The sequence below is a fragment of the Enterobacter sp. Sphag1F genome (genome assembly GCF_014193275.1).
GTDB classification, from domain to species: Bacteria; Pseudomonadota; Gammaproteobacteria; order Enterobacterales; family Enterobacteriaceae; genus Pantoea; species Pantoea symbiotica.
Genome location: NZ_JACHZD010000005.1, coordinates 230,687 through 286,170, shown reverse-complemented (window position 1 = coordinate 286,170; position 55,484 = coordinate 230,687). Strand labels below are relative to the sequence as shown.

Sequence of the window (55,484 nt, the reverse complement as noted above, 5' to 3'; positions counted from 1 at the left end):
TAAAAAGGCATACATCAGCCCTGCACGTAATGCTGCAGAAAGCCGATAAAAGCCCGGAAAATTGGCTCAAAACTATCAAACAGCCCTCATCGCGACAATTTAATAAACCCCGAAAACCTCACTTTAAGAGAATACGCAGGGATTACGCGGGACTGCGCTGGCTTTGTGAAACGTTACGCAAAGCCGAACAACTTAGGTGAACGGTTAAAAATAATACTGGATATATAAACAGTGATGCGTATACTTATTCAACAGCTACAAGGCTGAGTAAGTCTGCAAGAGGTGATAATGATGATGATCTCAACGGAAAGTCTGTCTGCTTTGAATGCATCGATGATGATGAGCAGCCGCGAAATTGCCCATTTCACGGGCATCACGCACGGCGAAGTGAAGCGCCTGGTCAAAAGCCTGGAAACTGCACAGCGTCTTTCCCAACCTTTGATGGTGAATCTGTATGAGCATCAGGGTGAAGTGCGTCAGGAGTTTCATCTCAACAAACGCGATTCATTACTTGCCGTTGCCCGGCTTTCGCCTGGCTTCACTGCGGAATTACTCGATCTTTGGCAGCAGCGCGAACAATTTACTCATCTGCCTGATTTCACCAATCCAGCGGAAGCAGCCCGCGCCTGGGCGGAGCAGTTTGAGCAGCGCCGGGCGGCTGAGCAGCAACTTGCGTTGTCTGCACCCAAGGCTGAATTTTTTGATCGCTTTGTTGAGATCGAAGATTCGCTCGGCTTTCGTCAGCTGTGCAAGATGTTGAAGGTCAAGGAAACCGAGTTTCGTGAGTTCCTGTTAGAACGCAACATCATGTATCGCGAAAAAGGCACGCTGGCTCCGCAGCAGCACCATATGCAAGCGGGTTATTTCACCTTGCGCTCCGGGCGTGGCGAGAATCAGCATGCTTTCTCACAAGCGCGTTTTACCGCCAAAGGCGTGAAATGGGTGGCCAGTTTATGGGCAGGACATCTGTCAGCTCAGCTGAAAGGTGTGGCTGCATGAGGTGAGATTCGGGCCGCCATAAATGGCGACCCGACGAATTACAGCGTCATCAGCATCTCATGCCACGCCATGCCACCGTGGTCTGACTCGGACGGTTTGACGTACTGATAGCCCCATTTTTTATACAACTCAACGTGCTGGGTTTTGCACATCAGATGAATGGTTCTTTTATCCATTTTCTTCATCAGGTCAATAAACTGGCGCATCAGCAGCGATGCATAACCTTTGCCCTGATAAGCAGGATCAAGCACCACCGACATAATGACGGCGTTCGGTGCTGCGGGATCGTGGCCGATTAACTCTTTGAACGCTTCATCCGACATCACCACATCCCACGCGCAACCAGCGTTGATAAAACCAATCACCTTGCCGTCGGTTTCCAGACATAAAAATCCCTGCGGATACTGCGCGATGCGGGTAGCAATCTTTTCACGCGTGGCGGCTTCATCACCTTCGTAAGCCTCAATCTCAATCGCGTAACAACGATCCACATCGGCCAGCCTGGCTTCTCTAAATACTAACGTCGACACAACTAAACCTCTTCGAGTCACTTCTGAGCAGCGGTCATTCTAACAGGCCGAATGTCCCGGTGCGTATAAATGCGCCAGCCCTTTGTAGGGTCGCCATTCATGGCGACCGATTCACCTTTAACTGACAAGCCTTACGCCATTTATGGCGACCAGAAAATGATCACTCCAGCGTCACCACTCGGTTTTCCCGTGCACTGACAAAAGCCGCATCCAGCACCTCTAACACTTCAATCGCCTGATCAGTGGTCACCGGCGGTTCGGTGCCGTTGCGCACCGCGTCGGCAAACGCTTCATAATAGGCATGATAAGCGCCCTGCTCCGATGGCACCGCTTCGTCGCCTTCAGCATGATGCAAAATGCCCCAACGATCGCGCTGCTCGTAGCCCCAACCCGCTAAATCATCCACCGGTCGTTTACCGGCAAAAATCGCCTGCGCCTGCACATCGGTGCCTTGCGACAGATAGCTGCCCTTTTCGCCGTATAAGCGCAGTTCGCGGCAAACCATGCGATTGAGTTTGGTGGCAGAAACATAGGAGTGCGTACCATTGTGATGCGTTAGCGTCAGCACAAAACTGGCATCGGTGGGGCCTTCGGGTAATTCGACAATATCCAGCAGCGCATACACCGATTTCACCGGCCCCATCAGCCAGATAGCCTGGTCCACGATGTGGCTACCGAGATCGCGCAGCAATCCGCCGGTTTCACCGCCTTCCAGCGTCAACGCGTCATCAAAATCCATGCGGTTATGCAAGCGCCAAACTTTGCCAACTTGCTGTTGTTCAATGACTTTCTTCAGCGTCAGAATATCAGCGTCATAACGGCGGTTGTGATAGACGCTCAACACCACGCCTTTATCAGCAGCCGCCGCAGCCAGTTCCCGCCCGGTTTTGGCATCGGGTGCGAAGGGTTTATCGGCGATTACCGCTACACCGGCTTCAATCGCTTCCAGAACCAGTTCACGACGGGTTTGCGGTGGCGTGGTGATAGTGACGATATCCACACCTGCCGCCAGCATTTCAGTCAGGCTGGCGAAGATCGGCACATCGGGATAGTCCGCTTTTGCTTTTGCGATGGTCGCAGGCGCGCGTGCAACAATGCCCGCCAGCTCCAATCCGTGTGCTGCCTCAATGAAGGGCGCGTGGAAATGTTTGCCGCCGGTGCCGTAACCCACAATGCCAATTTTCATGCTGTCTCCGTGTGAGATAAATGCGCGTTAACATCAGCTCCGGGCGTATCAACACGGCTCCGAAGCGATGTTTCATGCCATGCCAGCCGTCCAATATCGCGGTTCTGGCTGGCATTTGCTCTCTTATCTTAACAGCGGAAGCGAACCCAGCATTTTTTTGAGATTAATAGCATCCCACGGAAGATGCTCGGCGACGGTCAGGCCTACCGTTTCTGCTGCTGCGGATGCATTGCTGATAAGCTGGATAACATCAGCAATTGCAACGCGTCCTTCTGCAGCATCGCCAAAGTCGTGCTGGCCTCTTCCGGGCCGGGCAAACAAAACAGAGCGGAACATGGCAGGATCAAGCACATCCAGATCCAGATGAATAGCCAGATATTGTATGTTCTCCCGTTTGATCCAATCCATCACGGCTTGTCCTCCTTGCCTCACCTCATCTGGGCCGCAGGTGGCGATACCGCGCTCAGCAATAAATGCCGCTTCATGCTCGAGAGCATCATGTATACCGGCGATCATCACCTTTTCCGGAGCAAGCGGGTGGCTGATATCCCGCGTCAGATCGGCGTCGCCATTTCCCAGCAATGCACCCAGAACATGGGCATGAGAGTGAGAAAAGTGGTCGGGCGTCATGACGTCAGGGTGCGAATCGACCCAAAGTACACCGAGCTTTTCACCGTACTTTTCGACCAGATAAGAGAACGGAGCCAGCGAGACCAGGCAGTCGCCTCCCAATGTCACCAGCGTGTCAGGATTATGTTCACTAATCACATTTCGGGCGCGTTTGAGTTGAGAAACAACCTGACTTCTGCCGACGATGCCATTTTCATTTTCCAGAACAACACCCGCTGGTGATGCAACATCAACTTCGGCCGTCACGCCTTTTTCTGTCGGCGCAAGCCATGCAAGAAGCTGCGAGCCAAAGTAATATGATTCATTATTGCCGCCCTGCCACTGCGGAAAAATCAGTCGCAGGTTTTTTCTGCCGCAATCGGTCATTCGTAGCTCCCTTCAGTTTTCATTACCTTCAACAACGGATTCAGCGCGCCCATAAATGAATGAACACTCATTCATTTTATCAGCAAAAGTGATTCCTGCAACTAGGCACGAGTTCATCAGGAGATCATCTCCTGCTGCACACGACGCCCAATATTCACCTCAGCAATCACGATTGAAGCAACGATGAGGATGGTCGCAGCGACGTCAGTCATCGTGATGCTCTCGCCAAAAAATAACGCGCCGGCCAGGATTGCCGACACCGGCACCAGAGCGACAGTCATACCGGCCGTGGCGGCCCTAACCTTCCAGATTCCGTGGAAAAAGAAAACATAGGGCAGCGCCCATACAAACAGACCGTAATACACCACGATGATCGCCTGACTATGGGTTATGGAGGAAAGATGGAAGCTTCCGCCTTCCATCAACGACAGCGGAAAGGAGAGAACCGCGCCTAACAGACAAACTCCCGTAGCCATGGTAATGGGCCGTAACTGTGAAGAGAGTTTTTTAGCAAAAATAATGACTGATGCAGTGGCAAGCGTTGAGAGCGCCAGAAAGATAAGGCCTGTCACGGTGTTGTGTCCGGTGTTGCCAGCAGTGGGAGTGGTCATCACGATTACGCTAAGAACCGCCAGTACAACCGCAAAAGCTGACTTCAACGTCAGTTTCTCACGCAGGAAAAGCGCCGAGAAAATCAGGACAAACGCCGGTGCTACACTGGTGATGACCGAGGCCGCAACGGCGGAAGTATCCGGCAGCCCGTAAAGTAAAAAGACCGTGTAAAGCACGGCACCAAACAGCGCCTGCACCCCAATGGCTGCCCAGTCGCGCAAAGGAATGTTAAGCCACCGCGTCCTGTCAATCATCAGCGAAAGTGGAAACAGCGCAGCCAGCCCCGTCAGGAAAGTGATGAATGTGAACGTCCATGTTGGGATGGATTCCATCGCCTCTTTGGCTACCGGATAACTCACACCAACCAACATGTAGCAGATGGCTACACAGATGACGCCAGAATGTTTCTTTATCATTTTTGCACCTCGAAGTGGAAACAGCAAGATGAATGAACGATCATTCATTTATGTTGAAGTGATACTGTTTCCTGTTCGCCGTGAAAAATAGGAAATTACTATGACGTTCGCTTTCGCCATGCGTGATAAGCACAACGCCTGCACGACAGGATCGCTGCAAAAATCCAGCAGCACACCGTGTCAGCCGTATGGTCAACGACGCTGTAAAAAGGATAACATTGCGCCTCAAAGGAGATAATTAATGACCAAAGATTCCGCTACTTACCATAAATTGATCACCGCTGCGGCTGACTGCTTTGCCGAAAAAGGATTCAATGCATCCAGCGTGCGTGAAATCGCCGTTCGTGCGGGAATCAGTCAGGGCGCGATGTACACCTACTTTAAAAGCAAAGATGAATTGATTTCGGCCATTGTTCTGGAAGAACAAAAATCCGCGTTGAATGCACAGAATGAATCCTTTTCTGGCTCCTACATGGAAAGGATCCACGCGCTGGTTTCATCCTGCATCAGTGATGTTGGCTATCCTGCTACACACCATCTTTGGGTAGAGATCATTGCGGAATCGGCACGGAACGCTTCTCTCGGAGATACTTTTATTTCCAGTGATATAGCGATGCGCCACGGTATCGGCAATATCATTCGACAAGGCATTGCGAGTGGAGAGTTCAGAAAAGACATTATCGTGGAAGAAACCACTATTATCCTCTTTGCCATTATTGACGGGCTTATTGCGCGCAAGGCCATCAATAAAGATTTTTCACCACACAAGGATCTCACCACATTCAGTGTAACCTTAGCCCGCCTTTTAACCTGATGGTTTTTACAATGGCAGCCATTGATGAGGTAGCATTATTCAACAGACGCTATCGAATAATGAAAACCCAGCGTATTTGTATTAAATTTTTATAACTCTCACTGCTATTTTTACGACTTTTTTACGGGTTGGTCGGCTAGATTAATTTCATCGACAGCACTGAAGGATTCGCAGGAGTAGCTAAAAATGAAAAATAGTAAATTCACTGACAAAAGGCTAATGCTATGTCAGGCTTAATTTTGGTATCACACAATCAAAATAACCACTCAACGCTTTCAAGCATTTATGAAAGTATATTGACGCGGCGTGGTGGCATGTGGGTGAAATGGAGTGGCGAGTTTGAGTCTTTTACCACTGAACCTCATCGTGAGCTGAATTTTACTAGTGGTAAACACTTCGACACGCTGACATTCCGCTTGACCAAATCAGAATATGAAGAAGGTTATCATCAATATATCCATCAGGGATTATGGCCGGTATTTCATCAGCGTCCCGATATGGCGCGCTTTTCTACCAGCAGCCAAATCGGTTATATGAAACTGAATGAAACCTATACACGCGCCATCAGTGAATATGCCATGCCCGATGATGATATTTGGTTACAGGATTATCACCTGATCCCCAGCATTAAAATGCTGCGCGATGTCGGCCTGATAAATCGCATTGGTTTCTTTTTCCATCAACCTTTCCCGGCGGGACAATCATTTGAATCGGTGCCGAACTGGCGCTATCTGGCCGATTCCCTATTATGCGCCGATCTGATTGGTTTCCAGACCACCCACGACATGAACAATTTCACCGCCTGGATTGAATCCCGATTCCGTTGCGAACGCCAAACACCTTACACGCTGCGTATTCATGGCCGCCAGATTCGCGTCGGCGTATTCCCGGTGGGCATTGATACCGCCGAAACCAGCGCGCTGGCTGAAAGTAACAGCTGCCAGTTTATGGAGCAGCAATGCCGCGAAACCCTACCGGAGAATCTCATCCTCAGCGGCGGGCATTTTGACGACAGCACCGGCACGCCTTACCGTATCAGCGCGATAGAAGTTTTACTGCGTCAACACGAGGAGTATCACCACAAGTTTTCGTTGGTACAGCTGGCTTCAGCGGCGTCAGGCTACAGCCATCGTATCAAAGCTTTGTCGCGCGATTTAGAAACCCGCTGCGGCGAAATGAACGGCGTGCACGGCGAGCTGAACTGGTATCCGGTGAGTTATTTGAGCAATCACTATTCGCGTGAAGAGCTGTGCGGATTTTACCGTGCGGCGCGCGTGGCGCTGGTTACACCGCTGATAGCCGGAATGAGTTTGATGGCGAAAACCTATGTCGCCGTGCAGGATCATGCCAATCCCGGCGTGCTGATTTTGTCGCAGTTTGCCGGCGCCGCCGAACAGATGCAGGGCGCGCTGTTGGTGAATCCTTACGATCCCGATGCTATCGCCGATGCCATTCATACCGCGCTCATTATGCCGCTTTCGGTGCGTCGCGAACGTCACGCCAGCCTGCTAAAAAATCTGCATCTGCATGATTGCCATAAATGGGCCGAAAGCTTCATCAATGCGCTGCAGCCGCGAGAACAGGATTTCGATTTAACGCTTAAGTCGGGTGCGATGATTTCCAATGGTTTTAGCGGGCGACTGCGTTATTGATTCAAAATGGATGAGGCCGCCTGCGGGCGGCAATCAACCCGGACGTTATTGCGCCGCCGGGAAATTACGCTTTATAGGCGCAAACTCTTCCACGCTTTTCCCCAGCAGACGTTGCGGGCGGAAATCACTGAGCAGTTCACTTGCTACATCGCTGACGAGCTCTTCAGCCACCAGCTTGCCAATCAATGGCGAAAGCGTAATGCCGCTGTGCGTCACCGCCACATACACGCGCTGATGTGCTGTGACATAACCGATTGCCGGTAAACCATCGGCAGGTCGGGCTCGTTGCCCTACGACGATTTGTTCAATGTGCAACTCGCCCGCATCCGCAAACAGAGCGTGATAACGCGCGCGGAACTGCGCGGCGATATCACTGGTCTTCGACGGTGGCGCAGCTGAATCGGCCAGGTGATCCAGTTCTAACGCTTGCAGCAGCAAACGACCGCCGCCGTCCGGGCGTACGTTGAGTTGCGGAGAGATGAGATTGGCACTGAGCGACAGCGGCTGCGGCGCGGTGCGCACCAGAAAACTGCAGGCCACGGCGTTCGGTTTGCTGGTATCCAGCAACGCCAGATTGAGTCCGAGTGAATTCAGCAGCTGATTGGCCCAGCGTCCGGTGGCTAATACGATACGATCGCCCTGCCACTGCTCTCCGTCCTCAAGCTGCAGCGTAACCCGATCGGCACTTTCGCTGATGCTATTGATACGCTGATGCTGGTGCAGCAACGCGCCGCGCGCTTTCGCTTCTGACCATAACCGCGCCAGATAAAGCGCCGGATGCAGCACCGATTCTGTTGGGAAGTGCCACACGCTGCCGCAGATGGCCTGCGCCCGTAGCTCCGGGATATCGCGCAAAACATCCGCTGGCGACACTTCACGCGCCGCATAACCGGCCGATTGCAGCGACGTCGCACGCTGCAGCAAACGTTGTTGCGCATCGCCCTCGGCGGCCCATTCCCATGTACCGCCGGTTTCCAGCCAGCGCAATCCATTCGGCTGCGCGTGCTGCAGTTTGAGATGCTCTTCCATCGAGAGCGCATTAAGCAGGTGATAACTTTGCGGCTGTTTGCCGTTGGAGTTCACCCAGGCAAACGTGGTGCTGCTGGTGCCCGCACCAATGTGTTGCTGTTCAAATACGGTAACTTCAACGCCCTGCAACGCTAAGGCGCGCGCCACCGCTAATCCGATAACGCCGCCGCCAATAATGGCAATTTTCTGTGCTGTCATAATGGGCTCCTGAATTAAGTGCCGCTATCATAACAGCCTGGCTGAGCGAAAATTGCTATTACTAAATAGGGATAATTTATCTGGATATAAGAATTTCATCTTACTCCGGATGCTTAAATTATACCGACGTTAGAATCTTCCCATCGGCGAAATAGGCCAGCAAATTCTCCAGCACATTATTGGTCATTTGCGCGCGCGTTTCATGAGTTGCACTGGCAATATGCGGCGTCAAAAGCACATTTTCCAGTTCACGTAGCGCGGGATTAATTTTTGGCTCATCCGGATAAACATCCAGCGCGGCACCTTTAATGGTTCCCTGCTGCAATGCCGCGATCAGGTCGGGTTCATGGATTACCGTGCCACGCGCAATGTTGATCACTACGCCCTGTTTGCCGAGCGCCGTGAGCACTTTGGCATTTACCAGCTGGAAATTCTTTTTGCTGCCGGGCAGGGCCAGCACCAGAAAATCGCTAAAGGCAGCAAGTTGCTCGATGTTGTCGCAGCGCTTATAGCTCACGTTTTTCGCCGAACGCGCGGTATACGCCACCTCCATGCCAAAAGCTTCGGCACGGCGCGCAATCGCTAAGCCAATCGCGCCCAATCCGGCGATACCGATTCTTTTTCCGCTGGCGCGGCTGGAGAGCTCAACGCCGTTATTTTCCCATGCACCGGATTTTGCAAACTGATGGTAAGCCACCAAATTACGCGAGAACGCCAGCGTTAACGTCAGCGCCAAATCGGCGACATCGTCGGTCAGAATATCGCGGGTGATGCTGACCTGAATATCGTGTGCGGTCGTGTATTTAAGGTCGATACGATCGGTGCCGACGCCGAATACAGCGATGGCTTTACACTCGGGCAATTGCTCAAGCAAAGCTGTTTCAACCCCAACATCGCCACGCGTAACGATGGCTTTGATTGCTTTGCCATGCTGCTGAATAAATAGCGCTGCGTCTTGTTGCTCATATAAGCGATGGCAGTGGAAATGTTGCGTGAGCTTTTCATCTAACTGAGGCATGACCGGCTGAATAATCAGTACGGCAGGTTTGGTATTCGTCATTATATTGTCCATTAGCGGTATTTATTTACCACCAGCCTAACGGAGTTATTTATGTTACGGCGTTGCTGTTACTTATTTCGCTAATAAGATCACGCTGAAATAAATGCCATGTAGCAGCATAGCGATTCAATCGTTGCTAAATGAGAAAACGAAACTTGTCTAATGCGCTTACTGTCATCGGTAAACCTTGCCGTAATAGCGAGTCCAGTACAACAGCATAAGGTGAATGGTTCATCAGTAGAAATTGAGATCCTGTCCCTGGTCGGCCAATTCCTGCATTGCCTCATTACTCTCTTGCGCACGTTTATCTTTGAATTGCATAAGATCAGCAAAAAGCACTCGACGATGGCGACCTGTTTTATGGTAGGGAAGCTGACCTTGCTCTAACAGTTTCACCAGATGTGGGCGTGAAACGTTTAAAATATTCGCCGCTTCCTGCGTAGTTAATTCTGCGTGTACAGGAACAACCTGAACCGCATTTCCCACCGCCAACTCACCTAAAACAGCCATCAGTAGTGTCAGAGCTGACGTTGGCAGTTCAATCTGATGCGTTTCGTTGTCTGCATCCTGAATGGTTATTTTTTGTGTTTCCTGCTTGGTGGATAGATACGTTGCGAGCTCCCTCTGTCCGCGCAAAGCGGCCTCAATCTCCTTCGGAGCCGGAAGGCTCAAGCTATCCAGAATTGAGTTTTTCATGCGTTTTCCAATTAATTGTTTGTGGTTGCTAATTGCAGTCAGAGAATAATAATCGCAATAAACGAAACAACCAACATTCGAAATAAACGAAACGCAAATTTACCACACGGCCCTCGCTGGCGAACTCACCTTACGCAGTCTACGGTTAATCAAAAAGCATAAAAAATTCACCAACCATGGATAGCCATTATGACCACCCATGTCGACACCACAGCACATCAGACAAGCGAGCTCCTTCAGCTGCAGCAAATTTTACAGACGCATCTTGAACATTTACTGCCTGCCGGACAGCAAAGCGATCGCGTGCGTGCCGCGATGCGTGCCGGTACGCTGGCGCAGGGCAAGCGCATCCGTCCTTTATTACTGCTGCTGGCAGCGCGCGATATGGGTTGCGAGCTGTCGCAAAATGGCGTTCTGGATCTCGCCTGTGCAGTGGAAATGGTACATGCGGCATCGCTGATTCTGGATGACATTCCTTCGATGGATAACGCGCAGATGCGTCGTGGTCGCCCTACCGTACACCGCGAGTTTGGTGAAAACGTGGCGATCCTCGCCGCTATCGCGCTGCTTAGCCGCGCATTTGAGGTGATTGCCATTGCACCCGGTTTGCCTGCCTTGCAAAAGTCTGAAGCGATTGCCGAGCTCTCTGCTGCCGTCGGCCTGCAGGGCTTGGTGCAAGGGCAATTCCAGGATCTGCACGACGGTGCACAGAGCCGCAGCCCGGAAGCGATCGCCCTGACCAACGAACTGAAAACCAGCGTGCTGTTTCGCGCCACGTTGCAAATGGCGGCGATAGCCGCTGACGCTTCACCGCAGGTGCGGCAACGTCTTAGTTTCTTCGCCCAGGATCTCGGCCAGGCGTTTCAGCTGCTCGACGACCTCGCCGACGGCTGCAAACACACAGGTAAAGATGTGCATCAGGATCAGGGCAAATCCACGCTGGTACAGATGCTCGGTGCTGACGGCGCGGAACGTCGCTTACGCGATCACCTGCGTAGCGCCGATGCACACCTTGCCTGCGCCTGCCATCGCGGCATCGCCACTCGCCAATATATGCACGCGCTGTTTAATCAACAGCTAGCGATGTTCAACTGAGCGCGGCTCCGCCGGTGGGCCACTTTGCGGTGATCGCGCCGCCGCTTTATAGCCACTTTCACGCGTTGCAGGCGTTAGCACAAACGCTGCTGGCGCGTGGCCATCGCATCACCTTCATCCAGCAAGCCGATGCACGCACCTTGCTCAGCGACGAACGCATTGATTTTGTTGCCGTCGGCCAGCAGACGCATCCTGCCGGTTCACTGGCGCCCGTGTTGCATCGGCTGGCTTCGCCGGGCGGCCTGTCGCTGTTTCGCGTGATCAACGATCTGGCGTCCTGCACCGATATGCTGTGCCGCGAACTTCCTGCGGTGCTGAAAGCGTTGAACATCGATGGCGTGATCGCCGACGAAATGGAAGCGGCAGGCGGATTGGTCGCTGAAGCGCTGCATCTGCCGTTTGTCTCGGTGGCCTGCGCCTTGCCGGTCAATCGTGAAGCCGGGATTCCGCTGGCGGTGATGCCCTTCCGTTTTGCACAGGATGAGAAAGCGCTGAAACGTTTTCAGGCCAGCAGCGATATTTATGATCGCATCATGCGTCGTCACGGCGACGTGATCCTCAAACACGCGCGGGCGTTTAATTTGACGGAGCGGCGCGGATTGCATCAGTGCCTATCGCCGCTGGCACAAATCAGTCAAATGGTGCCGGCCTTTGATTTTCCACGTCAGCAACTGCCCGCCTGCTATCACGCCGTCGGGCCACTGCGCGTCCCGGTTTCTCCTGCGCCGCTCAATGCGCCCTGGCCGGCGCTGCGCCAGCCGGTGATTTATGCCTCGCTGGGAACGCTGCAAGGCCATCGCTTCCGACTGTTTCTGCATCTGGCCCAGGCGTGCCGCCAGCAGCGGCTGTCGTTGGTGATCGCCCATTGTGGGGGATTAAACGCCGAACAGGCGCACCAGCTGGAGCTCGCTGGCGCGGCGTGGGTGACGGATTTCGTCGATCAACGCGCCGCCCTGCAGCACGCCCAGCTGTTTATCACCCATGCTGGATTGAACAGCGCGCTGGAAGCACTGGAATGCGGCACGCCGATGCTGGCGCTGCCGATTGCTTTTGATCAGCCTGGCGTGGCGGCGCGCATTGAGTGGCATGGTGTCGGTAGGCGCGCATCGCGCTTCAGCCGCGTTCATCAACTGGAGCAACATCTGCAACAATTGCTGACCGACGATCGTTACGCGCTACGGATGTCAGCGATACAGGCACAACTGCAGCGCGCAGGCGGTTGCCAGCGCGCGGCGGACATCGTCGAGCAGGCGCTGTGCCAGCAGCAAGTTGTGCTGGCGGAGGCGACCTGATGCGCGCGCAATACGATGTGATTTTGGTCGGCGCTGGACTGGCGAATGGCTTGATTGCGCTGCGCCTGCGTCAGTTGCAGCCGCAGCTGAAATGCCTGTTGCTGGAGAGCGACGCGCATCCAGCCGGTAATCATACCTGGTCGTTTCATCATAGCGACCTCAGTGCCGAACAGCTGCGCTGGCTGCAACCGCTGATTACCGTGCGTTGGTCAGGTTATCAGGTGCGTTTTCCTGCGCTGCGCCGCAATCTGGACGGGGATTATTGTTCCATCGCGTCAGGCGATTTTGCCCGGCATCTTTACGCGGCGATGGGTGACGATCTGTGGACAAACACAGCCGTACAACAGGTAAAACCCACGCAGGTGACGCTGGCGGATGGCCGTGAACTTGCTGCGCAAGTGGTGATTGATGGTCGCGGCCTGCAGCCGACGCCGCATCTGCAGCTGGGTTATCAGGTGTTTCTGGGACAAGAGTGGCAGCTGGCGCAGCCGCACGGCCTGCAACAGCCGATCCTGATGGATGCCACCGTCGATCAGCAAGCGGGCTATCGGTTTGTTTACACGCTGCCGCACAGCGCCGATCGGCTATTGATTGAAGATACCCATTACGTTAACCAGCCCACGCTGGCGGAGAACACCGCTCGTCAGCACATCGCCGACTATGCCAATCAGCAAGGCTGGCGGCTTAGCACGCTGCTGCGTGAAGAGCATGGCATTTTGCCGATTACCCTGAGCGGCGATATCGATCGATTCTGGCAACAGCAGCGCGGCCAACCGTGCAGCGGCCTGCGCGCCGGACTGTTTCACGCCACCACCGGTTACTCCTTGCCGTCCGCCGTGGCGCTGGCGGAATTGGTGGCAGCGCTGTTGCCCACCGACGCCAGCACGCTCAGCCAATACATCGAACGCTTTGCCCGTCAGCAGTGGCGCGAGCAGCGATTTTTCCGCCTGCTGAACCGCATGCTGTTTTTGGCCGGCAAGCCGCAGCAGCGCTGGCGCGTGATGCAACGCTTTTACCGGCTTGATGCCGGGTTAATTAGCCGCTTTTACGCCGGGCAACTGCGCCTGCGCGATAAAACGCGAATTCTGTGCGGCAAGCCGCCGGTGCCCATCGGTGAAGCGCTGCGCGCGCTGTTGAATTCTGTCGAACCAGGGAAGAAAAAATGAAACGCACTTATGTGATTGGCGCAGGCTTTGGCGGCCTGGCGCTGGCGATTCGCCTGCAAGCGGCGGGCATACCAACCACCTTACTCGAGCAGCGCGATAAACCGGGCGGGCGTGCCTATGTGTTTGAGGATAGCGGCTTTACCTTCGATGCCGGGCCAACGGTGATTACCGATCCCAGCGCCATCGAAGAGTTGTTCACGCTGGCGGGAAAATCGCTAAGCGATTACGTCGAGCTGATGCCGGTCACGCCCTTCTATCGCCTGTGCTGGGAAGATGGCAAACAGCTCGATTATGACAACAATCAGCCGCTGCTGGAGCAGCAGATCGCCACGTTCAATCCTCAAGACGTTGAAGGCTATCGTCAGTTTCTCGCCTATTCGCGCGAAGTGTTTAAAGAGGGTTATCTGAAACTCGGCACGGTGCCGTTTCTGCAGGTGCGTGACATGCTGCGCGTCGCGCCGCAGTTGGGACGTCTGCAAGCATGGCGTAGCGTCTACAGCATGGTGGCGAAGTTTATTCAGGACGATCATCTGCGCCAGGCGTTTTCCTTTCACTCATTGCTGGTGGGCGGTAATCCTTTTGCAACGTCATCGATCTATACCTTAATTCATGCGCTGGAACGTGAATGGGGCGTGTGGTTTCCGCGCGGCGGCACCGGCGCGTTGGTGCAGGGCATGGCGCGACTGTTTGAGGACCTGGGCGGCGAGCTGTTACTGAATGCCGAAGTGAGCCAGCTGGAAACCAGCGGTAATCGCATTAGCGGCGTTCAGTTAGAGGACGGACGACGCTTCGATGCCGCCGCTGTGGCCTCCAATGCCGACGTGGTGCATACCTACGACAAACTGCTGCGCCATCATCCGCTGGCAATGAAACGTGCGACATCGCTGAAGCGTAAGCGCATGAGCAACTCGCTGTTTGTGCTCTATTTTGGCCTTAATCAGCCGCATGAACAGCTCGCGCACCACACCGTCTGTTTCGGTCCGCGCTATCGAGAGTTGATCGATGAGATTTTTAACAGCAGCCAGCTGGCAGAAGATTTTTCACTTTACCTGCACGCGCCCTGCAGCAGTGATCCGTCGCTGGCACCGCCCGGCTGCGGCAGCTTTTATGTGTTAGCGCCGGTGCCGCATCTCGGCACCGCTGATATCGACTGGCAACAGGAAGGACCGCGCTTGCGCGATCGAATTTTTGCTTATCTGGAGCAGCACTACATGCCGGGATTACGTCAGCAATTAGTGACACACAGAATGTTTACCCCGTTTGATTTTCGCGACACGCTTCATGCCCATCACGGCTCGGCGTTCTCGCTAGAACCGATTTTGACGCAAAGCGCCTGGTTCCGTCCGCATAACCGCGATGCCGATATCAGCAATCTCTATCTGGTGGGTGCCGGTACGCATCCGGGCGCGGGCGTGCCCGGCGTGATCGGTTCGGCCAAGGCCACCGCCAGGCTGATGCTGGAGGATCGCGCCGAATGAATCGACAGCCTTTACTTGAGCAAGTAACGCAAACCATGGCGGTCGGCTCGAAGAGTTTCGCCACCGCCGCCAAGCTGTTTGATGCACCGACGCGCCGTAGCACGCTGATGCTCTATGCGTGGTGTCGTCACTGCGACGACGTGATTGATGGGCAAACGCTGGGCGAAGGCGGCACGCAGCATGCTGTCGAAGACGCGCAGGCACGTATGCAGCATCTGCAAATTGAAACCCGCCGCGCCTTCAGCGGCGCGCACATGGATGAACCGGCGTTTAAAGCGTTTCAGGAAGTGGCGATCATCCATCAGCTGCCGCAACAACTGGCGTTTGATCATCTGGAAGGATTCGCCATGGATGCGCGCGACGAACACTATGCCAGCTTCGACGATACGCTGCGTTACTGCTATCACGTCGCGGGTGTAGTCGGTTTGATGATGGCGCGCGTAATGGGCGTGCGCGACGAAGCGGTGCTCGATCACGCCTGCGATTTAGGTCTGGCGTTCCAGCTCACCAACATTGCGCGCGATATCGTTGAAGATGCCGAAAATGGTCGCTGTTATCTGCCACAAACCTGGCTCGATCAGGCGGGATTACGCGCCGATACGCTAACTGCACCGCAACATCGTGCAGCGCTCGCCACACTGGCAGCGCGTTTAGTGACGGAAGCGGAACCCTATTATCACTCGGCGCGATCCGGCTTACCGGGCTTGCCGCTGCGCTCGGCGTGGGCCATCGCTACGGCTCGCGGCGTTTATCGCGAAATTGGGGTGAAAGTTCAGCATGCCGGTGTGCACGCCTGGGATTCACGGCAGCGCACCAGTAAAGGTGAAAAACTGGCGCTGCTGGTGAAAGGGGCCGGTTTGGCCATCACTTCGCGTGTGGCTCGTCCTGAACCGCGTCCGGCTGGTCTGTGGCAGCGTCCTCGTTGATTTTACGTCCGTGACGCTGGCGCAGCGTGGCTTGCAGCTTATTCAGCGGTGGCGCGTAGAGGAAACCAAATGACACGCAGCCTTCACGCCCGCGCACCGCATGATGCATGCGGTGCGCCATGTATAAGCGCTTGAGATAGCCTTTGCGCGGGATGTAGCGGAACGGCCAGCGTTGATGCACCAGGCCATCGTGCACCATGAAGTAGAGCGCACCGTACGTCGTCATTCCGGCACCAATCCACTGCAGCGGCCACATGCCTTGCACACCGACATAAATCAGCACAATCGCCAGTACCGCAAACACCACCGCATAAAGATCGTTGAGCTCAAACTTACCGCTGTGCGGTTCATGGTGCGACAAATGCCAGCCCCATCCCCAACCGTGCATGATGTATTTATGCGACAGCGCCGCGACGATTTCCATCACCACCACGGTTGCCAACAAGATAAGCACGTTCCATAACCAGAGCATTATTCGTCCATTTGTGGAAAAGGGAAATACTAAAGGTGGACGCGGATGAGCGATGGCGCAAGCGACAAATTTAATATGACCGCACTCGATAATCCGTCGACTTTACATCTCCCCACTCACTCGTTAGTATTGCCCTCCTTTCAGCGGTCAATCGCCGCTGCGTAAGCGTTAACGTCAACCAACGCACCATAAGCAGACTCGGTCTGCCTCATTGCTATGGTGCGAAAATATGACCCATACCGCGTTATCTGCGAATCCTGCTCTGCGTCGTTCTGGTTTTTTCCTGTTCTTACTGCTGCTCACAGCGGCCAACTTGCGCACGCCAATTACCGCGGTCGGCCCGGTGCTGGAAAACATCCGACTGACGTTTGGCTTGAGCGCCAGCGCGGCGGGCGTGATCAACTTCTTGCCGCTGTTGATGTTCGCTACCTTAGCGCCACCTGCAGCCTGGTTCGGCAACCGTTTTGGTCTTGAGCGCAGTTTATGGGGCGCATTGCTGCTCATCACGCTGGGATCGATTCTGCGTATCAGCGGCAGTGAATATGCGTTGTGGGCGGGAACCATCATCCTGAGCTCGGGGATTGCGGCGGCCAACGTGCTTCTGCCGCCGCTGATTAAGCGGGATTTCACCGAACACACCGCGCGATATGTTGGCTTGTACGCGATGACCATGGCAATCACCGCCAGCATTGCGTCGGGCGTGGTGGTGCCGCTGGCAGAGCTAAGCAGTGCGGGCTGGCGACTCTCATTAGCAGTGTGGCTGGTTCCGGCGATCGTCGCGCTGTTAGCCTGGCTGCCGTATCTTAAGAAGCCTGCGTCTCAGGCAAAAAACAGTGCCAACAGTACATCAACGCGCTCACCGTGGCGCGCGGCCTTAGGCTGGCAGGTTTCGCTGTTTATGGCCTGCCAGTCGCTGGTGTTTTACACCCTGATTGGTTGGTTCACGCCTTTCGCGCAAGACAGCGGCATTAGCCAGCTGGAAGCGGGCGGCATGCTGTTTGTCTATCAGATTGTGGCCATCGTTTCGAATCTGGCCTGCATGAGTGCACTGAAGAAAATGCGCGATCAGCGGGCGATTGGTTTTCTCGCCTCGCTGTCGATTTTTGTCGCTGTCGCCGGACTGTTAATTGCACCGAATTATGCGCTGCTGTGGCTGATCCTGGCGGGATTAGGCGCTGGCGCATCGATGGTGATTTGCCTGTCACTGTTTAATCTGCGCACCCATGATCATTTGCAGGCGTCGAAATTGTCGGGCATGGCGCAATGCGTCGGTTACGGATTAGCGGCGCTGGGCCCGCTCTGTTTTGGCCTGCTGCATGATGTCAGCGGCAACTGGCAGTGGCCGCTGGTGCTGCTGTTGGTGATTGCGGCACTACAGATGGTTGTGGCTACGCTGGCTGGGCGGGCGCGGGTTATTTAACCTGGAACTCATCCAGCGTGGTGCGGGTCAGGGGATCTTGCTGAGTAGCGCTTAACAGCGAATCGAGCAAACCCGGAAAACGGGCATCGAGATCGTCGCGTCGCAGCGACAACAGATTTTCACGTCCTGAGGGTTTCTGCCAGATAATGCCGCCCTCGCGCAGCACGCGCCAGTGATGAGTTAAGGTGGATTTGGAGACGCCTTTCAGCAGCGATCCGCAGGTGTGTTCGCCGCCGTCCGCCAGAATGCTGATCACCGTCATACGCATCGGATTGCCCAACGCCGCCAGCACATTCTCTAGCCTGATTTCGTCGCGCTGTGGGTGGTTTTCCAGCATGGCGTGCCTCTTGATAGTGGGTAGAACCACGAATTATCCGGCAGGCAAGGCTCGATGTACAGAACACGGCGAGCGGTTGCCCGCCGTGGATTTGACATTACTGGCTAATGGTTTGCTTAAGCGCCGCAATCGAGGAGGTCACGCCCGCTTCCACCGACATGGTGAGATCTTCCATTTCCAGCGATACCCAATCGTTGTAGCCCATCATGCGTACTACCGAGAAAAACTCTTTCCACCACTGCAGATCCTGGCCACAACCGACGGCAACATAGTTCCACGCGCGATTGGCGACATCTTCCACCGGCTTGGTTTCCAGCAGACCGTTGATGTCCACCAGCCCGCGCTCCAGACGCACATCTTTGCCGTGGCAGTGATGAATCGCCGGGCCAAGCGCGCGCGCGGCGGCAATCGGGTCCGCGCCCATCCACAGCAGATGGCTGGGATCAAGGTTCAGGCCGACCATATCACCGACCGCGTCGCGCAGGCGGAACAAGGTTTCCGGATTCCACACCAGCATCGAACTGAAATTCTCCAGCGCAAACTTCTCCACGCCGCTGTTTTTGGCGCGCTGCACCAGCCCTTGCCAGTAAGGGATCGCCACTTCATTCCACTGATAATCGAGGCAGTTTTTCAGCGTCGGCGGCCAGCTCACGGTGTAAGTGATCCAGTTTGGAATGGTGTCGTGCGGGCTGGCAGGCGGCAGGCCGCTCATCATCACGATTTTTTTCACGCCCATTTCACCGGCCAGTGCCAGCGCGTTTTCAGTATCGCGCTTGTGCTTGTTGCCCAGTTCACCCGGATCGAGCGGATTACCCGACACGTTCAGCGCCGCAATCGACATGCCGCGACTCTCCAGCGCTTGCAGCAGCTGTTGACGCTGCGTGGCACTCGCCAGCAATTCTTCGGTACGCAGATGCGGTGCCGGTGACCAGCCGCCGGTCGTCATCTCAACACCGTACACACCCAGTTCCAGCAATTTATCCAGCATCTGTTCAAACGGCAGATGACCGAGGCTATCGGTACAAAACGAAAGTTTCATGGCAATCCTTATTCGTAGTTAACCCAGCTCGCGCCGTTGTCCGCAGAACGCACGCAGTTTTCAATCCAGCGCACACCTTCAATCCCGGCGTTGATATCGGGATAGATCAGGTTATGGAGGGTTTTTTGGTCGCCCTGTTGAGTAGCGTGAATGGCGATGGCAAATTTCAGATAGATGTTGGCCCAGGATTCCGCCAGACCTTCAGTATGCAGCGCGCCCAAACGTTCATCCGCAAGAGCGCTTTCATGCAGATACGGCATGCCGTGATGCATGATCTGATTCGGTTGGCCCTGCACTTCATATTTCAACTCGCCAGGGTTGTAGTCGCTCCACTCCAGACTAGCGCGTGAACCAATCACGCGAATGCTTTGGCTGTCCATCGAACCGGCATTAATGGATGAGGCCCACATGCGCCCTACTGCACCATTGTCGTAATGCATCAGCACCATGGCGTTATCTTCCAGCGGTGCGCGCGACGGAATAAAGCTCTGGCGATCGCACAGCAGTGATTTCACTTTCAGCTCTGGCAGCACCAGCTGTGAGATGTAGAAGGTGTGCGTAGAGATATCGCCGAGCACAAACGACGGACCGGCAATCTTAGGATCGACGCGCCATTTTTGCGCTTCGCTGAATTTGTCGGCGCTGTCATTGGCGCTGAAGCCGTGGGTGTATTGCAGCTCCACCATGCGCACATCACCAATTTCGCCATTGGCGATCATCGCCCGCATCTGCATCAGCAGCGGATGGCCAGAGAAACCGTAAGTTACCCCGACAATCAGCCCTTTTGCCGCCGCGAGGTCTTTGATTTCCAGCGCTTCGGCGGTGGTGAAGAACAACGGTTTTTCACAAATCACGTGAATACCGGCATTCAGCGCCGCTTTGGTGATCTCGAAATGGGTGCCGTTTGGTGTGGCGATAGATACCACTTCAACGCCATCCTCACGCTTCGCCTCTTCGGCCAGCAGCTGCTGATAAGTGGCGTAGCAGCGATCCGCATCGAGTCCTAAGTTGACGCCGAAATCGCGACCGCGCTCGGCATCGATATCAAAGGCGCTGGCAACCATCTGATACGCCGTGTTATCACGCAGCGCACCACAACGATGTTTATAACCAACCTGGCTGAGACGACCGCCGCCGATCATGGCCCAGCGCAGTGGGCGTGGAATACTCTTTTCACCGATGAGCATAACAACTCCTGTTTATTTTGCACCCGAGTGCAAAATGGTTTGAGGTAAGATGTTGGGTATTGTTTTTCTGATATTTTACTTTTTGCTACCGGGTGCAAAATGAGCCACTCAGGTGAGCCTTTAATGATGTTTCTTGCGTTGTGGTGAGCAAAATGTCGGCGAAGACGACTTTTTAGTCAATCTGGCAAAGTGCAAATCAGCGAAAGCGATCACAAAAAGTTAATGAAATGCACCCGATTGCAAAAAACGTTGCAATCGGGTGCAAAGATCAAACATAATCGCAACATCATAAAAACAGGGTTAATTGTCGCGCTTTACGCCAAATGCGTGCGCTTAGGTGTTTATTTTCCGTTGGGTTTCACGTTCAATGCTGGGGGTCTCCGCTTTTTCCCCTATGCAGGTGCTATGAGTAAACCAACCGCAAAATCCCACAAAGCCACCGCCAGCGATGTGGCAAGACTGGCTGGCGTCTCGAAATGGACGGTGTCGCGTGCCTTTACGCCCGGCGCGTCCATTTCCGAGAAAGCGCGCGAACGCGTCATCGCCATTGCCACCGAATTAGGTTATCGCCCTAACCTGCTGGCGCGCAGCCTGTCGCAGAAAAAGACTCAGATTATTGGCGTGGTGATCGACGAGCTAAAAAATCCGCACTCGATGCTGATGCTCGACACCGTCACCCGCCAGCTGCAGCAGCGCGGCTACATGGCGCTGCTGCTGAATATTGGTAGCGGTGAAAACTACCGCGCGGTGCTGTCGCTGGCCGATCAGCTGCAGGTCGATGGCATGCTGTTTCTCGGCACGGTGCTGAGTGATGAACTGATCGCCGTGGCGCGTGAAATGCACCACATTCCGCTGGTGCAGGTGTGCCGTAACAACGACGAACCCGGCATTGAAGTGGTCAATGTCGATGGATTGCAGGCGGGCAAACAGCTGGGCGAACTGCTGCTGGCGCAAGGATATACGCGCATCGGTTACATGATGGGACCGGCCACCAGCAGCCATCACACGCTGCGTTTAGAGGGTTTGCAACTTGCGCTTAACCAAGCCGGCTTAGCGCTGGAAGTGCTGCTCACCGCCGGTGAATACGCCCGCGAACGCAGCTACGACGTGTTGACCGACTATCTCAACGCACAAGCGCCCGATCAGCGGGTAGAAGCGCTGTTTTGCGAAAACGATGTGCTGGCGCTCGGCGCGCTGGCGGCACTGCGCGAAGGTGCAGGCAACAAATTTATGGCGGTGGTGGGTTTCGATGACATCGACGAAGCCAGCTTGCCCGGCTGGCAGCTCACCACTTTCAGCCAACGTATTGATTTGATCGTCACTGAAGCCCTGAACCGGCTGATTGATGAACGTGCCACTCCGGGTGGCGTTTGGTCTCAGGGAGAATTGCGTATTCGACGCTCTCACCTGAAGCCGTGAGGTAACAAGGAGGAGAGATGAAGTTGTCGTTGCATGGCGTGTCTGTTTGGTACAGCAATGCCGTCACTCAGTTACGCATCGCCCATGAGACAGGCTTTAGTGGGCTGGAAATCCTGCCAGAACATCTGTATCGCTATCTGGAAAACGGTGGCAGCTATGCTGCCTACCGCGAGCTGATGGCGAAATACAGCGTCGATATTACCTGTATCAATGCGCTGAAACGCATTGGTCGCCATGAACCGCAAGCACGCGCTGAGCTGCTGCGCGAAGCGGAAAAAATCTGCCAGGCTGCGGTGGAACTGCGTTGCCCGGTAGTGCAAATCATGGCGCTGACCGAACTCGATCACCTTTCCGCAGCCGAACGTGATGCCATCCTGCTGGAGAATATCTCCGCCATCGCCGATATCGGCGCACCGCACGGTATCAAATTCCAGATTGAAGTCGTCGCCTTCACCGCGTTCAATTCGCTGCAACACGCGCTTGATCTGATTAAACAGAGCGGCAAAGACAACCTCGGCGTGGTGGTGGATTTCTGGCACCTGCATGCTGGCGGCGGCACCACGCCTGCCGAAGTGGCGCGCATGGATAAAGATCTGATTTACGGCGTGCATTTCTGCGATGGTCGCGCGGCCAAACCGGGCGAAGCCTGGGATGAGTGGGTACAACGCGACTATGCGCCGGGCGAAGGCGATGTCGATATTGCCGCCTGGGTGGCGGCGGTGAAAGCCACCGGCTACGACGGCGTTTGGTCGCCGGAACTATTAAGCCCGCAAAACTGGGAAGACGATCTGTGGGATATTTCCCGTCACTGCTATGAAGATATGAATAAATATATTCATTAACATAAAGAGGGCCCGATAAACGGGTTTCTTGCGAATACGGTCACCATAAATGGCGACCGTATATTAACCTACCTCTAAAAAAATAATAACGAACGCAGATTCGTCGCTAGCGCCTGCGCGCTATTTAGCGCGATGTCATTGCGTCTGAAATATCTGAACGTCGTGCTCTGTCAATATTCATGTCTTGAAGATTAAGGGATAAGAAGTATGAACCGAAGAGAAGCGCTCTTTTCGCTCAGTGGAATTGTGGCATCCCTCGCCGTCGCGCCGCAACTGCGGGCGAAAGAGCTGCACAATGTCCCGCTGGAAACCAAACTCAGCCCCGATCACCTGCCGCAACCCGCATGGCAAGACGGTTATCAGGTGCTCACTAATCCGCTGGATCGCCAGAATCTGGCCGCCATTTTTGATCGTCTGATCCCCGCCGATGACCTTGGCCCGTCCGCCAGTGAAGCAGGCGCAATCGAGTTCCTCGATAACCAGTTAGCCGGAGATTATGGCTCCGGCGCGGCGCTCTATTTGCAGGCGCCGCTGCATCCGGAAAATGAAGCGGCGTTGATGGGCAGCCCGCAATTTCTCACGCCACCGAAAGCGCGCTATTTAACCGGCTTAGCCGCGCTGGAAAAGTGGGCGCAGCAACAGCATCAGGCATCACTGCATACCTTATCAGCTCAGCAGATCGATACATTCCTGACAGCAATGGAAGACGGCAAGATCGATTTAGGAAAAGACGTGAATAGCCAGGCGCTGTTTGAATTAATGCTACAAAACGCGCGAGAAAGCTATTTAGCGGATCCGATTTATGGCGGAAATAAAAATATGGTGGGCTGGAAAATGATCGGTTTTCCTGGCGCACGTTATGACTATCGCCCTTATATCGAACGCCGCAACGAAAATCTGGCGCTTATTCCCGTCAGTCTGATTCCTAACGATTAAATAGCCGGAGTTGAGTTAATGTCATTAGTAAGAAATAAAGCTGACGTGGTCATCGTCGGCTTAGGTTGGGCCGGTTCGGTGATGGCGGAAGAGCTAACCCGCGCGGGACTCAACGTGGTCGCCATTGAGCGCGGAGCCTGGCGCGATACCTCGACCGATTTTCCGGTCGCTATTGATGCCGATGAACTGCGCTTCCACACGCGCCGCAAAATCCTGCAACCGATGAGCGTGGAAACCACCACTTTTCGCAACCACAGCGATCAGCTGGCGGCACCGGTGCGTAACTGGTCGGCGTTTCAGTTTGGCTGGAACGTGGGCGGTGCCGGCACGCACTGGGCGGGCATGTCATGGCGCTTTACGCCGTGGGATTTTGAGGTGGCGAAGCAAACCCGTGAACGCTACGGCGCGCAGAAGATGCAGGGTTTGCAACTGCAGGATTGGGGCGTGACCTACGACGAAATGGCACCGTTCTACGATCGCTTCGAGCGTATTGCGGGCACTTCCGGCATCGCGGGCAATCTCAACGGCCAGCCGCAAGCAGGCGGCAATATCTTTGAAGGCCCGCGTTCGCGTGACTATCCTACCCCGCCGCTGAAAGATACGCATTGGATGAGCAAGTACCGCAAAACCACCGAGAGCATGGGATATCATCCGTTCACGGTGCCTGCCGGTAACCTGTCGCAAGCCTATGTGAATCCGCTCGGCGTCAGCATGGGTCCGTGTACGTATTGCGGCTTCTGCGACTTCCACGGCTGCGGCAACTTCTCCAAATCATCGCCGCAAGCCTGCATTCTGCCGGTGCTGATGCGCCGTCCAAACTTCACGCTGCTGACCGAAACTGAAGTGCTGCACGCCGTGAAGCATGACGACGGTAAAACAGTAAAAGGCGTGAAATTCATTACCCAGGATGGCGTGGAAGGTTTCCAGCCGGCGGATATTGTCTGCATCACCGCTTATCAGATGGATAACGTGCGCCTGATGCTGCTCTCCGGCGTGGGCGAGCAATACAATCCGCTGACCGGTCGCGGCACCATTGGCCGTAACTACAACTATCAAACCTGCTCCAGCGTCACCGGTTTCTTTGATAACGAATACATGAATCCGTTCATCGGCGGCGGCGCATTGGCGGTGCAGATTGATGACTTCAACGGCGATAACTTCGACCACAGCGATCTCGATTTCATCGGCGGCGCGGGCATTATGGGCTTCTCCACCAACGGCCGTCCGATTCAGAACATGAACGGCCTGCGTCCGGGCACCAAACGCTGGGGCAGCGAGTGGAAAGCGGGCTACAAGCGCGATTACCAAACCGCCGGCACCATCTTCTGCCAGGGTACCTCGATGCCGATGCGCGAAGCCTATCTCGATCTCGATCCCAACTACAAAGACCGTCACGGCCAGCCGCTGATCCGCACCACGTTCGACTGGAACCAGAACGATGTGCGCATGGCGAAGTACGTCACCGATCGCGCCATCAACATCATGAAAGAGACCGGCGGCCAGCATATCGTAGTGGATAACCAGGCGGAGAAGAGCTGGAATCCTTACCAGCAGCACAGCTCGCATACCATTGGTGGCGCAGTGATGGGCGCCGATCCCAGCACCTCGGCGCTTAATCCGTATCTGCAAAGCTGGGATGCGCACAACCTGTTTGTGGTCGGTGCATCCGCCTTCCCTAACAACGGAGGTTATAACCCCACCATCACCATTGGTGCGCTGGCGGTGCGCGCCGCGCAGGCGATCCACCAGAAGTACATCAATAATCCGGCACCGCTGGTGGGGGCGTAATCATGGTGAAAGCAAAGAAAATTACCTACACGCTCGCCGCGCTGGCGGTAATTGCGGGCATCGCGGCGTCGGGCCGTTTGTGGGTGGTGTTAGACAGCGCGCGCTCCAACGTTGCCGACGACAAGGTGCAGCTGGCCGATTTCCATAGCAACGACGATGCCGCCATCAAACGCGGTGAGTACGTGATGCGCCTCGCCGACTGCGCCGCCTGTCATAATGCGGACTTCTCCGGCGGCTACAAAATCGATACGCCCTTTGGCGCGTTGCAGACCTCGAACATATCGCCGGATCGTGAAACCGGCATCGGTAACATGACCGAGCGCGATTTCTTCAACGCGGTGCGTCAGGGACGCGGCGAACACGGCTTCCTTTATCCAGCGATGCCGTACACCGCTTACACCCAAATGAGCGATGGCGATATGCACGATCTTTGGGCCTACTTCTCGGCGCAAAAACCGGTGCACAACGCCATCGATGAAAATGCGGGCATGAATTTCCCGTATAACATTCGTCTGGCGATGGCGGGCTGGAACCTGTTGTTCTTCGATAACAACGCGTTCAAGCCGCAAACTGCGCAGAATGACGAGTGGAATCGCGGCAAATACATCGTTGATGGTCCGGCGCACTGTAGCGTTTGTCACACCGCGCGCAACGCGCTGGGCGGCGAAATCAGCAGCCAGTATCTGCAAGGCGGCAATCTGGGAAGCTGGTACGCGCCGGATATCACGCCGAATCCTCACGCTGGCATTGGCAAGTGGAGCGATGAGCAGATCGCTGACTACCTGAAAACCGGCTCTAACGGCGAAAGCGTGGCGGCGGGCCCAATGGCGGAAGCGGTTGAGCACTCCACGCAGTACTTTAACGAACGCGATTTGCACTCTATCGCCACTTATCTGCGCAGCTTACCGGCCTCTTCCACGCCGAAATCCGCCGGATTTGTGATGGATAAAGCGCGCCACGATCAGGCTGCATTACGCTATGAAGTGGATTGCTCCGCGTGTCACGGTTTATCGGGCGAAGGTATCACTGGCATGGTGCCCGCCTTTGCTGGCAATGGCGCGATGCAGAACGATCCCACCAACATGATCCACGCGCTGCTGGACGGTGCCCGCGCGCCGCACACCGAAGGTCGCCCAACGTCCGCAGGCATGCCAGCATTTTCCTGGAAACTTAACGATCAGGAGATGGCGGATGTGCTGAACTACGTGAGGAATTCGTGGGGAAATCAGGCTGCAGAAGTGAAGGCCAGCCAGGTCGCCGATCTGCGCAAAGTCACCGGCGCAGGCGATAAGCTGAAAGTCCCGGCAATGGAATAGCGTTTGTTCACCGTAGGGTCGCCATTTATGGCGACCTAATCCCAGGTGCGCATGAATGCGCACCCTACGAAATCCCTGTAGGGTCGCCATTCATGGCGACCCTTTTTACAGTTATTCTGGATCAACGCAGCAGCTGAGCAATCCCCCACAACGCCAACGCATGATCGTCTTCGGAAGGTAAACCGCTGATGGTGACTGCGCCGATGATCGCGCCCTGAGAAGTGAGCAGCGGGAAGGAACCACCGTGATCGGTGTAATCTTCCTGGCGAGTGTAACCCTGCTGCGCCATCCGCTCGCCTTTCTGCTCATTGAAAAGCCCCACATACAGAGATGAATGACCGGTCAGCAGCACGGTATTGCGCTTGCGACGCATCCATTCCAGATTTTCTGGGGCGGATCCTGGCAACGCAGCCAAAAACAGCACCTGTCCAAAAGCATAGACTTCGATAGCCACAGGCGCATTGTCTTCACGGGCGCGCTGCTGAATGCTTTGCCCAATTTGCCACGCTAAATCGAAATCAAACTGCGGTAAACGATGCTCAGCTTCCTGCTGCAACAGGGTTTCAAGGGACGGCAGCGATGACATGATAGGAACCTCTCAATTTGAAATAAATTTTCCATATTTTATAACATGGAAGATATTTTTCGCATGTGATGAGCTTCTCAGTTCAGATTTCGCTAACCGGAATCGCGCCATAATGCACCGCGAGCCACACCGTCGGGGCGCTGCTGTCCGTCCAGTTGACGCGATGGCGGCAGCCTGCGGGAATGTCCACAAAATCGCCGACCCGCAAGATACGCTCCTGCGCTTCCTCTTCCAGTTGCAATCCTGCCGATCCTTGTAAAACCATCACCCATTCACCTTGCGTCTGGCAGTACCAGAAATCCGGCGGACTGGCTTGCCCGGTGGAAACGATGCGTTCGATATGCAGATTGGGCTGCGTCAGCAGCGCTTCGAACGTCTCTGCGCTGCCGTTCTGTGCGGCGGCGGGAAAATCGCGAAACAGGTTGGTTATCATCGCGCGGGCTCGACATTTGATGAAATCAGCTCGCACTGTAACGCAGGCTTCACCCAGAAGGCTCACAGAATTTCGCGCCGCCGATTGACGCGCTGCACGCAAATCACCATCATCCTGGCCACGAATATCCAGACTTGTCAGAGACGTGCGGGTAGATCGCCAGGAATGGCGCCCCTACGAATGCCCGGCGTCAATTTTCGTAGGGTGCGCATTCATGCGCACCAGCAGGAGCGTGAAGGTGTCGGAACTCAGTAATGCATTGCTTGAAGAGATTGTCAGCGAAGTTCGCCCACTCACCCAACAAGGAAAAGTGGCGGATTATATTCCGGCGCTGGCCGACGTGGATGCCGATCAGCTCGGCATCGCCATTTGCACGCCCGACGGACGCTGTTTTCAGGCGGGCGATGCCGCAACGCGCTTCTCTATTCAGTCGATCTCCAAAGTGCTGTCGCTCAGCGTGGCGCTGACCTTGTATGAGGATGGCGAAATCTGGCAACGCGTCGGCAAAGAGCCGTCCGGCCAGGCGTTTAATTCGCTGGTGCAGTTGGAGCTGGAACAAGGAAAACCGCGCAATCCATTTATCAATGCCGGTGCGCTGGTGATGTGCGATCTGCTGGAGAGCCGCCTGACAGCACCGCGTCAGCGCATGCTGGAAATTGTGCGTCGTCTGGCGCAGCAAAATGACATCAACTACGACCGCGTCGTCGCGCGCTCCGAATACGAACATTCGGCACGCAATGCCGCGATTGCCTGGCTGATGAAATCCTTCGGCAACTTCCATAATGATGTCAGCAAAGTGATGGAAACCTATTTCCACTACTGCTCGTTAGCGATGAGTTGTGAAGAACTGGCGCGCACCTTTCTCTATCTCGCCAATCAGGGCCGCACACAGGATGATGAATCAGCGGTGATCTCGCCGCGCCAGGCACGTCAGGTGAACGCGTTAATGATGACCAGCGGCATGTACGATGGTGCCGGAGAATTCGCATGGCGCGTGGGGATGCCGGCGAAGTCGGGCGTCGGCGGCGGCATTGTCGCGGTGATCCCCGGCGACATGAGTATCGCAGTCTGGTCGCCCGCGCTGGATCATTCGGGTAACTCCTTAGCAGGCACTGCGCTGCTGGAGAAACTCACCGAGCGACTGGGAAGATCGATTTTTTAAGGCGTCTTCAATCACCGTACAAGCCGTAGCGGCACAATTTATTGTGCGCTTTGTATCCAGGTGCGCATGAATGCGCACCCTACGGGTTTTTGTAGGGTCGCCATTCATGGCGACCGACCCACGTTAACGTGCATCACGTAATAAGCGCGCCCATTCACTCCTACACCTGGCCCTAATGTTTCCACTCTGTTTTTAACAGGTTGCATTAACGTTAACAGCCGCATCTCTTTAAGTGATTATTTTCAAAAGGTGCGAATTTTTCCTTAAATAACCTCTATTTTTTTAACCCACCATCGGCATTCGCGTTACACTTCCGCCTCATTTACGGAATCATCCACTAGCAACCATGACGTTTACACATCACTTTCGCCAGCGTTTCACTGCCTGCGTCGCCATTGTGGCGGTGCTGCTGCTGTTCGTCGCGCCGATTGTGTCGAAAACGCTTATGGAGCGTCAAAGCCAGCTGCTGGCGATGCCGCAGCACAGCATGATGGATAGCTCAATGAGCCATCATGAAATGATGATGGCGGATATGCCGATGCCCGGCATGAGCCATCACATGATGGACGACGGCGAGTTTGCCTGCGGCTATTGTGATCTGCTGGTGCATGTCCCGCTTTTGATGTGGGTGTTTATTCCGTTCATCTGGCTGATCATGGTGATCTCGCGCGCCCCGCCGCTGCCCCGCGTGGTTGCGCCGATTGTGCGTCGCTTTAGCAGCATTCATCGTCCGCGCGCCCCGCCTGCAACGCTTTCCTGCTGATCCCATTTATTGCAGCGCACGCTCAGCTTGAGCGATGTGCTAAGACAATTTCTTTTTGGAAGGAAGACGGCTTTGTCTGCTGCTCACTCTGCAGCACCGCGCGGCGCGGTGCTTAATTTGCTACGTCGCTTACATTTTTATATTGGTCTGTTTGTCGCCCCGTTCATCTTCGTTGCGGCGCTCAGCGGCACGCTTTACGTGTTGACGCCCCAGTTGGAAAACCTGATTTATGCCGATGCGCTAACTGCTGAACCACTTGGCAACGCGCAGCCGCTGTCAGCACAAATCAGCGCGGCCCGCGCTTATGCGGGCGAGAATCAGCATATCTACGCGGTGCGTCCTGCGCCGGGCGCAACGGATACCACGCGCGTGCAGTTCAGCGATTCCACGCTCGGTGCATCGCTGTCGCGCGCGGTGTTTATCGATCCTCATAGCCTGAAAGTGAAAGGCGATATGCCGGTTTACGGCACCAGCGGCGTGCTGCCGCTGCGCACCACCATCGACTTGCTGCACAGCAGCCTGCTGCTCGGCGATTTCGGTCGCAACTACAGCGAGCTGGCGGCGTCCTGGCTGTGGGTAGCCGCGCTGGGCGGCGTGGTGCTGTGGCTGGGAACGCGTCCGAAACGTAAGCTAAAACAGCCACGCAGCGGTTTCGCCTTCAGCCGCCACTGGCACGTTACACTCGGTCTGACGCTGGCAATCGGTTTGGTGTTCTTCTCGGTGACCGGCCTGACGTGGTCGCAATGGGCGGGCGGCAATATCGATCGCATGCGTACTGAACTGAACTGGTTGACGCCACAGGTGAATACCTCGCTCAACAGCGATACACTTGCTGCACCGGCCGATCCACATGCCGAGCATAAGGCGGATATGGATATGTCGGGCATGAGCATGCCGATGTCGTCGATGACTAAACCGGTAGCGGCGCCCGCCAAACCGGTGCGTAATAACGCCGCCGATGCCGACTGGGATCGCGTGCTGCATGCGGCGCGTCAGGATGGACTGAGCGCGGCGAAGCTCGAACTGCGTCAGCCGAAAAGCGCCGACAAAGCGTGGGCGGTAACGGAAATCGATCGCAGCTGGCCAACGCACGTGGATGCGGTGTCGGTGAATCCGCAGGACTTTAGCGTGGTGGATCACGTCTACTTTGCCAGTTTCCCGCTGGTGGCGAAGCTCACGCGCTGGGGCGTTGATGCGCATATGGGCGTGCTGTTTGGTTTGCCTAATCAGCTGCTGCTGGCGTTCTTTGGCCTCGGTTTGTGCAGCATGATTGTGCTCGGTTATCGCATGTGGTGGATTCGCCGGCCAAAAGATGTGGAAGCGAATCCGGCACAAACTCTTACCGAAACCTGGATGGCGTTGCCGCATTACGCTAAAGGTGCCTGGTTAATGTTGGCGCTGGCGCTGGGTTATGCGCTGCCGGTGATGGGTGCGAGTTTGCTAGCATTCCTGCTGCTGGACATCCTGCGCTGGCGCAAACAGCAACGCGCCCCGCTCGATGAAGCGGCGCTGCTGGCCTCACAGCAATCTCCGCTGGGCATCATTCGCGCGCGATTTGCCGTGAAGCGTAAAGAGATGCGCTACTTCCTGCGCGGTTTGTTCATCCTGGCGCTGATTGTCGGCACGGTGATGAGCAATGCGATTATCGGCGGCGTTATCGATCAATATGGCATTCCGTTCAGCCACTGGTCGCTGACCATGTACATCACGCAGGGCTTTATGATTGCGTTGTATACCACGGTGTTTACCGCACTGACGTCAATTCCGCTGTGGTATTTCTTCCTCGGCGAAAAGGATGACCGAGGCTGATTTCGTAGGGTCGCCATTCATGGCGACCTTATTACCAACCGCACCGTGTTAAAAATCCGCCTTCAACACCACGCGATAGTTCGCTTTCCCGGCACGCAGATGTTCCAGCGCTTCATTCACCTGCGACATCGGGAACGCTTCCACTTGCGGCGCGATATCACTTCGCGACGCCAGCTTCAGCAACGCCCGCAATTGGCCCGGTGAACCGGTTGACGATCCGGTTAACGCGCGGTCGCCAACAATCAAGCTAAACGCCGGCACTTCAAACGGCTTCATTACCGCGCCCACAGTATGGAACGCGCCACGGCGCGCCAGCGCCTGATAGTACGGCTTCCAGTCCAGATCCACCGCCACGGTGCTGATGATTAGATCAAACTGCCCGGCCAGCGCGCTCAGCGCCTGCGGATCACGGCTGTTCACCACCCGATCAGCACCCATCGCTTTAATCGAATCGGTTTTCGCGGCTGAAGAACTGAATGCGGTGACGTGCGCGCCCATCGCCCGCAGCAGTTTGATCGCCATATGGCCTAAACCACCAATGCCGATCACGCCAACGCGGCTGGTGGCGGAGATATTGTGCATTAACAGCGGTTTAAACACCGTAATGCCGCCACAGAGTAACGGCCCGGCGGTGGCAATATCCAACGCGTCCGGCAGTGGAATCACCCATTGCCAGTTAGCGCGCAGTTGGCTGGCAAATCCGCCGTGATTATTGATGGTGGAGGTTTTACCGTTTTCGCAGTTCACCTGATCGCCTTCGATACAGGCATCGCAGTGCTGGCAGCTTTTCGCCGTCCAGCCAATGCCCACGCGCTGGCCGATGTGCAGCCCTTTGTTTTGCGCCGCATCACCCAAAGCCACCACGCGGCCAATCACTTCGTGACCCGCAATCAGCGGATAGCGTGAACCGCCCCATTCGTTATCGATCATCGACAAATCAGAATGGCAGACGCCGCAATAATCCACCGCGACCTGCACATCTTCAGCGGCCAGTGGACCGGCATCATATTCGTAAGGCACCAGCGCCTCACCCGCTTGCAGAGCGGCATAGCTGGAAATTTTCATTGCTGTCCTCGATTTGGATTGGCTGACAGCAGTTTATCAAAGCGATGCGTAATTATATGCCGAACAATCAGGGGATTAAGATAGTGAATGCTGTTTGGGAGGGAGGTGCGATAGGTAAATCGGTGCGCATTATTGCGCACCGAACAACGTATTAAAAATCTGCTTTCAATACCACGCGGTAATTGGCTTTACCGGCGCGCACATGGTCCAGCGCTTCGTTGATTTTGGACATCGGGAACTCTTCCACCTGCGGGGCGATATCCGCACGTGATGCCAGTTTCATCAGGGAACGCAACTGGCCTGGTGAACCGGTAGAGGAACCGGTCACCGCGCGATCGCCCATAATCAGGCTGAACGCCGGTACTTCAAACGGCTTCATCACCGCGCCGACGGTGTGGAATTTACCGTGCGGCGCCAGCGCCTGGAAGTACGGCGCCCAGTCGAGATCGACTGCTACCGTGCTGATGATCAAATCAAACTGCCCAGCCAGCGCATTCAGCGCCTGCGGGTCGCGGCTGTTAACCACGCGGTCCGCGCCCATCGCTTTGATCGACTCGGTTTTGCTGGCGTTGGAGCTGAATGCCGTCACTTCTGCACCCATTGCACGCAGCAATTTAATCGCCATGTGGCCCAGGCCGCCGATACCGATCACGCCGACGCGGCTGGTTGCTGTGACATGATGCATCAACAGCGGTTTAAACACGGTGATGCCGCCACACAGCAGCGGACCGGCCGAAGTGTAATCCATCGCTTCCGGCAGCGGGATCACCCATTGCCAGTCGGCGCGCAGATGGCTGGCAAAACCGCCTTTGTTCATGATGGTTGGCACCGAACCGTTTTCACAGTTGACGTGCTCGCCATTGATACAGGCATTACAGTGCTGGCAGCTTTTCGCCGTCCAGCCGATGCCCACGCGCTGGCCCACTTTCAAGCCTTTGTTTTGCGCCGCATCGCCTAAGGCGCTGATGCGACCAATCACTTCGTGGCCGGCAATCACCGGGAACGAGGAGATGCCCCACTCGTTATCAATCATCGACAAATCTGAGTGACAAACACCGCAGTAATCGACCTCAACCTGCACCTCTTCAGCAGCCAGTTCACCAGCTTCGTACTCGTGAGGCACCAGCGCTTCACCCGCGTTCAAGGCGGCATAACTTTTGATTTTCATTACTGTCCTCTGTATCCAGGTTTTTGACAGGGCAAGTCTAGCAGAGCCTGTTTCCCGCTCTTGACCATAAATCCGTCACTTAGCCGCTTTAACGCGTTTAAACTGCTGAAAAGCATCAAGGGTTAAAGCGGATCGTGATTAATCGGCGTGCGATAGGCGACGCGCGCCTCTTCAATTAGTTGGCTGGCGGTCACCGTCGGCGGCAAGCGCGTCAGCACTCTGCTCGCTTGCCAGTAACACAACACCATTAATTCATCGGATTCGCTCTCCGCCATCTCCAGCAGCCGCTCGCGCAGAGTGGGAACGTCCAGCGTTTGATGTTCGTCCATTAACTCAGCAATGGTTTCGTTGAGAACCTGATGAATGATTTTCCAGGAGAGATTGGCAAACACATTGAACCTCGATGCTCTTAACGTTTGGCTCCAGGCAAATGAACTAAAAATGCTACAAGCAAGAAGATTGAAACAGGATTAACTATAGCCGCTTATTTTCTGTGCAAAGCCGCTGCGAGCCGAGTTTCTTGTAGCTCGCGGATCTATAAAACGATTTTCTTTCGCCACATTTGCAGCAATCGAATGGCTTTGTAACAAAAAAGCACAAGCCCGCGCTGGCTGTCAGCGCAGCGCTTTGCCAAAGTAAGGCAACTTTTATCGCTGCAACAGGGAATTACCATGAGCCAATCCACCGCATTACACGCCGATCCGCTGGTTTGGGGCCACGGCCCGAAAGTGTTTGAAGTATTTCTGGAACCGACCTGCCCGTTCTCCGTGCGCGCATTCAATAAGCTCGACGCGCTGCTGCAATTAGTGGGTGAAGAGAAGATGACGTTAAAAATCCGTTTGCAATCACAGCCTTGGCATATGTATTCCGGCGTGATTGTGCGCTACATCCTTGCCGCCTCAACCTTGCCTGAAGGCAAAGCAGCAGCTAAAAAGGTGCTGCAAGCGGTGGCGGATCATCGTGAAGAGTTTGAGTTTACCGATCACAGCCACGGCCCGAATATGGATGCCACGCCGAATCAGATTCTCGATCGACTGGAGCAGTACAGCGGCGTTAACGCGCGCGAACCATTCCTGCGTGCCGAGCTGCAGAATGAGATTAAATGGCACAGCAAATATTCGCGGCAAAATGGCATCCACGTTTCACCAACCTTCATCACCAATGGGTTAGTGCAGTTGGATATCGGCAGCGGAGACGAGATTGAATCCTGGGCCAAACGCATCCTTGCTTAAGCGCGTCGGCCCGTTGCGGCGGGCCTTTGGTATGATTTCGCAATAGATTTTCGCTTGCACTGCTTGCCTCAATTCCGATAATCGCTATCTACCTAATTATATAGCGAGAAAGGGAATGCGATTTAATCACCTCACCGCGCTGCTGCTCACTGCCGGCGCGGGCTTTAGTCTGCATGCACAAGCTGATACCGATATCCGCGTGACCTACGCCGGTTCCATGGGCAAAGTGATGGACCAATCATTAGGTCCAGCCTTTGCTAAACAAAATAACGGTAAGTATGAAGGTCAGGGCCAGGGCGCCTATGGCATGGCGCGTTTGCTGGCGAGCAAGAAAATCACCGCCGATGTGTTCGTTTCGATCACGCCGGGGCCGATGCAGATCCTGAAAGATGCCGGATTGATTGATGATGCGATCCCGGTGGCGAGCACCAGCATGGTGGTGGCGTATAGCCCAAAAGGAAAATACGCCCAGCAGTTCGCGCAGGCTAACGGCAGCGACGCCAGCTGGCTGAAGGTGCTGGCAACGCCGGGCATTAAGTTTGGTCGCACCGATCCGATCAACGATCCAAAAGGTCAGAACATCATCTTTACCCTGCTACTGGCCGAGAAGTATTACCAGCAGCCGGGCATTGCCGATAAAATTATGGGCGGCTATCAAAATCCGGCCCAAACCCATCTGGAAGGCGGCCTGCTAACGCGGCTGGAAAGCGGCCAGGTTGATGCCGCCGCCGGTTACGAGAGCGAAGTGATCTCCGCGCATCTGCCGTATGTGGCACTGCCCGACGAGATTAATCTGAGCAATCCGGCGATGGCGAAGCAGTGGTACGAAACGGTGAGTTTCAGCGTGAAAGACAGCGCGGGCAAAGACAAAGTGCTGCATACGCAGCCGCTGGTTTATTACGCCGCCGTGTTGAAAAATGCGCCACACGGCGCTGCAGCCGGCAAAGCCTTTGTCGATTTTATGCTGAGTCAGCCGGGTCAGGCGCTGTTTAAACAGAATGGCTATGCCGCGCCGAAAGGCGGTTCGATCTACCCATAATGAAAACCCGTCACGCCACCGCGCTGTGGCTGTCACTGCCAGCACTGCTGTTGCTGGCGGTGCCTTTTCTCACGCTGATTGGCGTCACCAACTGGCAGCATCTGCAGCTGGCGTGGGGCGATGGCAATGCTATCGCTACGTCGCTCGGTTTGGGTGTAATCGCGTTGTTGCTGATTTTTGTCAGTGGATTGCCGCTGGCATGGTGGCTGTCGCAGGCGCGCGGTCGGATGCGGTTAATCGTCGAACTGCTGGTGATGATTCCGCTGCTGACGCCGCCGCTGGCGATGGGGATTTTGTTGGTGAGCGCTTACGGGCCGTATAGCTTGCCGGGCGAACTGCTGGGGAAGTTTGGCTGGACGCTGGTGAATAATCCGGCCGCGTTTATTCTGGCACAATGGTACGGCGCGTTGCCCTACTTCGTCACCACCGCACGTTCGGCGTTTGCCGGTGTGCCAAAGCCGATTCTGGAAGCGGGCCGCACATTGGGCGCGTCGCCGTGGCAGCGTTTCTGGCGTTTATCGATCCCGCTTGCTGCGCCGGGGCTGGCAACCGCCAGCGCACTGGCGTGGGCGCGTGCCATGGGCGAGTTTGGCATCGTGATGATCTTCGCCTATTTCCCGCAGGGCATGCCGGTTCAGCTTTATAACAACCTGCAAAATAACGGCATCGATGCGGTGTATGTGCTGCTGTGGTTGCTGCTGCTGTTTACCTTGCCGATGCCGCTGATCTGTTTTGCGCTGTCACGCCGCATGTAACCAAGTCGCCATGAATGGCGACCCTACTCTTTGTTATAACGCTTTCAGCGCATCCATCGCACAGGCTTCATCCAGATTGCCGCCCGGCGCGCCGCCGATGCCGATTGCGCCAATTACCTGATCGCCGCTTTTCACCGGCACACCACCCGCCAACAGCAGGAAGCCAGGAATATCACGCATATTCTGCGCACCAGCATTATTCTGCGCCGCTTCCATCACTTTACCGCTTGGGTTTTTGGTGCTGAGCGCGGTGTACGCTTTCATCTGGCTGGCTTCCACGGTGTGCGGACCGGCGTTATCCATGCGCTGCACCGCTTTTACCACACCGGCACGATCAACCACGGTCACGGCTACGTTGTAGTTTTTCGCCGCACACGACTGAATCGCGGCGCTTGCCAGCTTCTGTGCGTCAGCCAGTGAAAGGTTGGATTCGGTTAATGCCGCGTGGCTGCCGAAGGAAACAAAGGCCGCCGCAGCGGCAATCAGAGAAAGGCGGATGTTCATGTGTCACTCCTGTTTAATAGTGAGTGACACTTTAAAGCGCGGCAGAGAAAAGAAATATTCGGGCGATTACCCGTTCATCCAGGTAGTTATACCTGGTTCAGCTGCTGCCATGCGTGAATCAATTGCGCGAGATTATTGAGTTCCAGTTTGGCAAACACTGCCGCACGATGCGCTTCCACGGTGCGCGGTGACAGCGATAAATCACGCGCAATCTCTTTGCTGGTTTGCCCGGCAATCATCAGCTGCATCACTTCAGTTTCACGCGCCGATAGCTGCGCAAACCGCGCCTGCAATCCCTGTTGTGACTGCCAGCGCTCGGCACGTTGTTCACTCTCGTTGAATGCCAAATGAATGGTTTCCAGCAGCGGTTCTATATCCAGCGGCTTGGTGTAAAACTCAAACGCGCCCTGACGAAATGCACGACGACAGGCATCAATGGTGCCGTGACCAGTCATGATGATCACTGGCAGCAGCGGATGGCGATCGCCCTGCTCTGCTAGCCAGCTCAGGCCGCTAATACCCGGCATGCGCACATCTAGCAGCAAACAGCCGCGCAGCGGTTCCTGCGCTTGCGTGGCCGCTTCAAATGCGGCCAAATCGGCAAAATCGGCCACGTCATATTCCAGCGTTTTAAGCAGAAAACCGAGCGATTCACGCACGGACAAATCATCATCCACTAACCAAACCTTTGCGACCATTCCGTTACTCCGCCAGTTGGAAAATTAAGGTAATCTCCGCGCCGCCTTCGGCGCGATTTGCCAGCCGCAGCTGGCCGTTCATGCGTAACATCAAGCTCTCGACCAGCGTCATGCCTAATCCCATGCTATTGGCGCGTGAGCTGTAAAACGGCATGCATGCCTGCGCTAATCCTTCCGCAGAGAAGCCGGGACCGTTATCGCTGATGATGATTTTGATGCCGTGTGGAATATGTTCCGATGCAATATTCACCCATGCATCGGGACGTCCGTGCTGCATGTGAATGGCATTTTGCAACAGGTTGTGGAACACCTGTTCCAGCCAATGTGGATCGCTCAGCACTTTCGCCTGACCGTGCTGCAACTGCTGACGCAGCGCGACATCGCCATCATCCAGTTCCTGTTGCAGCAGCAGCGTCACGCGCCGCCAGATGGCTTCCGGATTCACGGAGGTCATTGCCACCGGACGTTCGCTCACGATGTCGCGAAAACGTTGCAGCAACGCCGCGAGGCGCTCGGTTTGCAAGCTCATCGCGTTAAGCGCCTGCGGCAGATTTTCGTGTTTACCCTGCTTCAACAGTAACTGACTGCTATGCAACCAAGTGTTAATGGCGGTCAGCGGCTGGTTGATTTCATGAATGATGCCGGCGGTAAACTCGCCCAGCGCTTCACGCCGCGTACGCTGGAAATAGTCCGCGCGCAGGCGCATCTCCACATGCTGACGCCAGTGACGCAACAGCCACCAGCCCAGGCCGCCAATCACCAGCCACAACAGCAGCGCCAGCGTAAATGGCAGCATATGCAGCGCACGCCAGTCAGGATTGGCGCTGCCTTTCAGCAAGAACGGCTGATAGTGATTGATGAACGGCCGCTGCCATTGCCAACGCGCCGAGTCCGAATAGTTCACCGTTTGCATGGCGGGCGGCGCGTGGATATGAAAAGCCAGCGCCAGCGCCACATCCGAGGTTTGCAGGGCAAAGTGCAAATCGATCAGCATGCGGATCTGGCGATAAGGGTTGTAGAGCCAATAGCGTCCACCGCTCACTTCTTCAAAACGTGGCGCGGTTAACGGACGATTTACGGTGTGTTCCAGCAGGACAAGCTGCGGAAATTTGCTCTGCAAAGCAGCGAGATCCTCATCGCCATTCAGCAGCGGCAACAGCGTTTCATTCTGCGTTTGATAGGCGGCAAGGCGGTTAAATTGCTGATTAAATTGCGCCTCGCCCACACGCTGCTGCTGCAAAATTTGATCGGCAAATAACGCTATCAAGGTGATCAGCGTTAACAGTAGCCAGACCAGCCAATACCTTTTCATCCATGGTCGGTAAGTGTGCGGCATAGAATTCCGTGGTTATGCAGTAAAGAAGTACTCCGGCAAAGGAGGCCTGACTAAAGTCAAACGTTGTAACCCGCGCCGTATTGGGATTCAACGACTTTTCCCGGTCGGCTCGTGTTTTCAGAAGTCTGCCTGGCGCGCAGTCGCTGCTATTCGGACCACCCGCTGCAACAGCAATGGCTTTGATTAAGAGGAAATAAAGGGAAAACATAAGGCGCACCAGCTCACTCACATAGCTGGTGCACAGGGAAAGGGAATTATTGTTAGCTATTGCGCTGTAAGTGACTACTTACAAATGCGCGACAGCGCGCGGAGATGGGATCGCTGAACACTTGCTGTGGCGAACCGGCTTCTTCGATTTTGCCCTGATGCAGAAACACCGCTTTGTTCGAGACATCACGCGCAAAGCCCATTTCATGCGTGACGATAATCATGGTGCGCCCCTCTTCCGCCAGGCTGCGAATCACGCGCAGCACTTCGCCCACCAGCTCGGGATCAAGCGCTGAAGTCGGCTCATCAAACAGAATCGCCTTCGGCTGCTGCGCCAGCGCACGGGCAATCGCCACGCGCTGTTGCTGACCACCCGAAAGCTGCGATGGCCACGCGTTGCGCTTTTCGTACAGACCCACTTTTTGCAGCAGCGCTTCGGCTTCTTCAATCGCCTCTTTGCTACTGCGCTTCTGCACATGAATCGGCGCTTCGATGATGTTCTGCAGTACAGTTTTATGCGGCCACAGATTGAAGCTCTGGAAGACAAAACCGAGTTGCATGCGCATCAGCTTGATACGACGCTGCTGCTCGCGGCTGAGCTTCTCGTCGGGATTATCGATAGTGACCACTTCGTCACCCACCGCAATTTCCCCGCCCTGCGGCACTTCTAAAAACGGAATGCAGCGTAACAAAGTACTTTTGCCTGAACCGCTGGCACCGATTAGCGAAATCACGTCGCCATCCTGCGCCGTCAGGCTGATATCGTGCAGCACTTCGTGCCCGCTATAACTTTTTCTGAGATGACTCAGGGCGATAGTGGGTTTACTCATGGACGTGCTCCAACGTGATAAGGGGACAAACGGCGCTCCAGCAGCGCCACCGCTTTACTCACCAGCACGGTCAGTAGCAGATAGATAATCGCCGCGCTGATAAACACCTCCAGCGCGCGGAAAGTCTCAGAGACAATGGAATCAGCGATGCCGGTCATCTCCATCAAACTGATGGTGCTGACCAGCGAGGTCGATTTGATCATCGAGATAATTTCATTGCTGTAAGCCGGCAATGCCTGGCGCACCGCCAGCGGCAGCGTAATGCGACGCAGCGTGGTGAAGCGCGACATGCCGCTCACTTTGGCCGCTTCCAGCGACTGCACGCTAACCGCGTTAAGCCCACCGCGCAGAATCTCCGAAGTGTAAGCCGCATCGTTAAGAATCAACGCAATCAACCCGCACCAGTAAGGATCGCGCAGCAGCGGCCACAGCACGCTTTCGCGCACCGCTGGCAAGCTGCCGAGGCCGTAATAGATCATGAAGATCTGAATCAGCAGCGGCGTGCCGCGAAACGCCCAGACGTAGAAACGCGTAACGTAGCTTCCGAAGCGATTCTGGCGCAGCAGATTGAGCAGCAGCGCCAGCACGCCGCCACCCAACAACGATAACAGCGCCAGATTCAGCGTCAGCGGCAGGCCGCGCAGCAACGCAGCTAAGGTGTGCTGCAGGAAAGTGACATCCATCGTGGCTCCTTACAACCGCGCGCGTTGTTGTCCGCGCATGGCCACTTTTTCCACATAGCGGAAAACAAAATCGGAACAGGTGGTGATGATCAGGTAGATCACCGCGCCAACGCTGTAGAAGAAGAACGGCATTTGCGTCGAGTTCGAGGCGGTGGAGATCTGGTTCATGGTTTCCACTAAGCCAGTGACCGATACCAGCGCCGACTCTTTGATTACCGATTGCCACTGATTTCCCATGCCCGGCAGCGCGGTTTTCAGCGCCTGCGGCACAATCATGCGGCGGAACAGCATCAAACGGCCCATGCCAGTTACCGTTGCGGCTTCCAGCGTGCCTTTCGGGATCGCGTAGAACGCGCCGCGGAACACACTACTTTGATAGGCGCCGGAGATCAGGCCGATGGCAATCGCTCCCGCTACAAAGCCGTTCACATCAAACGGTCCTTGCAGGCCAAGACTTTCCCCGACAAACGACACCACCTGACGTCCACCAAAATAGAACAGGTAGATCACCAGCAGCTCCGGCACACCACGAAACAGCGTGATGTAACCGTTGGCAAGACGCTGTTGCCAGCGCCCGCCACCAATCTGCATCCAACACAACAGGCTGCCGAGAATTGCGCCCAGCAGCCATGCACACAATGAAACGGTGACGGTCACCGTGGCGGCGTTAAGCAACACGCCGCCCCAACCTTCGTCACCAAAACCTAAGATTTGCCAATCAATAGCCATAAGCGCCTGGAATTACTCTTTAGGTGCGACGTTTTCGCCGAACCATTTTTCAGACAGCTGCTTCAGCGTGCCATCTTTGATCATTGAATTTAACGCGTTATCCAGCGCCGCCTTCAGCTCAGGATTGTTTTTCTGAATCGCGATAGCTGAACCCTGACCCAACACGCCGCCCGAGAAACCGTAACCGGTACTGTTCACGGTATCCGCATGCTTTTTCACATAGGCATTCAGGTTGGTGCGTGACGCCATTACCGCATCAACGCGGCCGTTCAGCAGATCGGCGAAAGTTTCCGGGCCAGCCTGATAAGTGCGAATCGTCGCCACATCCGCCAGATATTTGTTGAGGAAATCCGCCTGAATGGTGGCAACCTGCACCGCGATGGTTTTGCCTTTGAATTTGGCTTTCAAAGCATCGATAGATTTGGTCATGCCAGCTTCGTCATCCGCCAGCACCACTTCGCCATTGCCTGGCAAGGTATCAACCGCGCTGCCCTTCAGAGTGACGAAACCTGAAACACTCACGGTGTACTGGCGTGAGAAATCCACCACTTCTTCACGCTTCGGCGTGACGGTCACGGCATCGATCACCGCATCATATTTGCCATCAACTAAACCCGGAATCATACCGGACCATTTCTGCGCCACGATTTCGTATTTGAAACCGGCACGTTTAGCGATTTCAGCCACCATATCCGGCTCATAACCGACGATTTTGCCGTTAGGTGTGGATTGGTTAAACGGCGGATAGGCGGCTTCAGTGGCGAATTTCAGCGTGCCAAAATCTTTTGCCTGCACCAGAGCGGAAGAGGCAAGCAGCAGCATGCCCACAGAAGCGGTTAACAGTCCTTTACGCATCATCAGAAAACCTCGAAGTTCGTTATTTTAAGAGAGTAAATCAATGGCTAAACGGGCTAATGCCTGCGTGCCGGCATGGATACTGCGCTCGTCGGGTTGGTAATCCGAATTATGCAGATGGTCGTCGCGTCCCGGTGCGCCGGATCCAATGTGGATCTGGCAACCTGGCGCGCGCTCGGTAAACAGCGAGAAATCTTCAGCACCAAAGCTGGCGCTCGGCTTGGCAACAATGGCTTTACCAAACTGATGCGACAAAATCGGTTCCAGCGCATCAATCAGCGCATCGTCGTTCATTAACGGCGGTACGCCGCGCTGATAATTGACCTCAACGCGCACATTCAGCGACAGCGCGACGCCCGCGCAAATACGTTTGAACGCTTCTTCGATATGCGCACGCGCCGCCGGTGATTTGGCGCGCACCGTGCCCTGAATCAGGCAGCTATCGGAAATGATGTTGTGTGTGCTGCCGCCATGAATGTGGCCGATGGTCAGCACCGCCGAGTTGGCGGGATCGAGCTCGCGCGAAATAATGGTTTGCAGCTGGCTCACCAGATTGACGGCGGCAATGATCGGATCGGTTCCCATATGCGGACGCGCGGCGTGCGTTGATTTTCCGTGCACCACCACATCAAACTCGTCGCTTGAAGCGGTGCTGGCACCGCGCGTTAAGCCAATTTCGCCGGCAGCCAGTTCCGGTTTGTTGTGCAGCGTGATGGCAAGATCGACACCATCTGCCGCGCCATCGGCGATCATCGCTTCGGCACCGCTATCGGGCGTCTCTTCTGCTGGCTGGAAAATCAATCGCAAAGTGCCATGCAACTGCGCGCGATAGTGCGGCACAATCGCCGCCACGCCGAGCATCGTCGCGGTGTGAATATCGTGGCCGCAGGCGTGCATTTTGCCGGGATATTGGCTGCTGAAAGGTAAACCGGTTTGTTCATGGATTGGCAATGCATCCATATCCGCGCGTAATAGCACGGTTTTACCAGGATGCGCGCCGACAATATCAACCATCACGCCGGTTCTGCCGACGCCGGTTTTCGGCGTCAGGCCCAGGCGCAGCAGCTCCTGCTCGACGATGTGGGCAGTGCGAATGGTGTCGAAACCCAGCTCCGGATGCGCGTGAATGTCACGGCGAATGGCGATGAGATGCGCCTGCATGCTTTCGCTTTTGGCGCTGATGTCCCTGGCTAAAACATCTTTATGATCGGTCATATGCAAAGATCTTTATTCAGGCGCGAGCCTGGCCTTTATGGCATTTTTATTAAAATTGACTCCGTATTTATTCACAGCATCCGACAGAATGCAACGCGCAATCCTTCGCTTTACTTGCTGAATTTTCGCGATATTTTTCTAATTCACTGCCTTGACAGGATAAAACCCCACATCTGCATCATTAAGCAGTTATAACATTCATGATCCCATGCGGATCATCAGTTTTACTGATTTCGTTATTGAACAATAATCAGCCGCTCACTTGCGCTAAAAGCCATTCGCGCACCGCCATCACCGGTGCTTGTTCGCGCGGACGGCGCGGCCACACCAGATACCAACCGGCATCCATGGTCATTTGCTGCGCAAACGTCGGCACCAAACGTCCGCTGGCCAGATCGTTCTGCACGAAATGCGGACTGGTGAGCGCAATGCCCTGCCCGCTGATCGCCGCTTCCAGCGCCAGCGCGGTTTGATTGAAACGCAGGTGATGCTGATGATGTAGCGATACATGCGGGAAGGTAAACGCCAGAAATGCGGGCCAAAGATGATGACCATCGTGCAGCAATGCGTAGCGCAGACAGTTATCGCTTTCGGCCGGATCGCCCAGCTCGGCAAGCAGCGCCGGACTCACCACCGCTAATACCGTTTGGCTAAACAATAAAGTGGCATCCAGACCCACGCCAAACGGCGGCCTGCCGTAGCGCACCGCCAAATCGACGCCTTCATGATGAAACTGCACCAGCCGCTCAGAAGCCAGCACGCGCAGATCGATATCCGGCCACGCGGCGGTAAAAACCGGTAAGCGCGGCAGCATCCAGCGGCTGGCAAAGGTGGGTGTGACGCTCAACGTTAAGCGATTCGGTTCCGGACGCAGCGTGCGCGTGGCCTCATCGATCAATTCAAACGCCTGGCGAATACTGACCGCATAACCTGCACCCGCGCCGGTTAGCGCCAGCGTGCGCGGCAATCGATCAAACAATTTCAGCCCAAGGCTGGCTTCCAGACCGCGAATTTGTTGCGCCACCGCGCCCTGCGTCACGCCTAACTCTTCCGCCGCCAGGCGAAAATTCAAATGGCGCGTCACCGCTTCAAACACTTTCAACGCATTAAGCGGCGGCAGCTCGCTGAATCCCTGGCTCATCCTGTAGTTTTCCTATCGTCAATTGGCAAACAGACTGACTCTCTGCTGCCAAAATTACCTTTTATACTGGATTTAATCGATTTTTAATTAACAGGAAGATCAATAATGACAGTAGAAAAAGTGGCAGTAATCGTTGCCGGTGGCAGCGGCATGGGTGCAGCAGCAGCGGAGAAACTGGCGAGCGACGGCTTTAAAGTGGCGATCCTCTCTTCATCCGGCAAAGGTGAAGCGCTGGCGGAGCGGCTGGGTGGTTTGGGCGTGACGGGTTCCAATCTGTCGGTTGCAGATCTGCAGAAGCTGGTGGATCAAACGCTGGCGCGTTGGGGCCGCATTGATGTGCTGGTGAACAGCGCCGGTCATGGTCCGCGCGCGCCGATTCTGGAATTAACCGACGAGCAGTGGCAGCTCGGCATGGAAACCTACTTTTTGAATGTGGTGCGCGCCACGCGTCTGGTCACGCCAGTTATGCAGAAACAGGGCGGCGGCAGCATTATCAACATCTCATCCGCGTGGACGTTCGAGCCAACCGATATGTTCCCAACCTCAGCGGTGTTCCGTGCCGGGCTGGCATCCTTCACCAAAATCTTCGCCGATACTTACGCGGCCGATAACATTCGCATCAACAATGTGCTGCCTGGCTGGATCGATAGCTTGCCGAAAACCGACGAACGTCGCGACAGCGTGCCATTACAGCGTTACGGTACGTCTGCAGAAGTGGCAGCAACCATCGCCTTCCTGGCATCGCCTGGCGCGGCCTATATTACTGCTCAGAATATTCGTGTTGATGGCGGCGTGACGCGTAACGTTTAGCCAGCAAATGTCTGGAATTCAGCCGCACAGGGATCCGCGCCCTGTGCGGCTTTTCTTTATCTGTGGTTTAAATTCCAGGCAAAAAACAAGACTGGTCTCGTCGATTTCATTACCCACAAAAAGACAGAATAGTCTGATTCGCTGACAGGTATTTCTTACTTCAGCCAACAAACTTTCTTCTAAAATTCTGATTTGAGGTCGCTATGCAATCGATTTTACGTTCACGTTTTTCTGCTTTTCTGACAGTAGAACGCCGTTTAGTTTGGAAAATGATGTTTACCGGCTGCGCGGTATTCTGGATTTTGATGGTCGTTGCCATCATGAGCATTCGCTAAGTTAATGCGCCTGTAATCGGCCGGACAGCTGCTCCGGCGGTAACAACTCAAACGCCCGCTTCATCTCCCGCGCCTCTTCTGCCGGACTGCGACCAAACATCCGTTTGAACTCACGATTAAACTGCGAATCACTTTCATAGCCGACGCGCGCTGCTGCGCCTGCGGCGGTGAGATTGTCGCGGATCATCATTAAACGCGCCTGATGCAAACGTAGCGATTTTAGATATTGAATCGGCGAGGTTTGCGTAACGGTTTTGAAATGCAGATGGAAACGCGGCACGCTCATCCCGGCTTCATTCGCCAGATGCGGTACATCCAGCGGCTGACGCCAGTCGGCATGGATGCGCTGCAAAGCACGCGCGATACGACCAAAATGGCCTTGATAGGTTAACGCCGCACGCACCGCGCCGCCCTGCTCGCCCATCAATACGCGAAAACAGATCTCTTCGACGCGCGCGGGTCCCAACACTTTGGCTTCAAGCGGATCGCTCAACGCTTCCAGCAAACGCAGCGTACTCTCCGCCAGCGTTTCGTTGATCGGTGTTGAGATGATGCCCGCTGGCGTAGCGCTTACCGCCGTTTCACTGTTGCCCAGTTGTGCCACCAGCCGCGCCACCATAGCAACATCCAGACGAATGGCGATGCCCAGCAGCGGCTCTTCTGATGTGGCTTCCGTCTCGGCAGAAAACGGCAGCGGTACCGACAACACCAGGTAATGTTGCGCGTCGTAGCGATACATTTTGTCTGCAAGAAACGCACGTTTCGATCCCTGACAAATAATAATGATGCTCGGATCATACAATACCGGCGTGCGTGCCCACTGCCGATCGGCGCGCATAAAGCGCACGCTCTCAAGCAGCGATTCGGTATAGCCTTCCTGGCGCGCCAACTGACTGAGTAAAGCGCAGGTGCGCTGTTGCACGGTTTGCGACATGAGTGGTTCCTCAGAGAGATTCAGGCAAAGCATAGCTATGTAAATCGTGGTTGCACAATGCATACGAGAGAATCAGGCAAAGATGCGCCACAATCCGGTCTGTTGCGCACTGTGTGATTTATCAACAATAGCCTCGTCAACTCAACGAGGAATGCATCATGAACACAGTGAAGAAAGTGATTATTTTGACGGGTGCCAGCAGCGGCATTGGCGAAAGCATTGCACGTCATCTGGCGCAACAAGGTCATCAGCTGGTGCTCGGCGCGCGCCGTACCGATCGTCTGCAGGCGTTATGTGATGAATTGCGTTTTGGCGGCACGAGCGTGGATTATCTCGCCACCGACGTCACCCAGCGCGCCGATACACAGCAGCTGGCCGATTTTGCCCTGGAGAAATATGGCCGTATTGATGTGATGATCAACAATGCGGGCGTGATGCCACTGTCACCGATGAGCTCAATGAAAGTTGATGAATGGGATTTGATGTTGGACGTCAACATTCGCGGTGTGCTGTATGGCATTGCTGCGGTGCTGCCGACCATGCAAGCGCAGCAGTTAGGTCACATTATCAATATCGCCTCCATTGGTGCACTGACTGTTTCGCCAACCGCCGCCGTGTATTGCGCCACCAAGTTCGCCGTTCGCGCTATTTCCGATGGCCTGCGTCAGGAGTCGCAGCATCTGCGGGTTACGGTGATCAATCCCGGCGTGGTGGAATCTGAACTGGCGGATATCATCAGCGATAGCACCGCGCGTGAGGCGATGAAGAGCTATCGCCAGATTGCCCTCAAGCCGGAAGCGATTGCCAAAGCGGTGAGTTGGGCCATCGATCAGCCTGGCGAGGTGGATACCAGTGAAATCACCGTGCGCCCTACTGCCAGCGCACATTAAGCAGTAAAACTCGTGGCGATTTCAGGCTGAAATCGCCAGTTTTCTCAGCCACGCTTGAGCCGCGCTGCGGCACTTTCGGTCGCTGCACGTCGGCGGGCAATAAAATCCTGCATCTGGATTTGTGCCTCGGCCAACCGTTCCGGCGACGCACTGCGTGGCGAACCGGAATGGAATGGCGGCGCCGGATCGTACTCCATCTGCAGCTGGATATTTTCCGCTGTTTCACGCCCAAGCAGCTCTTCCGCCACGGTTAAAGCGAAATCAATGCCCGAGGTGACGCCCGCGCCAGTGATGCGGTTGCGATCGCGCACCACACGTTCCGCTACCGGCGTGGCACCGAGCAAGCTGAGCTGATCAAGCGAACCCCAATGTGACGTCGCGCGATATCCCTGCAATAAACCCGCTGCACCTAATACCAGCGAACCGGTACATACCGATGTCACCCACTTGGCGTTTTCCGCCATGCGGCGCACGAAATCCAGCGTTTCGTCATCCTCCATCAGCGCAATTTGTCCGGGACCGCCGGGAATGCAGATCAGATCGAGTTGAGGACAATCGTCAAAGGTCATGGTTGGCACGACCGCCAGCCCGCGATCCGACATCACCGGCTGACGATCTTTCCAAATCAGATAATTGTTAACGTTGGGCATGCGGGCAAACACTTCCCACGGACCGGTGAGATCGAGTTGCGTGAGGTTGGGGAACAGCAGAAGACCAATATTAAAGGACATCTTTCACTCCGGGTTGCAGGAAGTTGTGCAAAAAATGCAGGCATTTAACGTTTATAGCCAACCGGCCTTTTTCAGCCGCCACCACATTACGCAGCAGATAACGACGGTTACGCCCACCACTGCGGGATAACCAAAGTGGGTATGCAGCTCCGGCATATCGGGGAAGTTCATGCCGTACATGCTGAAAATGATGGTCGGCACAATCAGGATCGCACCCCAACCGGCGAGCTTTTTATTCACTTCGCTTTGCTGCACCGACACCAGCGCCAGATTGACCTGCATCGCGCTGGTGAGCATTTCGCGCATATCTTCGGCATCGATCATCACGTGATGCGCGTGGTCCTGCACGTCACGCAGATAGGCGCGCAGATTTTTCGGGATGATATCTTCGTGGAAGCGCACCAGCTGCTGGCAGATTTCGGTCACCGGCAGCGCCGCGTTACGCAGCGCCAGCAGTTCACGACGCAGATGATAAACGTTCTGCAGCGCATCGCTGTCAAAACGCGTGGTGAACATGCCCTGTTCCAACCCGCTAATGCGATCGTTGAGGGATTCGGTGATTTTGCTGTAGTTATCAACGATGAAATCGAGGATGCAGTAGAGCGCATAACCCGGCCCTTCACACAGTAGCGCGTGATTCTTTTCGGCTTTGGTGCGGATATCTGCATAGCCTTCCGAAGAACCGTGACGCACAGTGATCAGGAAGTTTTTGCCGAGGAAGAAGTGGGTTTCGCCGAAAGTGATGCGCTGCTGCTCGTCCATGTGGGCGGTTTTCACCACAATAAACACCGAATCGCCGTACTGCTCGATCTTCGGTCGCTGATGTGCCACCAGCGCATCTTCAATCGCCAGTTCATGCAGACTGAACTCCTGCTGCAGCGTCTGCATAAAAGCCGGTTCAGGTTGGTACAAACCCATCCAGACGAAGGATTTCTCTTCTTTTAATACTTCACTGATATCGGCGATATCGACATGCTCTTCGCGCTTGCCGTGGCGATACGCTACGCAGTTAATTACCATATTCGCGCGGTCCATGTTGTTTGCACTGTTTGTCATTTTAGCCTTAAAGCTCGCGGATCATTTCGACGCAGGGAAGATCGGCTTGCGCCAGCGCTGAGGGATAAAGTGCCTCACGCACCACGCGAAAACCCTGGCGCTGATAGAAGCCACTGGCGTTTGGCGTGGCGGCAAGCGTCAGTTGAGTAAAACCACGCTGACAGGCTTCATCGATAATTGCCTGCATTATCGCACTGGCATAACCTTTGCCATTGCAAACGGGCAACGTAAAGATCGCTTCAACGCTGCCGCTGTGCAGATCGAGAAACCCGGTCGCGGCGACGCCATGTTCAGCATCGTCGACCACATAAAACGGGTTGCTTTTGACCGCCTCAAAATAGCCGTGCGGTAACGCATCGGGCGTCCATGCGCTGATAACATCAGCGGGATAAACGGCCTGGCAACCGTGGCGAATGGCAAGGTTGCGAATGCGCCACAACGTGGCCGTTTCATCACAGCGGGCTAAACGCGGTTTCATACGTTTTCCTCTATGCTAGTAATCCGTGGAGTATCACAGTAACAAAACTCATCAGGAAGATAACGCCGATTCCGGCTACAAAAGGTTACGCCACCGAGTTTGCCCGCACGGTGATCGCTTATGGCTTCGATGAATGCCAGCTTCCGGTGATTGATGCGGCGGTGCGCCCGGATCATTTCGCGTCACAGCGGGTGTTAGAGAAAGCGGGACTGCGCTGTTACGACCAGTTTCACGATGTTCCAGGCGCACCCGCCAGTTTATTATATGAATTACGCGCGCAAACCTGGCGCGATCAGGGCACGCCGAAGTAGCGTAGCAACGCGGTCATTAGCGCCGCACCGATAATTACCAGAATCAACGGTGTGCGCCGCCAGGCCAAAAACACCGCAAACAGCACGCCGGCGATACGCGCCACACCAGCAAAATGCGTGCCTTCAAACAGTGCGGTAGTTACAGCTACCGCCAGCAGCAAAACGGTGGCGGCATCAGACAGCATGTTGCGTGCGCGATCCGACATCTGCATACGGCTGCCCAGACGATAACCGGCGAAACGGATCGCATAAGTGCCCACCGCCAGCAGCGCTATACCGCCAATGATCAGGTTATTTTGCATTTTTACGCTCCCGCCAGCTCAGTAATCCCAGCAATGAAAACAGCACCGGCATGCCCGCTGGCACAAATGGCGTTGCCAGCACTGACAGCGCGGTGCCGAGCGTAGCGGGGATCAGCGTGCGACGCTGACGCAGCGCCGGGAAAATCAGGGCAATCAGGATCGCCGGGAACACCGCATCTAAACCAATGGCCGAGACATCGGGAATAAAGCGGCCGATCAACGCACCGCCAATCACCGACAGCGGCCAAATAGTGAAAATGCCCAAACCACAAATCCAGTACGCGGCACGACGCTGCGCCAGTTTTGGTTGGGAAATACCAAACACAACGCTTTCATCGTTCATGATGTGGCATCCCAGCAGGCTGCGGCTGCCTTTACCCACAAGATCTTTTACCGCGATACCAAACGGCAGATGACGCGCGTTGACCAGTAAACCGGCCGCCGCTGCGGTCAGCGGACTGCCGCCGCCCGCCACAATGCCGATAAACAGGAATTCCGACGCGCCTGCCAGCACTAGCGTTGAGAGCGCAATTGGCACCCACAGCGGAAACCCTTCGGCCGCCGCTAGCGAACCGTAAGAAAGCCCGACAATACCGTCGGCCAGACAAACCAGGAATATGGCTTTTATTACTCCGCGATCAAGCGGCACTGCACCCAGACGCATCACAATTTGATCTCATATCGAACAGGAAAGCCGTTATAATGAACGCGCCAGAATCGTTTTACAAGACGAACAAATCGTTCGATATAAAGAACAGGAGAGGGTTTGACCACGCCAATTGATATTATTGCTGTCGGATTACTGCGCGAACGCCAGCGCGCGGGGCTTTCACTGACAGAAGTGGCGCGTCGCGCCGGGATCGCCAAATCCACGCTGTCGCAGCTCGAAGCGGGTAACGGTAATCCCAGTCTTGAAACGTTGTGGGCGCTGTGTGTGGCGTTGAATATTCCTTTCGCGCGTTTGATGGAGCCGGAAGTGAAGCGTTTGCAGGTAATTCGTCGTGGCGAAGGCATGATCGTCTCAGCGGAGATGGCGGATTATCAGGCGGCCTTGCTAGCAAGTTGCCCGCCCGGCGGACGCCGCGATCTCTATCTGGTCACCAGCCAACCTGGCGCACCGCGCGACTCAAAACCGCATCCGCCGGGCTCGGTGGAACATGTGATCATCGCCCGTGGACGTGCGCTGGTGGGACCGCGCGATGCGCCGGTCGAGCTGCATCCAGGCGACTATATTTGCTATCCCGCCGACGAACCGCATGTTTTCGAGGCTTTAGAGGCGGATACTATGGCGGTGCAATTATCGGAGCAGAATTGAGCGTGAGTTAGGCCAGGTCGCCATGAATGGCGACCCTACGACACAGAAGGTTAGCCATCAGAATTTCCTATTGTTAAATCCGATGATTCGCGTGCGGCGCAGTGGCATGCTGTGGTTTTCTCCGCTAAGAATCAGGAACATATGGACATTATTCCCGCCCGACCTCATCACGCCGCTGCCATTCAGAAAATCTACGCATGGCATGTGCTGCACGGCACCGCGACTTTTGAAACCGAACCGCCTTCGACGAGCGAAATGCAGAATCGCGTGCAGGATGTGCAGCAGCGCGGCGGTTTTTGGCTGGTGGCGCAGGAGGATGATCAGGTGCTGGGCTACTGCTATCTGGCGCCGTATCGCCCGCGTTATGCCTATCGCTTTACGCTGGAGGATTCGATTTACCTCGATCAGCAGCAAACCGGCAGAGGCATTGGTCGCGCGCTGTTGCAAAAAGCCATTGCGCTAGCGGAAGCGGCAGGATTTCGCCAAATCATCGCGATTATTGGCGATAGCGAGAATGCAGGATCGCTGGGATTACACCGGGCGCTCGGTTTTGAGCACACCGGTGTCATGAAGTCGGTGGGATTTAAACATGGCCGCTGGCTCGATACCGTGGTGATGCAGCGTTCACTTGGTCACGGCGATAGCCAGCCGCCAGAGCGTTAAGCGACGTCCTCCATCGCGATCACTCGATGCGTGCCCTTTTCCAGCAGATCGCGATCGTGGCTCACCAGCAACACCGCGCACTGTTGCTCGCGCGCCAGCGAGGTGATGAGCTGGATGGTTTGCTGCTGCACCAGCGGATCAAGACGCGATGTGGGTTCATCGGCAAACAGAAATACCGGATCCAGCAGCATCACGCGTAACAGCGAGAAGCGCTGCAGCTCGCCGCCCGACAGCGAATCGGGTCGACGTGTTAACAGTTCCGGTGCCAGCGCCAGTTGTTCCATCAGCGCATCCCGCCGCGTGGAGGCAATGCGATGTCGGCGCAACACATCGTCGAGGCTTTGCGCCAGTGTGCGGGTCGGCGGAAACAGCGCTGACGGATCCTGATAAATCTTCTGGTATTTCAGCGCATCGACCGCCGCATGGCGCGTAACCTTGCCTTGCTGCGGCGTTAACAGACCGAGCAACACATCTCCAAAGCTACTTTTGCCGCTGCCGCTGGCACCGTGTAATCCAACGATTTCGCCGGCGTGCAGCGTGAAGTTTTGCGGAACGCCGAGCGGTTTACCGCCGCGCTGCAAGCGGATGCCCTCAGCAATCACCACCGCTTTGCTGCCAATAATGGTTTGTTGCCGTGCAGGCCAGGCGGCGGGATCGGCGGCAAGTAATTCACGCGTGTAACGCTGCTGCGGCGCATGTAGCACCTGTTCCGCCCTGCCCTGCTCGATCACCTTGCCTTTATGCATCACGATAACCTCACCGCCCAACTGACGGGCCAGCGCGATGTCGTGGGTGATGGTGAGCAGTGTGCCGCCGTCGGCCACTTCGCGGCGCAGCAAAGCCGCAACCTCATCGCGACGTGCCACATCCAGCCCTTTGGTTGGCTCATCGGCAATCAGTATCTCCGCGCCGCCTGCACGTGCGGCGGCAAACGCGGCACGTTGCGCCATCCCGCCGGAGAGTTGCCACGGAAAACGCGGCGCCGCGTCCTGTAAACCAAGCTGCTGTAAATCGCGACGCGCGGCGATTGCGCTGGCGGCTTTCGTCTGTCCGCGTACAAAGCGATAGCCTTCTGCAACCTGCTGCTGCACTGACATGGTGGGATCCAGCGACAGCCACGGCTCCTGCGGCAGCGACGCTAACGTGCGGCCCCATAATTCGCGCAACAATCCGGCATCCTGCGGCAGTATAAAACGTTGTTCGTTGATGATCAGCGTACCGCTGGCCTGCAAATCGCCGGGCAAAATACCCATGATCGCTTGCGCCAGCAGGCTTTTACCCGAACCGGTTTCACCCAGCAAGGTCAGCGGTTGGCCGGGCTGCAAGGTGAAATCAACCGCTTCCACCAGCGTGGCGCTGGCGGTTGTGACGCTAATGCCGATAACCTGCAATCCTTTCATTTAGTCTCCTTTTTCATCAACAGATTCAGGCTGATCAGCAGCAGAAACAGTGCGATTACCGGCTGCATTAACAACCATGGCGCTTCCCAGGCGAACGGCAACAGTTCGGTCATCATCAACCCCAGTTCTGGTGTGGGCGGACGAACGCCGACGCTGATAAAGCCAAGCGCCGATACCGCCATGATGGCGCTGCTGAAAGAGAACAGTGTCAACGTGGTTAATACCGGCGCTAACGCGGGCCACAGGTGACGACGAAAACGGTAGAACGCCGTGAAACCAAGCAGCTTTGAGGCCTGAATGCCGGGCGCACGCACAATTGGGCGCAGCGTTGCACGCGTGACGCGAAAGAATTCCACCCACAGCACCAGCGAAATCCCCAGCCACAACATGCCGGGAGAATCCGGCGCAATCGCCGCTAGCAGCAGCACCAACAGCAATCCCGGCAGCGCCAGACACATGTCGCCGAGCATGCTGAGCAGGCGATCCAACCAACCGCCATACAGCGCGCTGAATACGCCAGCCAGCACCCCCGCGAGCAGCGCGCTCATCACGCATAATGCAGCGAGGCCAAGCGAAAGGCGCAATGCTGCACTGAGGCGCGGCAGCATGTCGCGACCCAAATGATCAAATCCGAGAAGATTGCCGCCGCTCGGCGCGTGCAGCATCTGCAGCAGATCCTGTTCCAGCGGATCGCCGTGATGAATCAGAGGCAGCAGAAAGGCGAAGCCAAGCAGCACGCACAACAACAGCAGGCCAATAAGACGCGAAAATGAAATTGTCATGCTCGTGCTCCTCGGGGATCAAGCAGATGACAACCCGCATCCACCAGCATATTCAGCAGCACGAACAGCAGTCCGAGCGTCATGGCGCTGGCCTGGATCACCGGCACATCGCGGGCAAAGATGGCATGCACCAGCGCGTGACCAATGCCGGGCCAGGCAAACAGCGTTTCCACCACCACCACACCTTCCACCAGCCAGACAAACTGCATACCGAACCAGGTCAACACCGGCGATGCCAGATTTCGCAAGCCGTGACGACGCATTAGCTTTGCAGGCACTAATCCCTTCTGCGCGCCCCAGCGGTAATAGCCTGACATAACCACCTGATAAGTGGCTTCACGCACTACGCGCACGCCCACTGCGGTT

General features: G+C 55.4%; 59 protein-coding genes (1 of these 59 cut by a window edge). 25 read left to right on the top strand and 34 right to left on the bottom strand.

Going from position 1 to position 55,484, the window contains the following annotated elements; all coding sequences use genetic code 11:
* The first annotated feature begins 291 nt into the window (after nt 1-291).
* Entirely contained in the window at nt 292-999 is a 708-nt protein-coding gene (locus FHW71_RS17395) for a phage antirepressor KilAC domain-containing protein (protein ID WP_179452588.1), read from the top strand.
* Nucleotides 1,000-1,037: 38 nt separating this feature from the next.
* Here FHW71_RS17395 and FHW71_RS17390 read toward each other — a convergent pair whose 3' ends face one another.
* The 4 genes from FHW71_RS17390 to FHW71_RS17375 form a co-directional block, all read right to left on the bottom strand.
* Nucleotides 1,038-1,529, bottom strand: coding sequence for a GNAT family N-acetyltransferase (locus FHW71_RS17390; RefSeq protein ID WP_179452406.1), 492 nt, complete (start codon nt 1,527-1,529; stop codon nt 1,038-1,040).
* A 160-nt stretch (nt 1,530-1,689) separates the two neighbouring features.
* On the bottom strand, nt 1,690-2,715 hold the full coding sequence (locus FHW71_RS17385; RefSeq protein WP_179452407.1) for a Gfo/Idh/MocA family oxidoreductase: 1,026 nt from the start codon (nt 2,713-2,715) through the stop codon (nt 1,690-1,692).
* Nucleotides 2,716-2,838: 123 nt separating this feature from the next.
* Nucleotides 2,839-3,711, bottom strand: a complete 873-nt coding sequence (locus tag FHW71_RS17380; RefSeq protein WP_179452408.1) for an arginase family protein — start codon at nt 3,709-3,711, stop codon at nt 2,839-2,841.
* 116 nt (nt 3,712-3,827) lie between these two features.
* Nucleotides 3,828-4,739 carry a DMT family transporter gene (locus FHW71_RS17375; protein ID WP_179452409.1) on the bottom strand — a complete coding sequence of 304 codons (912 nt, stop codon included), beginning with the start codon at nt 4,737-4,739 and terminating at the stop codon, nt 3,828-3,830.
* 241 nt (nt 4,740-4,980) lie between these two features.
* Here FHW71_RS17375 and FHW71_RS17370 point away from each other — a divergent pair, with 241 nt between their 5' ends.
* Nucleotides 4,981-5,553, top strand: a complete 573-nt coding sequence (locus FHW71_RS17370; protein ID WP_179452410.1) for a TetR/AcrR family transcriptional regulator — start codon at nt 4,981-4,983, stop codon at nt 5,551-5,553.
* Between the two features lie 224 nt (nt 5,554-5,777).
* Nucleotides 5,778-7,205, top strand: coding sequence for a trehalose-6-phosphate synthase (locus tag FHW71_RS17365; protein ID WP_286176312.1), 1,428 nt, complete (start codon nt 5,778-5,780; stop codon nt 7,203-7,205).
* Between the two features lie 45 nt (nt 7,206-7,250).
* On the opposite strand, the gene FHW71_RS17360 is transcribed toward FHW71_RS17365, so the two are convergent.
* The 3 genes from FHW71_RS17360 to FHW71_RS17350 all read right to left on the bottom strand — a co-directional run bounded on the left by FHW71_RS17360 (nt 7,251) and on the right by FHW71_RS17350 (nt 10,188).
* Entirely contained in the window at nt 7,251-8,432 is a 1,182-nt protein-coding gene (locus FHW71_RS17360; RefSeq protein WP_179452411.1) for an FAD-binding oxidoreductase, read from the bottom strand.
* 118 nt (nt 8,433-8,550) lie between these two features.
* Nucleotides 8,551-9,492, bottom strand: coding sequence for a 2-hydroxyacid dehydrogenase (locus FHW71_RS17355; RefSeq protein WP_179452412.1), 942 nt, complete (start codon nt 9,490-9,492; stop codon nt 8,551-8,553).
* A 234-nt stretch (nt 9,493-9,726) separates the two neighbouring features.
* Nucleotides 9,727-10,188 carry a helix-turn-helix domain-containing protein gene (locus FHW71_RS17350; RefSeq protein ID WP_061719050.1) on the bottom strand — a complete coding sequence of 154 codons (462 nt, stop codon included), beginning with the start codon at nt 10,186-10,188 and terminating at the stop codon, nt 9,727-9,729.
* Between the two features lie 189 nt (nt 10,189-10,377).
* On the opposite strand from FHW71_RS17350, the gene FHW71_RS17345 reads away from it, so the two are divergent.
* The 5 genes from FHW71_RS17345 to crtB are packed head-to-tail and all read left to right on the top strand — an operon-like array spanning nt 10,378 to nt 16,145.
* On the top strand, nt 10,378-11,283 hold the full coding sequence (locus tag FHW71_RS17345; protein WP_061719049.1) for a polyprenyl synthetase family protein: 906 nt from the start codon (nt 10,378-10,380) through the stop codon (nt 11,281-11,283).
* A gap of 14 nt (nt 11,284-11,297) precedes the next feature.
* Nucleotides 11,298-12,575 (top strand): glycosyltransferase, encoded by a 1,278-nt coding sequence (locus tag FHW71_RS17340; protein WP_179452413.1) that lies wholly within the window; start codon nt 11,298-11,300, stop codon nt 12,573-12,575.
* Nucleotides 12,575-13,741, top strand: a complete 1,167-nt coding sequence (crtY, locus tag FHW71_RS17335; RefSeq protein WP_179452414.1) for a lycopene beta-cyclase CrtY — start codon at nt 12,575-12,577, stop codon at nt 13,739-13,741. The genes FHW71_RS17340 and crtY overlap by 1 nt, the downstream gene beginning before the upstream one ends.
* On the top strand, nt 13,738-15,219 hold the full coding sequence (locus tag FHW71_RS17330; protein ID WP_179452415.1) for a phytoene desaturase: 1,482 nt from the start codon (nt 13,738-13,740) through the stop codon (nt 15,217-15,219). The genes crtY and FHW71_RS17330 overlap by 4 nt, the downstream gene beginning before the upstream one ends.
* The gene (crtB, locus tag FHW71_RS17325; RefSeq protein WP_179452416.1) at nt 15,216-16,145 is read left to right on the top strand and encodes a 15-cis-phytoene synthase CrtB; all 930 of its coding nucleotides are present in this window, start codon (nt 15,216-15,218) and stop codon (nt 16,143-16,145) included. Before FHW71_RS17330 ends, crtB begins: the two co-directional genes overlap by 4 nt.
* Here the strand turns inward: crtB and FHW71_RS17320 are convergent.
* Nucleotides 16,084-16,617, bottom strand: coding sequence for a sterol desaturase family protein (locus FHW71_RS17320; RefSeq protein WP_008108032.1), 534 nt, complete (start codon nt 16,615-16,617; stop codon nt 16,084-16,086). The genes crtB and FHW71_RS17320 overlap by 62 nt on opposite strands.
* A gap of 229 nt (nt 16,618-16,846) precedes the next feature.
* On the opposite strand from FHW71_RS17320, the gene FHW71_RS17315 reads away from it, so the two are divergent.
* The gene (locus FHW71_RS17315; protein WP_179452417.1) at nt 16,847-18,037 is read left to right on the top strand and encodes an MFS transporter; all 1,191 of its coding nucleotides are present in this window, start codon (nt 16,847-16,849) and stop codon (nt 18,035-18,037) included.
* Here FHW71_RS17315 and FHW71_RS17310 read toward each other — a convergent pair.
* The 3 genes from FHW71_RS17310 to FHW71_RS17300 all read right to left on the bottom strand — a co-directional run bounded on the left by FHW71_RS17310 (nt 18,030) and on the right by FHW71_RS17300 (nt 20,600).
* A complete protein-coding gene (locus FHW71_RS17310) occupies nt 18,030-18,374 on the bottom strand; it encodes a helix-turn-helix transcriptional regulator (RefSeq protein ID WP_179452418.1) in 345 nt (114 codons plus the stop codon). The two genes, FHW71_RS17315 and FHW71_RS17310, sit on opposite strands and share 8 nt — an antisense overlap.
* Before the next feature lie 97 nt (nt 18,375-18,471).
* Nucleotides 18,472-19,413, bottom strand: a complete 942-nt coding sequence (locus FHW71_RS17305) for a sugar phosphate isomerase/epimerase (protein ID WP_179452419.1) — start codon at nt 19,411-19,413, stop codon at nt 18,472-18,474.
* Between the two features lie 8 nt (nt 19,414-19,421).
* Nucleotides 19,422-20,600: a Gfo/Idh/MocA family oxidoreductase gene (locus FHW71_RS17300; RefSeq protein WP_179452420.1), complete on the bottom strand. Its 1,179-nt coding sequence runs from the start codon at nt 20,598-20,600 to the stop codon at nt 19,422-19,424.
* Between the two features lie 405 nt (nt 20,601-21,005).
* On the opposite strand from FHW71_RS17300, the gene FHW71_RS17295 reads away from it, so the two are divergent.
* From FHW71_RS17295 to FHW71_RS17275, 5 genes are all read left to right on the top strand, one after another.
* Nucleotides 21,006-22,019, top strand: a complete 1,014-nt coding sequence (locus tag FHW71_RS17295) for a LacI family DNA-binding transcriptional regulator (protein WP_179452421.1) — start codon at nt 21,006-21,008, stop codon at nt 22,017-22,019.
* A 17-nt stretch (nt 22,020-22,036) separates the two neighbouring features.
* Nucleotides 22,037-22,861 (top strand): sugar phosphate isomerase/epimerase family protein, encoded by an 825-nt coding sequence (locus tag FHW71_RS17290; protein ID WP_179452422.1) that lies wholly within the window; start codon nt 22,037-22,039, stop codon nt 22,859-22,861.
* Between the two features lie 207 nt (nt 22,862-23,068).
* Nucleotides 23,069-23,797 (top strand): gluconate 2-dehydrogenase subunit 3 family protein, encoded by a 729-nt coding sequence (locus FHW71_RS17285; protein WP_154156604.1) that lies wholly within the window; start codon nt 23,069-23,071, stop codon nt 23,795-23,797.
* Nucleotides 23,798-23,815: 18 nt separating this feature from the next.
* The gene (locus FHW71_RS17280) at nt 23,816-25,585 is read left to right on the top strand and encodes a GMC family oxidoreductase (protein WP_179452423.1); all 1,770 of its coding nucleotides are present in this window, start codon (nt 23,816-23,818) and stop codon (nt 25,583-25,585) included.
* Between the two features lie 2 nt (nt 25,586-25,587).
* Nucleotides 25,588-26,901 (top strand): cytochrome c, encoded by a 1,314-nt coding sequence (locus tag FHW71_RS17275; RefSeq protein ID WP_179452424.1) that lies wholly within the window; start codon nt 25,588-25,590, stop codon nt 26,899-26,901.
* 121 nt (nt 26,902-27,022) lie between these two features.
* Here FHW71_RS17275 and FHW71_RS17270 read toward each other — a convergent pair whose 3' ends face one another.
* Nucleotides 27,023-27,487 (bottom strand): heme-degrading domain-containing protein, encoded by a 465-nt coding sequence (locus tag FHW71_RS17270; protein WP_179452425.1) that lies wholly within the window; start codon nt 27,485-27,487, stop codon nt 27,023-27,025.
* 82 nt (nt 27,488-27,569) lie between these two features.
* Nucleotides 27,570-27,920, bottom strand: coding sequence for a cupin domain-containing protein (locus FHW71_RS17265; RefSeq protein ID WP_179452426.1), 351 nt, complete (start codon nt 27,918-27,920; stop codon nt 27,570-27,572).
* A 238-nt stretch (nt 27,921-28,158) separates the two neighbouring features.
* Between FHW71_RS17265 and glsB the strand changes: the two genes are divergently transcribed.
* From glsB to FHW71_RS17250, 3 genes are all read left to right on the top strand, one after another.
* The gene (gene glsB / locus FHW71_RS17260; RefSeq protein WP_175501710.1) at nt 28,159-29,082 is read left to right on the top strand and encodes a glutaminase B; all 924 of its coding nucleotides are present in this window, start codon (nt 28,159-28,161) and stop codon (nt 29,080-29,082) included.
* Nucleotides 29,083-29,428: 346 nt separating this feature from the next.
* On the top strand, nt 29,429-29,845 hold the full coding sequence (locus tag FHW71_RS17255; protein ID WP_179452427.1) for a DUF2946 domain-containing protein: 417 nt from the start codon (nt 29,429-29,431) through the stop codon (nt 29,843-29,845).
* Nucleotides 29,846-29,917: 72 nt separating this feature from the next.
* A complete protein-coding gene (locus FHW71_RS17250; protein WP_179452428.1) occupies nt 29,918-31,654 on the top strand; it encodes a DUF2534 family protein in 1,737 nt (578 codons plus the stop codon).
* A gap of 48 nt (nt 31,655-31,702) precedes the next feature.
* Here the strand turns inward: FHW71_RS17250 and FHW71_RS17245 are convergent, their stop codons facing one another.
* From FHW71_RS17245 to FHW71_RS17235, 3 genes are all read right to left on the bottom strand, one after another.
* On the bottom strand, nt 31,703-32,719 hold the full coding sequence (locus FHW71_RS17245; protein WP_179452429.1) for an NAD(P)-dependent alcohol dehydrogenase: 1,017 nt from the start codon (nt 32,717-32,719) through the stop codon (nt 31,703-31,705).
* 151 nt (nt 32,720-32,870) lie between these two features.
* On the bottom strand, nt 32,871-33,887 hold the full coding sequence (locus tag FHW71_RS17240) for an NAD(P)-dependent alcohol dehydrogenase (RefSeq protein WP_008108001.1): 1,017 nt from the start codon (nt 33,885-33,887) through the stop codon (nt 32,871-32,873).
* Nucleotides 33,888-34,009: 122 nt separating this feature from the next.
* Nucleotides 34,010-34,279 (bottom strand): hypothetical protein, encoded by a 270-nt coding sequence (locus tag FHW71_RS17235; RefSeq protein WP_008107999.1) that lies wholly within the window; start codon nt 34,277-34,279, stop codon nt 34,010-34,012.
* A gap of 279 nt (nt 34,280-34,558) precedes the next feature.
* On the opposite strand from FHW71_RS17235, the gene FHW71_RS17230 reads away from it, so the two are divergent.
* The 3 genes from FHW71_RS17230 (at nt 34,559) to FHW71_RS17220 (ending at nt 36,913) form a co-directional block, all read left to right on the top strand.
* A complete protein-coding gene (locus FHW71_RS17230; protein ID WP_008107996.1) occupies nt 34,559-35,119 on the top strand; it encodes a hypothetical protein in 561 nt (186 codons plus the stop codon).
* Between the two features lie 115 nt (nt 35,120-35,234).
* Nucleotides 35,235-36,158, top strand: a complete 924-nt coding sequence (locus FHW71_RS17225) for an extracellular solute-binding protein (RefSeq protein ID WP_179452430.1) — start codon at nt 35,235-35,237, stop codon at nt 36,156-36,158.
* A complete protein-coding gene (locus FHW71_RS17220) occupies nt 36,158-36,913 on the top strand; it encodes an ABC transporter permease (RefSeq protein ID WP_179452431.1) in 756 nt (251 codons plus the stop codon). The genes FHW71_RS17225 and FHW71_RS17220 overlap by 1 nt, the downstream gene beginning before the upstream one ends.
* A 33-nt stretch (nt 36,914-36,946) precedes the next feature.
* Here FHW71_RS17220 and FHW71_RS17215 read toward each other — a convergent pair whose 3' ends face one another.
* The 9 genes from FHW71_RS17215 to FHW71_RS17175 form a co-directional block, all read right to left on the bottom strand.
* The gene (locus tag FHW71_RS17215) at nt 36,947-37,417 is read right to left on the bottom strand and encodes a heme-binding protein (RefSeq protein ID WP_008109237.1); all 471 of its coding nucleotides are present in this window, start codon (nt 37,415-37,417) and stop codon (nt 36,947-36,949) included.
* 86 nt (nt 37,418-37,503) lie between these two features.
* Complete coding sequence (locus FHW71_RS17210; RefSeq protein WP_179452432.1) at nt 37,504-38,115, bottom strand: response regulator; 612 nt, start codon at nt 38,113-38,115, stop codon at nt 37,504-37,506.
* A 4-nt stretch (nt 38,116-38,119) separates the two neighbouring features.
* Nucleotides 38,120-39,427 (bottom strand): ATP-binding protein, encoded by a 1,308-nt coding sequence (locus tag FHW71_RS17205; protein ID WP_286176309.1) that lies wholly within the window; start codon nt 39,425-39,427, stop codon nt 38,120-38,122.
* Between the two features lie 284 nt (nt 39,428-39,711).
* Nucleotides 39,712-40,488, bottom strand: coding sequence for an ATP-binding cassette domain-containing protein (locus FHW71_RS17200; RefSeq protein ID WP_061719023.1), 777 nt, complete (start codon nt 40,486-40,488; stop codon nt 39,712-39,714).
* On the bottom strand, nt 40,485-41,171 hold the full coding sequence (locus tag FHW71_RS17195) for an ABC transporter permease subunit (protein ID WP_179452434.1): 687 nt from the start codon (nt 41,169-41,171) through the stop codon (nt 40,485-40,487). Before FHW71_RS17195 ends, FHW71_RS17200 begins: the two co-directional genes overlap by 4 nt.
* Nucleotides 41,172-41,180: 9 nt before the next feature.
* Nucleotides 41,181-41,900 (bottom strand): ABC transporter permease subunit, encoded by a 720-nt coding sequence (locus tag FHW71_RS17190; RefSeq protein WP_008109228.1) that lies wholly within the window; start codon nt 41,898-41,900, stop codon nt 41,181-41,183.
* Nucleotides 41,901-41,912: 12 nt separating this feature from the next.
* A complete protein-coding gene (locus FHW71_RS17185; protein WP_179452590.1) occupies nt 41,913-42,761 on the bottom strand; it encodes a transporter substrate-binding domain-containing protein in 849 nt (282 codons plus the stop codon).
* Between the two features lie 21 nt (nt 42,762-42,782).
* Nucleotides 42,783-43,970, bottom strand: a complete 1,188-nt coding sequence (locus tag FHW71_RS17180) for a M20 family metallopeptidase (RefSeq protein ID WP_061719019.1) — start codon at nt 43,968-43,970, stop codon at nt 42,783-42,785.
* A 250-nt stretch (nt 43,971-44,220) separates the two neighbouring features.
* Nucleotides 44,221-45,111: a LysR substrate-binding domain-containing protein gene (locus FHW71_RS17175; protein WP_179452435.1), complete on the bottom strand. Its 891-nt coding sequence runs from the start codon at nt 45,109-45,111 to the stop codon at nt 44,221-44,223.
* 105 nt (nt 45,112-45,216) lie between these two features.
* Here FHW71_RS17175 and FHW71_RS17170 point away from each other — a divergent pair, with 105 nt between their 5' ends.
* A complete protein-coding gene (locus FHW71_RS17170; RefSeq protein ID WP_179452436.1) occupies nt 45,217-45,921 on the top strand; it encodes an SDR family oxidoreductase in 705 nt (234 codons plus the stop codon).
* Between the two features lie 336 nt (nt 45,922-46,257).
* Here FHW71_RS17170 and FHW71_RS17165 read toward each other — a convergent pair whose 3' ends face one another.
* Nucleotides 46,258-47,190 (bottom strand): AraC family transcriptional regulator, encoded by a 933-nt coding sequence (locus FHW71_RS17165; RefSeq protein WP_179452437.1) that lies wholly within the window; start codon nt 47,188-47,190, stop codon nt 46,258-46,260.
* 158 nt (nt 47,191-47,348) lie between these two features.
* Here FHW71_RS17165 and FHW71_RS17160 point away from each other — a divergent pair, with 158 nt between their 5' ends.
* On the top strand, nt 47,349-48,080 hold the full coding sequence (locus FHW71_RS17160; RefSeq protein WP_179452438.1) for an SDR family oxidoreductase: 732 nt from the start codon (nt 47,349-47,351) through the stop codon (nt 48,078-48,080).
* Nucleotides 48,081-48,124: 44 nt separating this feature from the next.
* Here FHW71_RS17160 and FHW71_RS17155 read toward each other — a convergent pair whose 3' ends face one another.
* Genes FHW71_RS17155 through FHW71_RS17145 form a run of 3 tightly spaced genes read right to left on the bottom strand, consistent with a single transcriptional unit; the run spans nt 48,125 to nt 50,345 of the window.
* Nucleotides 48,125-48,811, bottom strand: a complete 687-nt coding sequence (locus FHW71_RS17155; RefSeq protein ID WP_061719013.1) for a DJ-1/PfpI family protein — start codon at nt 48,809-48,811, stop codon at nt 48,125-48,127.
* Between the two features lie 51 nt (nt 48,812-48,862).
* Nucleotides 48,863-49,831: a magnesium/cobalt transporter CorA gene (corA, locus tag FHW71_RS17150; protein WP_081113251.1), complete on the bottom strand. Its 969-nt coding sequence runs from the start codon at nt 49,829-49,831 to the stop codon at nt 48,863-48,865.
* Nucleotides 49,832-49,874: 43 nt separating this feature from the next.
* The gene (locus FHW71_RS17145; protein WP_179452439.1) at nt 49,875-50,345 is read right to left on the bottom strand and encodes a GNAT family N-acetyltransferase; all 471 of its coding nucleotides are present in this window, start codon (nt 50,343-50,345) and stop codon (nt 49,875-49,877) included.
* A gap of 32 nt (nt 50,346-50,377) precedes the next feature.
* Here FHW71_RS17145 and FHW71_RS17140 point away from each other — a divergent pair, with 32 nt between their 5' ends.
* A complete protein-coding gene (locus FHW71_RS17140) occupies nt 50,378-50,656 on the top strand; it encodes a GNAT family N-acetyltransferase (RefSeq protein WP_353620999.1) in 279 nt (92 codons plus the stop codon).
* Here the strand turns inward: FHW71_RS17140 and FHW71_RS17135 are convergent.
* On the bottom strand, nt 50,638-50,958 hold the full coding sequence (locus FHW71_RS17135) for an AzlD domain-containing protein (RefSeq protein ID WP_008109204.1): 321 nt from the start codon (nt 50,956-50,958) through the stop codon (nt 50,638-50,640). The genes FHW71_RS17140 and FHW71_RS17135 overlap by 19 nt on opposite strands.
* A complete protein-coding gene (locus tag FHW71_RS17130) occupies nt 50,948-51,622 on the bottom strand; it encodes an AzlC family ABC transporter permease (protein ID WP_179452440.1) in 675 nt (224 codons plus the stop codon). Before FHW71_RS17130 ends, FHW71_RS17135 begins: the two co-directional genes overlap by 11 nt.
* Before the next feature lie 102 nt (nt 51,623-51,724).
* Here FHW71_RS17130 and FHW71_RS17125 point away from each other — a divergent pair, with 102 nt between their 5' ends.
* Nucleotides 51,725-52,273, top strand: coding sequence for an XRE family transcriptional regulator (locus tag FHW71_RS17125; RefSeq protein WP_061719009.1), 549 nt, complete (start codon nt 51,725-51,727; stop codon nt 52,271-52,273).
* Nucleotides 52,274-52,414: 141 nt separating this feature from the next.
* Nucleotides 52,415-52,936 (top strand): GNAT family N-acetyltransferase, encoded by a 522-nt coding sequence (locus tag FHW71_RS17120; protein ID WP_154156629.1) that lies wholly within the window; start codon nt 52,415-52,417, stop codon nt 52,934-52,936.
* On the opposite strand, the gene FHW71_RS17115 is transcribed toward FHW71_RS17120, so the two are convergent.
* The 3 genes in view from FHW71_RS17115 to FHW71_RS17105 are tightly spaced (each overlapping or abutting the next) and all read right to left on the bottom strand, a layout consistent with a single transcriptional unit that may run on beyond the window.
* Complete coding sequence (locus FHW71_RS17115; RefSeq protein ID WP_179452441.1) at nt 52,933-54,336, bottom strand: ATP-binding cassette domain-containing protein; 1,404 nt, start codon at nt 54,334-54,336, stop codon at nt 52,933-52,935. The two genes, FHW71_RS17120 and FHW71_RS17115, sit on opposite strands and share 4 nt — an antisense overlap.
* Nucleotides 54,333-55,118, bottom strand: coding sequence for an ABC transporter permease (locus tag FHW71_RS17110; protein ID WP_179452442.1), 786 nt, complete (start codon nt 55,116-55,118; stop codon nt 54,333-54,335). The genes FHW71_RS17115 and FHW71_RS17110 overlap by 4 nt, the downstream gene beginning before the upstream one ends.
* Nucleotides 55,115-55,484, bottom strand: partial view of an ABC transporter permease gene (locus FHW71_RS17105; protein ID WP_179452443.1) — the 3' end only. It continues 566 nt past the right edge of the window; the window shows 370 of its 936 coding nt (coding positions 567-936); its start codon lies beyond the right edge, outside the window — the gene reads right to left on this strand; it ends in the stop codon at nt 55,115-55,117. Before FHW71_RS17105 ends, FHW71_RS17110 begins: the two co-directional genes overlap by 4 nt.

Excerpts from the sequence above, each read along its gene's own strand:
- FHW71_RS17395 (WP_179452588.1), top strand. The coding sequence starts at position 292 with ATGATGATCTCAACGGAAAGTCTGTCTGCTTTGAATGCATCGATGATG.
- FHW71_RS17385 (WP_179452407.1), bottom strand. The coding sequence starts at position 2,715 with ATGAAAATTGGCATTGTGGGTTACGGCACCGGCGGCAAACATTTCCAC.
- FHW71_RS17380 (WP_179452408.1), bottom strand. The coding sequence starts at position 3,711 with ATGACCGATTGCGGCAGAAAAAACCTGCGACTGATTTTTCCGCAGTGG.
- FHW71_RS17375 (WP_179452409.1), bottom strand. The coding sequence starts at position 4,739 with ATGATAAAGAAACATTCTGGCGTCATCTGTGTAGCCATCTGCTACATG.
- FHW71_RS17370 (WP_179452410.1), top strand. The coding sequence starts at position 4,981 with ATGACCAAAGATTCCGCTACTTACCATAAATTGATCACCGCTGCGGCT.
- FHW71_RS17365 (WP_286176312.1), top strand. The coding sequence starts at position 5,778 with ATGTCAGGCTTAATTTTGGTATCACACAATCAAAATAACCACTCAACG.
- FHW71_RS17360 (WP_179452411.1), bottom strand. The coding sequence starts at position 8,432 with ATGACAGCACAGAAAATTGCCATTATTGGCGGCGGCGTTATCGGATTA.
- FHW71_RS17355 (WP_179452412.1), bottom strand. The coding sequence starts at position 9,492 with ATGACGAATACCAAACCTGCCGTACTGATTATTCAGCCGGTCATGCCT.
- FHW71_RS17350 (WP_061719050.1), bottom strand. The coding sequence starts at position 10,188 with ATGAAAAACTCAATTCTGGATAGCTTGAGCCTTCCGGCTCCGAAGGAG.
- FHW71_RS17345 (WP_061719049.1), top strand. The coding sequence starts at position 10,378 with ATGACCACCCATGTCGACACCACAGCACATCAGACAAGCGAGCTCCTT.
- crtY (WP_179452414.1), top strand. The coding sequence starts at position 12,575 with ATGCGCGCGCAATACGATGTGATTTTGGTCGGCGCTGGACTGGCGAAT.
- FHW71_RS17330 (WP_179452415.1), top strand. The coding sequence starts at position 13,738 with ATGAAACGCACTTATGTGATTGGCGCAGGCTTTGGCGGCCTGGCGCTG.
- crtB (WP_179452416.1), top strand. The coding sequence starts at position 15,216 with ATGAATCGACAGCCTTTACTTGAGCAAGTAACGCAAACCATGGCGGTC.
- FHW71_RS17320 (WP_008108032.1), bottom strand. The coding sequence starts at position 16,617 with ATGCTCTGGTTATGGAACGTGCTTATCTTGTTGGCAACCGTGGTGGTG.
- FHW71_RS17315 (WP_179452417.1), top strand. The coding sequence starts at position 16,847 with ATGACCCATACCGCGTTATCTGCGAATCCTGCTCTGCGTCGTTCTGGT.
- FHW71_RS17310 (WP_179452418.1), bottom strand. The coding sequence starts at position 18,374 with ATGCTGGAAAACCACCCACAGCGCGACGAAATCAGGCTAGAGAATGTG.
- FHW71_RS17305 (WP_179452419.1), bottom strand. The coding sequence starts at position 19,413 with ATGAAACTTTCGTTTTGTACCGATAGCCTCGGTCATCTGCCGTTTGAA.
- FHW71_RS17300 (WP_179452420.1), bottom strand. The coding sequence starts at position 20,600 with ATGCTCATCGGTGAAAAGAGTATTCCACGCCCACTGCGCTGGGCCATG.
- FHW71_RS17295 (WP_179452421.1), top strand. The coding sequence starts at position 21,006 with ATGAGTAAACCAACCGCAAAATCCCACAAAGCCACCGCCAGCGATGTG.
- FHW71_RS17290 (WP_179452422.1), top strand. The coding sequence starts at position 22,037 with ATGAAGTTGTCGTTGCATGGCGTGTCTGTTTGGTACAGCAATGCCGTC.
- FHW71_RS17285 (WP_154156604.1), top strand. The coding sequence starts at position 23,069 with ATGAACCGAAGAGAAGCGCTCTTTTCGCTCAGTGGAATTGTGGCATCC.
- FHW71_RS17280 (WP_179452423.1), top strand. The coding sequence starts at position 23,816 with ATGTCATTAGTAAGAAATAAAGCTGACGTGGTCATCGTCGGCTTAGGT.
- FHW71_RS17275 (WP_179452424.1), top strand. The coding sequence starts at position 25,588 with ATGGTGAAAGCAAAGAAAATTACCTACACGCTCGCCGCGCTGGCGGTA.
- FHW71_RS17270 (WP_179452425.1), bottom strand. The coding sequence starts at position 27,487 with ATGTCATCGCTGCCGTCCCTTGAAACCCTGTTGCAGCAGGAAGCTGAG.
- FHW71_RS17265 (WP_179452426.1), bottom strand. The coding sequence starts at position 27,920 with ATGATAACCAACCTGTTTCGCGATTTTCCCGCCGCCGCACAGAACGGC.
- FHW71_RS17255 (WP_179452427.1), top strand. The coding sequence starts at position 29,429 with ATGACGTTTACACATCACTTTCGCCAGCGTTTCACTGCCTGCGTCGCC.
- FHW71_RS17245 (WP_179452429.1), bottom strand. The coding sequence starts at position 32,719 with ATGAAAATTTCCAGCTATGCCGCTCTGCAAGCGGGTGAGGCGCTGGTG.
- FHW71_RS17240 (WP_008108001.1), bottom strand. The coding sequence starts at position 33,887 with ATGAAAATCAAAAGTTATGCCGCCTTGAACGCGGGTGAAGCGCTGGTG.
- FHW71_RS17230 (WP_008107996.1), top strand. The coding sequence starts at position 34,559 with ATGAGCCAATCCACCGCATTACACGCCGATCCGCTGGTTTGGGGCCAC.
- FHW71_RS17225 (WP_179452430.1), top strand. The coding sequence starts at position 35,235 with ATGCGATTTAATCACCTCACCGCGCTGCTGCTCACTGCCGGCGCGGGC.
- FHW71_RS17220 (WP_179452431.1), top strand. The coding sequence starts at position 36,158 with ATGAAAACCCGTCACGCCACCGCGCTGTGGCTGTCACTGCCAGCACTG.
- FHW71_RS17215 (WP_008109237.1), bottom strand. The coding sequence starts at position 37,417 with ATGAACATCCGCCTTTCTCTGATTGCCGCTGCGGCGGCCTTTGTTTCC.
- FHW71_RS17210 (WP_179452432.1), bottom strand. The coding sequence starts at position 38,115 with ATGGTCGCAAAGGTTTGGTTAGTGGATGATGATTTGTCCGTGCGTGAA.
- FHW71_RS17205 (WP_286176309.1), bottom strand. The coding sequence starts at position 39,427 with ATGAAAAGGTATTGGCTGGTCTGGCTACTGTTAACGCTGATCACCTTG.
- FHW71_RS17200 (WP_061719023.1), bottom strand. The coding sequence starts at position 40,488 with ATGAGTAAACCCACTATCGCCCTGAGTCATCTCAGAAAAAGTTATAGC.
- FHW71_RS17195 (WP_179452434.1), bottom strand. The coding sequence starts at position 41,171 with ATGGATGTCACTTTCCTGCAGCACACCTTAGCTGCGTTGCTGCGCGGC.
- FHW71_RS17190 (WP_008109228.1), bottom strand. The coding sequence starts at position 41,900 with ATGGCTATTGATTGGCAAATCTTAGGTTTTGGTGACGAAGGTTGGGGC.
- FHW71_RS17180 (WP_061719019.1), bottom strand. The coding sequence starts at position 43,970 with ATGACCGATCATAAAGATGTTTTAGCCAGGGACATCAGCGCCAAAAGC.
- FHW71_RS17175 (WP_179452435.1), bottom strand. The coding sequence starts at position 45,111 with ATGAGCCAGGGATTCAGCGAGCTGCCGCCGCTTAATGCGTTGAAAGTG.
- FHW71_RS17170 (WP_179452436.1), top strand. The coding sequence starts at position 45,217 with ATGACAGTAGAAAAAGTGGCAGTAATCGTTGCCGGTGGCAGCGGCATG.
- FHW71_RS17165 (WP_179452437.1), bottom strand. The coding sequence starts at position 47,190 with ATGTCGCAAACCGTGCAACAGCGCACCTGCGCTTTACTCAGTCAGTTG.
- FHW71_RS17160 (WP_179452438.1), top strand. The coding sequence starts at position 47,349 with ATGAACACAGTGAAGAAAGTGATTATTTTGACGGGTGCCAGCAGCGGC.
- FHW71_RS17155 (WP_061719013.1), bottom strand. The coding sequence starts at position 48,811 with ATGTCCTTTAATATTGGTCTTCTGCTGTTCCCCAACCTCACGCAACTC.
- corA (WP_081113251.1), bottom strand. The coding sequence starts at position 49,831 with ATGGTAATTAACTGCGTAGCGTATCGCCACGGCAAGCGCGAAGAGCAT.
- FHW71_RS17145 (WP_179452439.1), bottom strand. The coding sequence starts at position 50,345 with ATGAAACCGCGTTTAGCCCGCTGTGATGAAACGGCCACGTTGTGGCGC.
- FHW71_RS17135 (WP_008109204.1), bottom strand. The coding sequence starts at position 50,958 with ATGCAAAATAACCTGATCATTGGCGGTATAGCGCTGCTGGCGGTGGGC.
- FHW71_RS17130 (WP_179452440.1), bottom strand. The coding sequence starts at position 51,622 with ATGCGTCTGGGTGCAGTGCCGCTTGATCGCGGAGTAATAAAAGCCATA.
- FHW71_RS17120 (WP_154156629.1), top strand. The coding sequence starts at position 52,415 with ATGGACATTATTCCCGCCCGACCTCATCACGCCGCTGCCATTCAGAAA.
- FHW71_RS17115 (WP_179452441.1), bottom strand. The coding sequence starts at position 54,336 with ATGAAAGGATTGCAGGTTATCGGCATTAGCGTCACAACCGCCAGCGCC.
- FHW71_RS17110 (WP_179452442.1), bottom strand. The coding sequence starts at position 55,118 with ATGACAATTTCATTTTCGCGTCTTATTGGCCTGCTGTTGTTGTGCGTG.